At 64.3% G+C, this 44,494-nt stretch carries 42 protein-coding genes, 1 tRNA gene, 2 rRNA genes and 1 pseudogene (2 of these 46 cut by a window edge); 5 read left to right on the forward strand and 41 right to left on the reverse strand.

Annotated features, from left to right (window positions below; all coding sequences use genetic code 11):
* Positions 1-2,607 (reverse strand): annotated as a pseudogene (locus F8A10_RS16010) (strawberry notch-like NTP hydrolase domain-containing protein); it reaches 1,742 nt to the left of the window's first position.
* 158 nt (positions 2,608-2,765) lie between these two features.
* A complete protein-coding gene (locus tag F8A10_RS16015) occupies positions 2,766-3,188 on the reverse strand; it encodes an antirestriction protein (protein ID WP_074970573.1) in 423 nt (140 codons plus the stop codon).
* Between the two features lie 160 nt (positions 3,189-3,348).
* Here F8A10_RS16015 and F8A10_RS16020 point away from each other — a divergent pair, with 160 nt between their 5' ends.
* Both F8A10_RS16020 and F8A10_RS16025 read left to right on the forward strand, forming a co-directional pair.
* Positions 3,349-3,606 (forward strand): type II toxin-antitoxin system Phd/YefM family antitoxin, encoded by a 258-nt coding sequence (locus F8A10_RS16020; RefSeq protein WP_058098140.1) that lies wholly within the window; start codon positions 3,349-3,351, stop codon positions 3,604-3,606.
* Positions 3,603-3,986: a type II toxin-antitoxin system VapC family toxin gene (locus tag F8A10_RS16025; RefSeq protein WP_058098141.1), complete on the forward strand. Its 384-nt coding sequence runs from the start codon at positions 3,603-3,605 to the stop codon at positions 3,984-3,986. Before F8A10_RS16020 ends, F8A10_RS16025 begins: the two co-directional genes overlap by 4 nt.
* Before the next feature lie 17 nt (positions 3,987-4,003).
* Here the strand turns inward: F8A10_RS16025 and F8A10_RS16030 are convergent, their stop codons facing one another.
* The 13 genes from F8A10_RS16030 to F8A10_RS16090 all read right to left on the reverse strand — a co-directional run bounded on the left by F8A10_RS16030 (position 4,004) and on the right by F8A10_RS16090 (position 12,728).
* Positions 4,004-4,648, reverse strand: a complete 645-nt coding sequence (locus F8A10_RS16030) for an antitoxin of toxin-antitoxin stability system (protein WP_088233766.1) — start codon at positions 4,646-4,648, stop codon at positions 4,004-4,006.
* Positions 4,641-5,057 (reverse strand): hypothetical protein, encoded by a 417-nt coding sequence (locus F8A10_RS16035; RefSeq protein ID WP_074970577.1) that lies wholly within the window; start codon positions 5,055-5,057, stop codon positions 4,641-4,643. Before F8A10_RS16035 ends, F8A10_RS16030 begins: the two co-directional genes overlap by 8 nt.
* A gap of 66 nt (positions 5,058-5,123) precedes the next feature.
* Complete coding sequence (locus F8A10_RS16040; RefSeq protein ID WP_039194755.1) at positions 5,124-5,681, reverse strand: hypothetical protein; 558 nt, start codon at positions 5,679-5,681, stop codon at positions 5,124-5,126.
* A gap of 131 nt (positions 5,682-5,812) precedes the next feature.
* Positions 5,813-6,181, reverse strand: a complete 369-nt coding sequence (locus tag F8A10_RS16045; RefSeq protein ID WP_012092610.1) for a thermonuclease family protein — start codon at positions 6,179-6,181, stop codon at positions 5,813-5,815.
* Positions 6,182-6,220: 39 nt separating this feature from the next.
* Positions 6,221-6,601 carry a DUF6915 family protein gene (locus tag F8A10_RS16050; RefSeq protein ID WP_012092609.1) on the reverse strand — a complete coding sequence of 127 codons (381 nt, stop codon included), beginning with the start codon at positions 6,599-6,601 and terminating at the stop codon, positions 6,221-6,223.
* 10 nt (positions 6,602-6,611) lie between these two features.
* Positions 6,612-7,100: a DUF6878 family protein gene (locus F8A10_RS16055; protein WP_012092608.1), complete on the reverse strand. Its 489-nt coding sequence runs from the start codon at positions 7,098-7,100 to the stop codon at positions 6,612-6,614.
* A gap of 210 nt (positions 7,101-7,310) precedes the next feature.
* On the reverse strand, positions 7,311-7,475 hold the full coding sequence (locus tag F8A10_RS16060) for a hypothetical protein (protein ID WP_166507195.1): 165 nt from the start codon (positions 7,473-7,475) through the stop codon (positions 7,311-7,313).
* 424 nt (positions 7,476-7,899) lie between these two features.
* The gene (locus F8A10_RS16065) at positions 7,900-8,196 is read right to left on the reverse strand and encodes a hypothetical protein (RefSeq protein WP_012092597.1); all 297 of its coding nucleotides are present in this window, start codon (positions 8,194-8,196) and stop codon (positions 7,900-7,902) included.
* Entirely contained in the window at positions 8,193-8,459 is a 267-nt protein-coding gene (locus tag F8A10_RS16070) for a DUF6117 family protein (RefSeq protein ID WP_012092596.1), read from the reverse strand. The genes F8A10_RS16065 and F8A10_RS16070 overlap by 4 nt, the downstream gene beginning before the upstream one ends.
* Before the next feature lie 71 nt (positions 8,460-8,530).
* Entirely contained in the window at positions 8,531-9,007 is a 477-nt protein-coding gene (locus F8A10_RS16075) for a hypothetical protein (RefSeq protein ID WP_012092595.1), read from the reverse strand.
* Between the two features lie 98 nt (positions 9,008-9,105).
* The gene (locus F8A10_RS16080) at positions 9,106-11,256 is read right to left on the reverse strand and encodes a ParB/RepB/Spo0J family partition protein (RefSeq protein ID WP_152367881.1); all 2,151 of its coding nucleotides are present in this window, start codon (positions 11,254-11,256) and stop codon (positions 9,106-9,108) included.
* Between the two features lie 123 nt (positions 11,257-11,379).
* Positions 11,380-11,775: a DUF2958 domain-containing protein gene (locus tag F8A10_RS16085; protein WP_039194750.1), complete on the reverse strand. Its 396-nt coding sequence runs from the start codon at positions 11,773-11,775 to the stop codon at positions 11,380-11,382.
* Positions 11,772-12,728 (reverse strand): ArdC family protein, encoded by a 957-nt coding sequence (locus tag F8A10_RS16090; RefSeq protein WP_152367882.1) that lies wholly within the window; start codon positions 12,726-12,728, stop codon positions 11,772-11,774. Before F8A10_RS16090 ends, F8A10_RS16085 begins: the two co-directional genes overlap by 4 nt.
* A 480-nt stretch (positions 12,729-13,208) precedes the next feature.
* On the opposite strand from F8A10_RS16090, the gene F8A10_RS16095 reads away from it, so the two are divergent.
* Together F8A10_RS16095 and F8A10_RS16100 are read left to right on the forward strand one after the other, a co-directional pair.
* Positions 13,209-14,123 (forward strand): hypothetical protein, encoded by a 915-nt coding sequence (locus F8A10_RS16095; protein ID WP_058098282.1) that lies wholly within the window; start codon positions 13,209-13,211, stop codon positions 14,121-14,123.
* Positions 14,108-17,410, forward strand: a complete 3,303-nt coding sequence (locus F8A10_RS16100) for a DEAD/DEAH box helicase (protein ID WP_152367883.1) — start codon at positions 14,108-14,110, stop codon at positions 17,408-17,410. The genes F8A10_RS16095 and F8A10_RS16100 overlap by 16 nt, the downstream gene beginning before the upstream one ends.
* 163 nt (positions 17,411-17,573) lie before the next feature.
* Here the strand turns inward: F8A10_RS16100 and F8A10_RS16105 are convergent, their stop codons facing one another.
* Positions 17,574-18,827: a helix-hairpin-helix domain-containing protein gene (locus F8A10_RS16105; RefSeq protein WP_227493462.1), complete on the reverse strand. Its 1,254-nt coding sequence runs from the start codon at positions 18,825-18,827 to the stop codon at positions 17,574-17,576.
* A gap of 58 nt (positions 18,828-18,885) precedes the next feature.
* Here F8A10_RS16105 and F8A10_RS16110 point away from each other — a divergent pair, with 58 nt between their 5' ends.
* A complete protein-coding gene (locus tag F8A10_RS16110) occupies positions 18,886-19,596 on the forward strand; it encodes an IS6-like element ISPpa9 family transposase (RefSeq protein ID WP_152367884.1) in 711 nt (236 codons plus the stop codon).
* Positions 19,597-20,120: 524 nt separating this feature from the next.
* On the opposite strand, the gene hypE is transcribed toward F8A10_RS16110, so the two are convergent.
* The 25 genes from hypE to F8A10_RS16235 all read right to left on the reverse strand — a co-directional run.
* Complete coding sequence (gene hypE / locus F8A10_RS16115; protein ID WP_152367885.1) at positions 20,121-21,176, reverse strand: hydrogenase expression/formation protein HypE; 1,056 nt, start codon at positions 21,174-21,176, stop codon at positions 20,121-20,123.
* 15 nt (positions 21,177-21,191) lie between these two features.
* Entirely contained in the window at positions 21,192-22,328 is a 1,137-nt protein-coding gene (gene hypD / locus F8A10_RS16120) for a hydrogenase formation protein HypD (RefSeq protein WP_152367886.1), read from the reverse strand.
* The gene (gene hypC / locus F8A10_RS16125; protein ID WP_011749378.1) at positions 22,325-22,609 is read right to left on the reverse strand and encodes a HypC/HybG/HupF family hydrogenase formation chaperone; all 285 of its coding nucleotides are present in this window, start codon (positions 22,607-22,609) and stop codon (positions 22,325-22,327) included. Before hypC ends, hypD begins: the two co-directional genes overlap by 4 nt.
* Before the next feature lie 2 nt (positions 22,610-22,611).
* On the reverse strand, positions 22,612-24,093 hold the full coding sequence (locus F8A10_RS16130; RefSeq protein ID WP_152367887.1) for a sigma-54-dependent transcriptional regulator: 1,482 nt from the start codon (positions 24,091-24,093) through the stop codon (positions 22,612-22,614).
* A 3-nt stretch (positions 24,094-24,096) separates the two neighbouring features.
* Complete coding sequence (gene hypB, locus F8A10_RS16135) at positions 24,097-25,020, reverse strand: hydrogenase nickel incorporation protein HypB (RefSeq protein WP_152367888.1); 924 nt, start codon at positions 25,018-25,020, stop codon at positions 24,097-24,099.
* Positions 25,020-25,361 carry a hydrogenase maturation nickel metallochaperone HypA gene (gene hypA / locus F8A10_RS16140; RefSeq protein ID WP_147428504.1) on the reverse strand — a complete coding sequence of 114 codons (342 nt, stop codon included), beginning with the start codon at positions 25,359-25,361 and terminating at the stop codon, positions 25,020-25,022. Before hypA ends, hypB begins: the two co-directional genes overlap by 1 nt.
* Positions 25,354-26,256, reverse strand: coding sequence for a hydrogenase expression/formation protein HupK (locus F8A10_RS16145; protein WP_152367889.1), 903 nt, complete (start codon positions 26,254-26,256; stop codon positions 25,354-25,356). The genes hypA and F8A10_RS16145 overlap by 8 nt, the downstream gene beginning before the upstream one ends.
* On the reverse strand, positions 26,253-27,116 hold the full coding sequence (gene hybE / locus F8A10_RS16150; RefSeq protein WP_152367890.1) for a [NiFe]-hydrogenase assembly chaperone HybE: 864 nt from the start codon (positions 27,114-27,116) through the stop codon (positions 26,253-26,255). The genes F8A10_RS16145 and hybE overlap by 4 nt, the downstream gene beginning before the upstream one ends.
* Positions 27,113-27,946 carry a hydrogenase expression/formation protein gene (locus tag F8A10_RS16155; RefSeq protein ID WP_152367891.1) on the reverse strand — a complete coding sequence of 278 codons (834 nt, stop codon included), beginning with the start codon at positions 27,944-27,946 and terminating at the stop codon, positions 27,113-27,115. The genes hybE and F8A10_RS16155 overlap by 4 nt, the downstream gene beginning before the upstream one ends.
* 12 nt (positions 27,947-27,958) lie before the next feature.
* Positions 27,959-28,378, reverse strand: a complete 420-nt coding sequence (locus tag F8A10_RS16160) for a thioredoxin domain-containing protein (protein ID WP_152367892.1) — start codon at positions 28,376-28,378, stop codon at positions 27,959-27,961.
* 3 nt (positions 28,379-28,381) lie between these two features.
* Positions 28,382-28,693 (reverse strand): HypC/HybG/HupF family hydrogenase formation chaperone, encoded by a 312-nt coding sequence (locus F8A10_RS16165; RefSeq protein ID WP_011749370.1) that lies wholly within the window; start codon positions 28,691-28,693, stop codon positions 28,382-28,384.
* Positions 28,693-29,310 carry a HyaD/HybD family hydrogenase maturation endopeptidase gene (locus tag F8A10_RS16170; protein ID WP_028714008.1) on the reverse strand — a complete coding sequence of 206 codons (618 nt, stop codon included), beginning with the start codon at positions 29,308-29,310 and terminating at the stop codon, positions 28,693-28,695. The genes F8A10_RS16165 and F8A10_RS16170 overlap by 1 nt, the downstream gene beginning before the upstream one ends.
* Before the next feature lie 247 nt (positions 29,311-29,557).
* Positions 29,558-30,304, reverse strand: coding sequence for a Ni/Fe-hydrogenase, b-type cytochrome subunit (gene cybH, locus F8A10_RS16175; RefSeq protein ID WP_152367893.1), 747 nt, complete (start codon positions 30,302-30,304; stop codon positions 29,558-29,560).
* Positions 30,305-30,308: 4 nt separating this feature from the next.
* Complete coding sequence (locus tag F8A10_RS16180) at positions 30,309-30,893, reverse strand: HupE/UreJ family protein (RefSeq protein ID WP_152367894.1); 585 nt, start codon at positions 30,891-30,893, stop codon at positions 30,309-30,311.
* A gap of 15 nt (positions 30,894-30,908) precedes the next feature.
* Positions 30,909-32,702, reverse strand: coding sequence for a nickel-dependent hydrogenase large subunit (locus tag F8A10_RS16185; RefSeq protein ID WP_152367895.1), 1,794 nt, complete (start codon positions 32,700-32,702; stop codon positions 30,909-30,911).
* Positions 32,703-32,705: 3 nt separating this feature from the next.
* Positions 32,706-33,791, reverse strand: coding sequence for a hydrogenase small subunit (locus tag F8A10_RS16190; RefSeq protein ID WP_147428525.1), 1,086 nt, complete (start codon positions 33,789-33,791; stop codon positions 32,706-32,708).
* 202 nt (positions 33,792-33,993) lie between these two features.
* Positions 33,994-36,240: a carbamoyltransferase HypF gene (gene hypF / locus F8A10_RS16195; RefSeq protein ID WP_152367896.1), complete on the reverse strand. Its 2,247-nt coding sequence runs from the start codon at positions 36,238-36,240 to the stop codon at positions 33,994-33,996.
* A gap of 20 nt (positions 36,241-36,260) precedes the next feature.
* Positions 36,261-37,721 (reverse strand): nickel-dependent hydrogenase large subunit, encoded by a 1,461-nt coding sequence (locus F8A10_RS16200; RefSeq protein WP_152367897.1) that lies wholly within the window; start codon positions 37,719-37,721, stop codon positions 36,261-36,263.
* On the reverse strand, positions 37,718-38,707 hold the full coding sequence (locus F8A10_RS16205) for an NADH-quinone oxidoreductase subunit B family protein (protein ID WP_152367898.1): 990 nt from the start codon (positions 38,705-38,707) through the stop codon (positions 37,718-37,720). Before F8A10_RS16205 ends, F8A10_RS16200 begins: the two co-directional genes overlap by 4 nt.
* On the reverse strand, positions 38,704-40,038 hold the full coding sequence (locus F8A10_RS16210) for a sensor histidine kinase (protein WP_152367899.1): 1,335 nt from the start codon (positions 40,036-40,038) through the stop codon (positions 38,704-38,706). The genes F8A10_RS16205 and F8A10_RS16210 overlap by 4 nt, the downstream gene beginning before the upstream one ends.
* A 546-nt stretch (positions 40,039-40,584) precedes the next feature.
* Positions 40,585-41,598: an IS110 family RNA-guided transposase gene (locus F8A10_RS16215; RefSeq protein ID WP_152368176.1), complete on the reverse strand. Its 1,014-nt coding sequence runs from the start codon at positions 41,596-41,598 to the stop codon at positions 40,585-40,587.
* A gap of 78 nt (positions 41,599-41,676) precedes the next feature.
* Positions 41,677-41,988: a hypothetical protein gene (locus F8A10_RS16220; protein ID WP_152367900.1), complete on the reverse strand. Its 312-nt coding sequence runs from the start codon at positions 41,986-41,988 to the stop codon at positions 41,677-41,679.
* Between the two features lie 234 nt (positions 41,989-42,222).
* A tRNA-Met gene (locus F8A10_RS16225) sits at positions 42,223-42,299 on the reverse strand.
* Between the two features lie 33 nt (positions 42,300-42,332).
* Positions 42,333-42,447 (reverse strand): 5S ribosomal RNA (gene rrf / locus F8A10_RS16230).
* A 105-nt stretch (positions 42,448-42,552) separates the two neighbouring features.
* Positions 42,553-44,494 (reverse strand): 23S ribosomal RNA (locus F8A10_RS16235); it runs 904 nt beyond the window's last position.

A 44,494-nucleotide genomic window follows, 5' to 3' on the forward strand; every position in this document is an offset into this window, starting at 1 on the left:
CTCGTAGAGTTGGACCGGGAAGGAATGGGCAAGGTAATCTAGGACATATTCGCGCGGCGACAGGTCCATTTTCAGATCGCCCCATTCCTCGGTGGGGATCTCTGCCAGCCGCCGTTCCATCAGCGCCTCGCCGGTCGAGACGATCTGGATGACGGAAGAATGTCCCGCTTCCAGATCGGCCGTGATGGACCGGATCAGCGTCGGGGTTTTCATCGACGTCAACAGGTGCCCGAAGAACCTCTGCTTGGCGCTCTCAAAGGCCGAGCGGGCGGCGGACTTGGCCTGCCGGTTCAGCGTGCCGGACCCGCCCTCGCCGCCGGTGATGTTGGCGGCCTGCATCGCCGCATCGAGATTGTTATGGATGATGGCGAAGGCATCGGCATAGCTGTCGTAGATGCGGACCTGTTCAGGGGTCAGTTCGTGGTCGAGCAACTCGTATTCCACGCCTTTGAAGGACAGCGAGCGGGCGGTGTAGAGGCCAAGCGCCCGCAGGTCGCGGGCCAGCATCTCCATCGCCGCGACGCCGCCGGCCTCGATCGCCTCGACGAACTCCGCCCTGGTCGAGAAGGGGAAATCCTCGCCGCCCCAGAGACCGAGCCGCTGCGCATAGGCGAGATTGTGGACGGTGGTGGCGCCGGTGGCCGAGACATAGACGACTCGGGCATCGGGAAGCGCATGCTGGATGCGCAGCCCGGCACGGCCCTGCTGCGAGGCGGCGACATCGCCGCGTTCTCCCCTGCCTCCTGCGGCATTGGCCATGGCATGCGCCTCGTCGAAAATCACCACCCCATCGAAGTCTGTGCCCAACCATTCGACGATCTGTTTGACCCTGGAAACCCTTGTCCCCCGGTCGTCGGAGCGCAGCGTGGCATAGGTTAGAAACAGGATGCCTTCGTTCAGCGTGATGGGCTTGCCTTGCGGGAATCGCGACAGCGGCGTGACCAGCAGCCGCTCCATGCCGAGCGCCGACCAGTCACGTTGCGCGTCCTCCAACAGCTTGTCGGATTTCGAGATCCAGATCGCCTTACGCCGCCCCTGCATCCAGTTGTCGAGGATGATGGCGGCGGATTCCCGACCCTTGCCGACGCCGGTGCCGTCGCCGATCATGAAGCCCTGACGGAAACGGATTGCTCCCTCGGCATCCTCCGGCGCGGCGGCGAGATTGTCGAGCGTGTCATCGATCGTCCAGCCCCCGGCGAGGAAGCCCCCATGGGCCTCGCCCGCATAAATCACGGTCTCCAGCTGCGCCTCGGACAGCTTGCCGAGAATGTCGTTGGGAAGCGTCGGCCGATAGCTGGGCTTCGGCGGCGCGATGCTCGCCATCGAGGCCGACTGCACGAGCTGGGTAGGATGCGCCTGCGCCCCGTCGATGCGGATGGTCTGAAGCCCGTATTCCTCGTAGATCGCGTCGGAGAGGCCGCCGCCCTCGGCCGGTTCCCAATCCACGGTCTCGTAGGCGACCGGCACGGCCTCCGGTTCCGCAAGGGGCGCGGCGGGCGCGGATCGCGCGGCGCGGTTGACGTAGCCGCGCACGGTGCGGGGCGCGGTGGGTCGTGCGACCGGCACCGTCAGGCCGGGATCGACCGGCAGCCGCGTGGGAAGCAGGTCGGCTAGCCAGGCGATCAGCGTGGCCACGTCCGGCGCGACACCAGGCGCTGCCGGAAACACCGCCGCATCTTCGGCCGGCAGCTTGTCGATGACCGTGAGCCGGGTCGGGACAGTGGTGCCTTGCTTGGCATAGACCGAGCCGTCGATGGCGGCGGAAAAGGTGACGCGACCGCGTTCCTGCAGCCGGGTCCAGGAGGCGGTCCACGCCGGATTATCGGGGGCGAAGCTCGCGCCGGTGATGGTCACGAGCCGTCCGCCGGGCGCAAGACGCGCCAGCGCCGAAGCGACATGGCGAAAGGCGGCGTCACGCATGCGCCCCTCGACATTGGCCATGACCGAGAACGGTGGATTCATCAGCACGACGGTCGGGACAAGGCAGGGATCGAGATGGTCATCGATCTGGGCCGCGTCGAAGCGGGTAACGGAAAGGGCCGGAAAGAGAGAGGAAAGCAGGCCGGCGCGCATCTCGGCCAGTTCATTTACGAGAAGCGTGCCGCCGGCGATCTCGGCCAGGATGGCGAGGAGCCCGGTGCCGGCCGAGGGCTCCAGCACACGGTCGGCAGGCGTGATCGCCGCCGCCGTGACCGCCGCGAAACCGAGCGGGATCGGGGTGGAGAACTGCTGGAAGGTCTGCGCTTCTTCCGAGCGGCGCGTATGCGTCGGCAGAAGCCCGGAGATCTTGCCGAGCTGCGGCAGGATCGCCGACTTCGAGGCGGCTTTACGGAAAAGCACATTGCCGTATTTGCGCAGGAAGAGGACGGTCGCAGCCTCGCAGGCATCATAGGCCAGCTTCCAGGTCCAGGCGCCGGTGGCATCGGAAGCGCCGAAACCCGCTTCCATCGCGCCGCGCAGCGTGGCGGCATCGACGCGCTGACCGCGCTCCCGATGCGGCAGCAGTAGGCCGGCAGCGGTGAATATGCGGGCTGCGGTCTCGGCGTCGTGGTCGCGCGGAAGCGGCGCGGTGGCGGATGCCGCCGCGGATGCGGAAATCATGTTCATCGGGGATTCCTCGGGAGAGCAAGTCAGGATCAAGCCGGGCAGCGCTCTCTCTCGACCGCACCGGCTCAAACCCCTTCCGGCCCATCTCTCGCTCTGAAGCCGTGGCGAAAGCAGGCATGAAACAAGCGCCCGACCGTCAGGCTGGGCGCTTGTGGGTTTCAGTCGATGGCCTGGAAGATCGCCGCCGCCTCCGGGTGATTGGCGGCATGTTCGTAGAGACGGCCATAGCCCTCGGCGAGTTCGTCGTCATCGTAGCGGAAGGAAAGATGCGAGAAGGCGAAGAGCGTGGCGATGATCCCAGCCGCATCGCATGAGACCTCGCCCTCGAAACCGTTGCCTTCGCAGAACAGGAGGTAACGGGGCTTTGATGTCGGCGCGAGATAGAGCGGCTGGCCGGCGCGTTCGTAGAAATCCCAGAGCCCGCCGCCGTAATCGGCGGGGCTGAGGATCTCCATGAATCGGAAGACGGCATGCTCGCCGATGATGAGCAGGCGCCGGCCGAAAAGGCGCGGCAGGAACTCCATGCGGCGCGCGTCGGGGACACGGGTTGCGGATTGAGAAGCAAGTTCGGGCAAAGCCATGATCGGTCTCCTGGAGGGAAAGGGACGGCAGCCGGACGACCCTCTCTCAACCCGTCCGGAGGCACCCTCTCCCGGCCCTCCTCTCGCTCTGGGGGCTTGAAATGGACCATTCTATGGACCATCTTGGCAGGATAGCGGAGAACATCTGGAGCGATGTGCGATGAGGGTTTCTGTCACCGAGGCGAAAGGGCAGCTCACCGAACTGGTGAAACGCGCCGAGGCCGGCGACGAGGTGATCCTGACCCGGCGGGGCCATGAGGTCGCCCGCCTCGTGCGGGTTGCTGTCGCAGCGACCCCGAAAGGCCGGCGTGCGCTGATGGAGCGGGTCCGGGCCACGGCGCGGGGCAAGGCACTGCCCGGCGCCGATGCCGCGCGCAGTCAGGACTTCCTCTATGGTGATGACGGGATGCCGGCGTGATCGTCGTCGACACCTCGGCGCTGATGGCGATCGTGCTGGACGAGCCGCAGGCCGAGACCTGCATGGCGGCGATCGAGGCGGCGGACGGATTGCTGATCTCGGCCGGAACCGTGGCCGAGACGCTGATCGTGGCCGGGCGCCGCAATGTTGGGGAAGAGATTGCCGCCCTGATCGAGGGCCTTGGGTTCGAGGTCGTCTCCGTCACGGAGGCTTCGGCACGCAGGATCTCCGAAGCCTATGCCCGCTGGGGCAAGGGCGTTCATCCCGCCGGTCTCAACTACGGCGATTGCTTCGCCTATGAGGTCGCGAGCGAGCGCGGCTGTCCGTTGCTCTTTGTCGGCGATGATTTCTCACGGACGGACCTGCGGTCGGTACTGTAACCCCGGAAAGCCGGGCTTTAGCCGAAGCGATTCCCATCAACTGTGAAGCTGTATTCGTTGGCACCGATGGCCTCATCGACCGCCTCATCCGAAGTCAGGTCATCGTAGTCGCGCTCAAGCTGGCGATAGAGCCAACGCGCGAGATCGCGCAATGCCTCGATGACGGTCTCCTCGGCATCGGCGGTCATGCCCTGCCCTGTCGGGCTGTCGCGGGTGACCGAGATCGCCATGCAGTATTCGTGATAGTATCGCCCCCGATGGGTCGTCTCGGCCGTCAACTGGTAGAAGTTGCGGCGTTGCGCCTGATGTAGGGCATCCGCGATGCGGTGCAGCTCCGCATCCTTCGGCGCATAGGCACGGATTTCCGCCGCCGTGCCTTTGCGATAGGAATAGTGGCCTTCGAACGCGGCGCCATCGCCCTGCGACCAGAAGCCCGTAAACCAGATGCAAGGCTCTTGTCGCACGCCGCCGCCCATGAGGCGGACGGTGCGGGTCTTGATGCGGATGCCGAGGATGTCCGCGATCCGCCGGAAATCCTCATAGACGGCATCGTACCAATCGTAGTCGAAGCCGCCCTCGCGATACCAGGCGCGGGCATTGTCTTTCGCGGCTTCGGAAAGCTCGTCGAGCCGATAGACCGTGGTTTCGATGACGTCAGGCATTGGGGTCGCCCCCGTCCAGAACGGTGGAAAGCCAACCGTCGGTGTAGATCCAGTCCACCGTCTCGCCGGTGGCGAGGTCGAGGACATGCGCGCCGCCCCCGAACCCGTCGATTCTCGGACGTGAGCAGGTATTGGCGTATTGCATCCCCCATAGCCCGGTCAGGCCGAACGCGGCGGCACAGCGTTTGACGAACTGGATGACATGCTCGGGATCGCCGGTGCCGTCATCGCGCATCCAGAGCTGGGTGCCGCCATGTTCGGGCTGGATCGAAAGCATGAAGCCGTCCGAGGGCGGATCTTCGGCGGCGTTTTCGTGCGCCAGCGCGTTGTAGAGATCAAGCGCGCGGGCGGCGTTCTCGGGGCTGCCCACGTCGAGCAGGCAGGAGAAATGGGTGAAGTAGTCGGCCATGTCAGGCTCCTGAAACGAGAAGGCCCGGCGCGGGGCCGGGCCTAGTGGATGGAAAGGGGCGACAGGTCAGGCAGCTTGTGGCAGCCGCAGCAGATCGGCAGTCGTCTCGCGCCAGAAGGGATCGACCAGCCGCGCCTCGAGCAGGCTGGCGCGGTGGCGGAGATCACGAGCCGATACCGCATCGCCGCGCCCGGATGCCGTGAAGGCCATGCCCCGCAGACGGCTGGCCTCCGTGACGGTGCGGCGAGCCTCGGCGTCGGAGGCGACCGGATGCTGCCAGAGCACGATCCCGGCCCGGACCTCACCGGCAAGGACAAGGCCCAGTTCGTTGTCCTGAATGACCATGACGCGGGGGCGAAAGCGCAGCGCATCGCCCTGTCCAACGCGGAAATCACCGCGCGCAACGCGCTGGCTGGCGATGATCAGCGCCTCTTCGGGGGATTGGCACTGGCCGATGACGAGCGTGCGGTCGAAGCCGCCGACGTCATCGCTTTCGTCATCGCTGGCGATACCGATGCAGGAGATGCGCAGCGGCAGCTTCTGGGCATGACGCAGCCGAGGCAGGATCTGTCGCGCGACAATTTCGCCGATCGAGGCGAAAGTGGTGTGGTGGGAAAGGCTCATGGGGAATGCTCCGCGACGGACGGCGGAAGCCCCTCTCCCGCCTCACAATCCGTCACGGCCAACCGGCCCGCACTCTTACTCTCCCGTCCCGACGGTGGATCGTCCCGCACCTCGGCGGGACGATCCGGCGATCAGCACCAGGGCTCACGCCGCCCGGCCCAGGTTCTCGCCAGCCCTTCATCGACGAGAATATCGCCGACATCGCGGCCTTCGACGCGTATCGCCGCCAGGGTCCGGCCATAGCGGTCGGTCCCCTGACGCAGGATTTCGACCCGCCGACCTTGCAGGATTTCCGCCAGCCTGATCTTCGCTTGCCGGGCAAGGTCGGTTTCATGGATGCAGCGGCCCTCCATTTCGGGAGCGTCGATGTTGAATATCCGAACAGCTTCGGACTGCTGTCCCATACCCAGCCGGATCGAGTCACCGTCCCAGACGCGGATTTCCGCCGGTTCGCAGGAAGCCGTGCAGAGCAGGACGGAGATGACGATATGGCTGAGCATGGCAAGAGGCTTTCATAAGGGGGAGGCTGACGCGACTGCTCAGACTTCTTCCTGAAGTCGGCCATTGACGCAATGCGGATCGACCTCCGCCTCGATCCGCTGCGTCCGCCCCATCCAAGGCGCCGGGTGGATTGCCCGCGCCCAATCGGCGAAGGACGGGATACGGCCCAGATCCTCGCGGACATGCTGCTCCCCGACCCATCGGGCCGGGATCACCCTGCCGGTGGACAGGGTGATCGTCGCCCCGAAAATGGTCTCGGCCATGAAGATGCCCTCGGCATGGTGGCGAAGCGCGCGATGACGAAAATCGGCCAGGATCTCCTTGCTGGCATCGAACCAGCTATGGATGGGCAAGTAATCCTCGACCGTGCCGCCCCATTTCTTCACCGACGAGAGCGCATGATGATAGGGATGTGCCATTTCCGCCCCCTCAGAACTCGTGACTGTAGAATTCGGTGGCGGTGTAGCGCTCGTTGTAGTCGAGCGTGATGGTGCGCGCCGCCACATCGAAGCTGAACTCGCCATAGGCGCCATCATTGTTCTCCCAGCCGCCATGGGTTTCCGAGAGGAAGTCATAGGCGAGCTGTTCGATGGCCGCCTCAACGCCCATTGAGATTGCGGTCACCTTGTCGGTTCCCCATGCCACCGTGGCAATGGTGATCTCGCCCTGCGGCAGGTCCACGGTCCGGTCGTCCGATTGCGCGGTGATGTCCTCGATCTGGCCGCTGTCGCCAGAACCGTCGAAGGTGACGGTCACGAGAGTGATGCCTGCGGCGGCCAGCGCATCGAACAGCGCCGTCTTGTTGTCGGGACGGACCGCTTCAGCGCGACGGTTGCGCTCATCGCGCTCGGCGAAGAAGCGCGCGACGCTGGCGGCCATGTCGAATTCCGGCGTGGCTGGTTTGTCGGTATCGGTCATTGGATGATCCTCCAGGAGAGCGGGATGATATGGCCCGGCGGCGCTCTCCTCTCCTTCCGCCAGGCTCGCCCCGATCCCGGCCCAACTCTCCCTTTCCACAGCCGAGGCGAGGCCTCGGCACCGCCGCTGGCGATGCGCAGCCTGCGCATGGCACAAGGCCCGGCTGCGCCTGACGCGGGCCGGGCCGTCGGGCGGAGGCGCTTTCGCGCCTCAGCCGAAGGGATCGAGTTCGAGCTTCACCATCTCTTCGTCGCCGTCGAACTCGTCGGCGGGCATGGCGCCGTGGGTGCCGTCCCCGGCCTGGAACACGACGATCACGACCATCAGCGTGGTGGCGAGGCTGGCGGCGAAAGCGGTGGCATCTGCGTAGGACATGGGTTCCGGCTCCTGTCTTTGGAGGCGGGGGACCATCCCCCGCGCGACAGGCGCCCGAAGTGTCTGACCGGATCTGCAATCACCCTCGGGCGTTCGGATTCTTTCCGAATCCCCGAGGGCGGCACGCGCGCGTAAGCCGACCCCACCGGGGTTGAATGCAAAGAGACGGTCGGACCAAGGTGAGCGAATGGAAGCGGGGGATGGTGCTTTGCGTCGAGCCGGTGCCGGAAACCCGTCGCAGATGCTTTGCTGCGCCAGCCTCGTTGCCGGCGGATATTCAGGGTGTGTTTCAGGCCGGGGACGGAACCCGTTGCCCCCACAACACCAAGGAGTTGGCGCAATGGTGAAGCTCGAACTCGATCCATCGCTGCTTGTGCAGCGATACCCGATAGCCCCGTGTGCAAGGTTCGGCTTTCAGGGCCGGTCAGTCCCAGAACCCATCGGCGATTTCGCGGGCGATCATGGCGCGGGCCTTCATCATCACATCGTCGCCGGAGGTGTCGATATGACCGAAAAAGCGCGTCCGGGCGCCATGGGCCGTCCAGTCGGCATAGCGGCAGTATTCGCGGGCATCGAGCCGGAAGGCGCGCATGTCCTCGGCCCAATGCGGTTTCGGTTCCACGATGACGGTGACGCCGTTGCGGGTTTCCTCCCAGGGAAGCGAGCGCTCCGATGGCGGATTGCGGCGGTCATCGGCGAAGATTTCATCGACCGTCATCATGATGCGCCCCCATCTTCGGCCTTCTCGACAAAGCCGGCAGGATCGTCGGGATCCGGCGGCAGATAGGCGTCATAGGGGTTGCCGCTTGCGAGATGGCCGAACGGCGTGAAGACGTAATCACCCCCGTCGCGGCCGACCGCGCACAGGACATAGCGTGTCTCACGGGTCGCGGCGTCGAGGCATTCCATAAGGGCGAGATTGCCGTCATCGGCAGCACGAAGCAGAGTGTCGAAGTTCGTTCGAACGGGATCGGGAATGGCCATTGTGTTCTCCTGAAACGAAGAAGGCCCGCCGTCACGGGACAAGCGGGCCGGATGAACGGGATCGGCGATGGTCACGCGGCAGCTCGACCCTCGACGGCATCGGCGCCTGCCTCGTCGGCGGTGATCTCCTCGAGGCGCGCGCGGCTGTAGCCGTTCCTGGCTAGCCAGAGTTCGGCCGCCTCGTGGTTCTCCGCGAGGTGCAGCAATTCGACGTTCTCTCCGACATCCTGCACAACACGGACCTGACCGATCTTCGGGCGTTCGACAACCCGGAAGCTCAGATCGCTGTCGATGCCGTAGCTGCGCATGATGGTGATGAGGATGATGCCGCCTTCGCCGAAATCACCCTCATGCAGGGTGAAGGACGGCGGCGTCGTGTAGGTCGGGCGCTCGCGGCCCGGTTCCTTGCGCACGAGGCGACCGGCCCCGTTGCGGGATTTCCACGCGGCGAGCTTCTTGGTGAAACGTGCGGGCGGTTTCGGCTGGCCGTCGCTATAGGCCACGAGCGAGCCGAGAGGCGCAATGTCGAAAATGAGGGAAGCGGACATGATCTTGCTCCTGAAACGAAAGCGGCCCGGCGAGATGCCGGGCCTTGAGATGGAAGGGATGGAATGCGGGGCGGCGGAGGCCGCCCCGCTGCTGCGCGTCACTCGGCGGCGACGAGGGCCTCCGGATCGTCGGCGGCCTCGGCCGTGTCCTCATGGCCACCGGCGAGGAAGTCGGGCAGCGCCACGCTGTCCTCGTCCTGATCGGTCGCGCCATCCACGGCCTGCGCCTCGATGGCGGGGCGCAGCGGCTCCGGCAGCCAGCCGGTATCGGCCAGGAGCCGTTCGGCCTCCTTCGCCATATCGCCCTTCTTGAGATGCGCGATGAGATCGGCCGCGCGATCGCCGGCGCCCTCGCGCACCGCCTCGATGATGCGGGTCTTGGTCACGCGACCCAGGTAGTTCTCGACCGTGGGCCTCCAGCCCGCTTCGACGAGATCGAGGCCGGTGGCCTGTGCCAGCCGTTCGGCCTCGGCCATGCGGCGGTCGAGACCGTGCTGCGAGATGCCATTCCCCGAATAGGGGTTGGGCCGCTCGTAAAGCGCGTTGACCCCGAAACTGACGCAATGGGCGAGCAGCGCCAGGCGGCTGGCATCGTCGAGACCGTCGATCCAGTCCCAGAGCCGGTCGTCATCGCCAGCGGGGATGTCGCCCCGCCAGGCGTCCGCGCGCTCGTCGATCATCTTCGCGGCGGCGCTGTCAGCGAGCCCGGTCGCATCCGTGGGAAGATAGATGTGACGCACGGCGGCATAGAGGCTGGTTCCCGAGGTGGCGGTGCGCTCGAAAGTATCGAGAACCAGCTTGTGCAGCAGCGCCGTCATGGCGACGCGCGGATTCTCGGCAAGCGCATTGCGCAACGCCAGCGTCCGCCAGGCGGTCAGGTCGGTCACCAGCCGCTCGGGCAGCGGCTTGACGGCATCGTCCTCCTCTTCATCGCCGTCCGGGACCGGCTCGCCGCCGACGGTGATAACCGCGCGCTGCACCGCATCGGGATCGGACGGGTCGGCACCTTCGCCCGCATCCTCACCATCGACGCTCTCGGGTTGTTCGTCCTCGGGGCGGACATAACCGGGACTGACGATCAACTCGCCATCGCGGTCGATGCTGACGAAAACACCGGCACGAGCGATGTCTTCCGGCGCGAAGGTGACGGGCCGGTTCTCGAAGCCTTCCAACTCGGCTTCGATCTCCCCGAGCCGCTGGTCGATCTCATCGGGCAGGTCGTCGGCTTCTGCATACTGCGCTTCGAGTTCGTCATACTCGTCGCGCAGCGCCTCGCGGGCGGTGCGCTCCTCGTCGGTCAGCTCCTGGGTCACACCGACCAGCCTGCGCAGGCCGTTGGCGTAGCCGTAGGGAAGTTCGACTGCCGCGTCGATCCACTTCCAGCCCTGTCCGGCGATCTCGTCGGCGACAGTGCGCAGCTTCTCGTCAACCAGGCGGTCGAGCAGCGTGACGTCCTGCAACCAACCGCCGTTCTCGTCGGAGAAGAGATCGCGCAGCACCGGGCCGCCCGCCGCCTCATAGGCGTCGATCCCGATGAAGCGGGCGCGCTTGTCGGCAGCCGGAACCGTGGTCTCGGTCAGCAGGCTGCGGATGTGCCAGGGCTCTTTCTGCCACGACGTGCTGATCCGCTCCCAGACCTGCTGCTGGCGCTCGTGGTCGGGATTGACGGTGAAGGCTTCCAGCATCGCCAGCGTCATCTCATTCCGCGCATAGGCGTCGTGCAGCGCCGGCGCGACCGTCGCGAGACGAAGGCGCTGCATGATGTAGCGCGGCGTGGTCCGCCAGGCGTCGGCGATCTCCTCCTTCGACATGCCCATGTCGAACATCCGCTTGAACGCCTTGAACTGGTCGAGCGGATGCAGGGCGAGGCGCAGCAGGTTCTCGGCCAGCGAGTCGTCGACTGCCGAGGTCTTGGCATCGGCCTTCTTGACGATGCAGGGGACGAGGCCATCGGCCGGGAAGCGACCGGCTTCGACGAGGCGCGCGATGGACCTGTAGCGGCGGCCGCCGGCCGGGGTTTCGAACTCGCCGGTCTCATTGCCGTCCTCGTCGAGGATGGCGCGGACATTGAGACCCTGCACGAGATCCTCGCGCCGGTCGATGTCATGGGTAAGTTCGTCCAGACCCGCCTCGACATCGGTCTCGCGGACATTGCTGTCCGACAGCCTGATGCGGTTGAACGGAATGTCGCGCGCCCGTGAAAAGACGATCATCGGGGCGACGGGCTTCTTCCTGGCAGCTTTGGCCATGGTGATTTCTCCGCGACGGGCGGCCGGGAGCCACTCTCTCGACCTCCAACCCGTCACGAAGCGAAGCGCCGCCCTCTTCCTCTGAAGAGTGCGACGCCAGGCCACAAAGCCGGCAACCGGAAATCAGGATTCCCGGCTTTCCGTATCTGTGGATGTGCGGGTGAATGCCGCACCGGCGCGGTAGAGGGCTCGTTCCGCCGCCTGGATGCTGCCGGTTTCCCACGCAGCCTCCGCCCAGACCGAGATCGGGAAATCCCCGGTGAAGAGCAGATCCCGCTCGATCCCCATGCCGAAGGGCAACCGGACCCCACGCAGCTCTTCCAGGCTCCACGAGCCGAGTTCGGGGTAGCCGATATCGGCCAGGCCGAACATGATGTCGCCGCCCTGATCCAGCTCGGTGGCGAGCCAGACGCCCGCGCCGAAGGGATTGAAGAATTTGACGACGGGGACGTGATCGGCGCCGCGCTGCCGGCCATTGGCGAGGAGCTGCGCACGCTGGGTACGGGTCAGGAGGATCATGCCGCCACCCTCCGCTCGGTCGAGGCCGCAACCGATTCAGCGCCGTCCTCGTCGGGCAGATGCGACAGCAGCCAGTCGGCCGCCTTGCTCGCCTGCGAAGCGGCGCGGACGATGGCGCGGTTATCCTCGCGCAGCACCTCCAGCCAGGAGCCGATATAGTCGGCGTGGCGCACGGTCGGCACGATGCCGAGCGAGGCGCAGCAGAAGGCCGCGTTCATCTCGGCGACCAGCTCCTCGAAGGCGTATTTCTTCGTGCCGAAGCTGCCCGAGAAATCCCGCCCCAGGCGCGAGGCATGGCCGGTGGCGTGCCCCATCTCGTGCAGCGCCGTCCGGTGCCAGTTAATCGGCTCGAAATAGGCGGCCGGCGGCGGCACCTGCACATAATCGAGTGCCGGCACATAGAAGGCGCGATCTCCGCCGATGCGGAAATCGATCCCGGTCGCGCGGATCAGTGCCTCGACCTTCGGCTCGATCATACCGGGCGGCGGTGGTGGCGCCTCCACGGCAATATCTTCTGGCAGGCCCTCGCATTGCGCGGTGTTGAAAACGGTGAAGCGCTTCAGGAACGGGACGCGTCCCGGTTCTTCACCGGTCTCGCGGGCTCGGCGCTTCTCGTCTTCCGGGGTGAAGCGGTCGGCATAGACGACCGTCGTGCCGTGCTCGCCCTTACGGACATTGCCGCCGAGGGCTGCCGCCTGGCGATAGGTGAGCCAATGCTGGGTCGGATAGCCGTTCTGGACCACGGCACCCCAGAGGATCAGCACATTGATCCCGGAATACTGCCGCGAGGTCGCGGCGTTTCGCGGCATGGCAAGCGGCGCTTTCGCCGCAGTCCCCCAAGGCTGGACCCAGGGAAGCCGTCCTTCCTCCAGCTCGGCGATGATCTTGCCGGTGATGTCGTCGTAAAGATTGCTGCGGGCGCCGCCTTCACGGGCGCGGTCCTGTCTGGCCATCGGGATGATCTCCGCGACGGGCGCCGGAGGCCACTCCTCCAGTCCTTAACCCGTCACGGAAAACCCGCCCGCACTCGAACTCTCAGGGGGCGTTGCGGGGTCTCCCCGCTGATGGGGGTGCGTCGGCAACGCAGTGCCGACCAGGGGGAAGGCTTTTCCCTGCCACCTGAGAATCTCAGCCATGATGAACCTTGTAGTCGTTCACTGCGCCTGCATAGTGTGACAGTCCGAACAGAGGCTTGAGCGATTGAAGGGGCGGAGAACGGACGTTCGTTGCCGTGAGCGCGAATGACCACAAACTTCCCGATGTTCCCGATCGCGAGCTACCCCTCGAGCCACTTCACAGAACAGATTGCTCGACTTGAAGTACGTTTCTCACGTAAAACCAAATAAAGTCATGTAGTTGTTGTCGCACATCCGCAGCACTGTCATTGAAAAGAACGCGCATGCAGCCGCCGCTGCTAAGAGAGTCTTAACCAGATGAACAAGGCCCATGAGATAGACAGCCCCGACAAGATAACCGTTTCGGCCGGGCCGGAGGCCGGAGTTGCGTCCCCAACGGCGATTTCGACGGCAGCGTGCAAGGTCAACGAGCACTGTGTCGGCGATCACTGGACGGTCGGTGATGTCAAGTTACTAGCGCGGCTCATAGCGATCATCGCGATGGGACAGGCGAAGCACGCGGCGCGAATTATCGCGGACCTGCAGCCAGCGGTTCCGGCCTTGACAATCGACGTGCTCCGTTCCGACGCGAAACAGCGTCTGACCGTGACCGGAGACACGCCGGAAAAGCAGGACGCTCACCGATGGCATCGCGACGGTCTGATCTTCGAGGCGATCTCCTGGATCGCCGCCCGACAGGGTGCTGCCGCCAACGTGCTCATGAGAGACCCGCACATCAGCGCGACGACACAGGGTCTTGACGGGCTCATGATCGAACTGGACGAAAAAGGTGAAACGGTCGTCCGCGCGACAATTCTCGAAGACAAATGTTCGAACGACCCCCGGCGAAAATTCAGAGACGAAGTTCTGCCTGCCTTCCGAAACTACCATGCGGGCAAAAGGGCTTCGGAGCTGGTGGCGGCAACATCTTCGCTGCTTGACGGCAGGATTCCCGACGAAGCGGTCATGGAGGCTGCAGGGCGCGTACTGGATATGGCATTCAGGGCCTACCGCGCCGGATTGACGATCAACCCTGACCACGACTCGGAGGCGGGACGCACAGCTTTGTTCAAAGGATATGAGGGGCTTGAAAAGATCACCGGGGCGCAGCGCATCGGGGCGACATTCCTGCCGCCTTCGGAACTGCGCACCTGGTTTGACGAGATTGCCGGTCGGGCGATCGCCTTCATTGACGTGCTCGGGGAGGACGATCACCAATGTTCGATCCGGTGACAGCGGAAATCATGCGTACTGCGCCAGCCTTGCCAGGCCTGAATCCTGCCGAGCTGCCGCAATTGCTTACAGCGCAGTATGCAGAACTGGCTGCCCGCAGAATGAGGCGCGTCGATGGCGCTGAAGAGGCGGCGGGTGACGGCGCTGCTGACGGCGAATGGCCTCTCGCCCGTATTGCCGACGCCTATGAGATCGTTGTGTCCGTCCGGCGTGATGCCGACCACCGCAGAGCGGCGGCATTCGTTGCCGGCACGGCGCATCAAATTCTGGCGCAGGACCTCGCGCAGACCGATGCTGCCGGGTCTGTTGCCATCATGGATCGGGATCGCATCCATCCGGCGATCGCGGCGGCGGTGCTTTTTCTGGTGGCCGAGCAGTATGCGGACGCCCACGAAGCCGCGCGCTTTATCAGGCCGGAAGATGGAGGGCAGGACTATGTCTGCACCATTCTGGCCGAAGATATCCGTGACCTGGCGCGCGGCAATTTCCAGAGCATTCTTGACCGCGCGCAGCGCCGTCCGGAGGGGTTCTTCTCCGGCGGACTGCTTGAACAGCGGGGGACAACGGCGCTCTTCGAGAGCCTTGTCGTCGGTGTCGAGTTGTTTGCTGCGGAAGTTCTGGCAGAAGATATGCCCGAGAAGGCGGCAGGGCGGTTCGACGGCGCAAGGGCGGCGTTCGCCCGCGTGTTGGCCCTCTCTTCGCTGGAGCACGGGCGCCTCGGCGATTTGTCCCAGAATTTTCAGACCACCTATCCGGGACCACGTCACCTCGCATCACTGCTGCTGGCAGCCTACGACTCCATTGCGGGCGCGGCGGTTACACGCCTGCAGCCGCCCAATGGTTCAGATCGGGATTATTGGCGAAGCTGGCTGAGGCATCGTGCGAATGCCGCACCTTTCGCTTGGCCCAATCATAGGGAGGCCATAGCGAAAGGATTCCACGAGAGCGGCAAGTCCGCCGTGCTCGTTCTGCCGACCGGCGCGGGAAAAACGACGGTCTCTTGCCTGAAGATTGCTGCTGTACTGGCAAGCGGCAAGTCGGTTGTGTTCTTGGCTCCAACTCACGCGCTTGTGGATCAACTCACCGACGATCTGCAGAAGGTCTTCCCGGAATCGCTGGAAGGTTCGGTTGTTTCGAGCGATTTCGATCGCTTGTTCGCTCCCGGTACCAACTTCGAAAGCATCGAGGTCATGACGCCGGAGCGCTGTCTTGCACTTCTGTCATATTCGCCCGAGGCTTTTGAAAACGTAGGGCTGCTGGTCTTTGACGAATGTCATCTCCTCAGCCCCGTATCGAATCTCCGCCGGGCGTTGGACGGAATGTTCTGCGTCCTTGCCTTCAACAGCATCGCGCCGGAAGCCGATTTCCTTTTTCTTTCAGCGATGCTTGATAATGGCGCGGCATTCGCAGAGTGGATTGAAGAGCTCACCGGTCGGACCTGTGTTTTTGCCGATCCGCTTTGGAAGCCGAGCCGACAGGCGCGCGGCGTCCTGCTGTATGAGAGTGCCGCCATCGTGCAGATGAGACGCAACGCGATCGCCGTTCAGCGCGCGGAGGATGCCCGAAAGAAAAAGCGCGCAAAGCATCTGCGCAAACCAGCTGCCGAAGCGCTGCAATGCCCGCCGCATGCTCTCTTCGGGCTTCAGCACAACTGGCTGGCCGGTGCAGCGCCAAGCTGCACCCTGGCGGCCATTTCCGATGCGCCGGTCCCGTTAACCGGTAAGCTCAACCGGGATGGTTCGATCTATCTGACGCCGAATGTAAACAAGGTCGCCGCGCAAGTTGCGGCTGCTGCGGCGCGCAACGGCCTGAAAGGTATCGTCTTCGTCAACCGCAAGGATACTGCCGCGTCCACTGCGCGTGAAATCTCGGCGCTGCTGGGCGACCCGCCAGAGCAAACGCAAGATGAAGAAGAGCGATGGAAGGCGCTGGAGATCGAGCTTGGCGGGCTGGAACATGCGATCTTGGCCGGTCCCGCTGCCGCCGTGCCCCACAATGCGCTGATGCTCAGGCTGGAGCGCGATCTGGCAGAACGCTTGTTCCGCCGTGCCGACGGGGCAAAAGTCATCGTTGCTACACCGACGCTGGCGCAGGGTCTGAACCTTCCAGCTCATATTGCCATTCTTGCCGGGGACAAGCGCAGCGACCCGGACGAAGGAGGGCGTGAAGACCTGGAGGCGCACGAGATACTGAATGCTGCGGCCCGTGCAGGGCGCGCCGGTCACCTCGCCAACGGCATCGTGCTCCTGATCCCTGAAGTCGTGCTTCAATTCAGGCAAGGTAGGGCCTTCCCAAAAGGGGTGCTCGACAAGCTGAAGTCGGTACTGCCAGAGGACGACCGCTGCCTGTCCCTGAGCGATCCCCTGCAGACAATTCTTGATCGCATCAATGTGGCGGCTGCTGCCGATCCCGACGTCGAGTATGCCCTGAACCGCCTAGCCACTGCGGTCGCGCCTGAAGGCGCAGAAACCGAAGCAACGACGCGCTTTTCGATAGGACGATCACTGGCTGCCTTCACGGCCATAAGGATCAATCAGAAAGCGGGGTTCGATGCGAAAGTCGCGCGACTGAACGAGCTTATCGGCGAGAGAGCGAAGGAGGCCGATGATCAGGTCCTGGCGGAGCTTGCCACCCAGAGCGGCGCGCCGCTCGGCATCCTCAAATCGCTGCGGCAAAGGATCGAGGATCAGATTGAACGGCTACCCCAGACAATACCGGACTGGACGTCCTGGATCATCAACTGGCTTGCAGAGGATCAGGATGCGCGCGATGCTATTCTGATCCGTGATGGTAGAGCAATTCTCGGCGCTACCGGAAACAAGAAGGACGGACCGCTGACGGCCGACGCCGTAAGAAACCTCGAACCCGGCATTCTGGCCTGGCTATGCGGCGAACCCTTGCGCGAAATCGAAAGACAACTCGGCGGCGACCCCGCTGAAAAAGCGATTTGCCCGCGTGCCCGTGAGCTAGTCTCTCAGCTAGTGCCTCTCAGCCTTTCCTTCGCTGCCGGTCTAGCCGCGCGCACGGCAAGCGAGATACCTGCCGTCGCCGACGGAACGGCTACGCCGGTCTCTGTCATTGACTGCCTTGCAGCCGGGATCAGACGCGGCTTCGACACCCCGAACAAGCTCGCTTTTAGCGACATCAAGCGCGGCTTTCTGAGCCGCGTTCAGACGCATCAGGCCTATTCCGCCACTATCGAGCGTGAGCCAGAGATCTCAAACATGGAAGAGTACCCTGCGGTGGTGGATCGCATGCGGATGTATCTGCTGCTGGTCGACGACTGAGTGTAGCAGGCAAGTTTTCAAGCATCCCTGTTGCCGTACGATCAATCTGGCTAAGGAAAGCAGAAGTTAGCCTCTGTGCGGTCGTGCGGCCGCAAAGAGCCGATTTCGTTTTCTGCAACTGCGGTCAATGCGAGGTTGCTGGGTGTCGTAAAGGTTCCGACCATTACCGAAAATCCCGCGTCTTTACCCTGATCGCGTCGACGTGCGGGTCGGGCACAGCCATACTGCACGCCCGCAGCCCCTTCGGTGGCTGACCGCGCAGATCAGGCGTCGGAGATTCTTGGTGGAGTTCGCTTCCTCTGCCATCCGGCAGGAGGGCCGCCACGTCGCGTTGCCCAACGCTGGCCAAATCCCGCGACAGATCGACGATCCGATGGACAACGAGATGCACGACCTCGCCCTCGCGCTGAACGCGCCCCCTGACGGCAATCATGCTCGATGAGAGAATGGCCCGCCGATAGCACTCGAACACTTTCTGCCAGACCACGAGATTGGTGATGCCGGTCTCGTCCTCGATCGTGATGAACATGACGCCCTTGGCCGAACCAGGCCGCTGGCGGACGAGGACGATCCCCGCCGTCTCCAGCCAGCGGCAGTCGCGCGCGCCCATCGCCTCGGCGCAGGAGACCATGCGGCGCTTGCGCAGAGCCTCGCGCAGGAAGGCAACCGGATGGCGGCGCAGCGACAGGCCGGTATGGCTGTAATCCGCGACCACCTCGCCGCCAGCCGCCATCGGCCGCAGGGCGATGGACGGCTCCGATATCTCTGAAACCGTCAGGCCCTCGCGTGCCGAGGCTGCCGCAAACAGCGGCAGTTCCTCGTCGCGCAACCCCTTGATCGCCCAAAGCGCTTCGCAGCGCGCGAGGCCGAAGGGCGGGCGGAAACCGTCGGCCTCGGCAATGTGGACCAATGCGGCGACCGGAACCCCGGCCCGCCGCCAGAGATCCTCGACCGAGGCAAATGGCTGATCGGCACGGGCGGCGACAATCGCCGCCGCATGGGCATTGGCAAGCCCCTTGACCATGCGCAGGCCAAGCCGAACCGCAAAGCGCGCCTCGTTGCCGGTCGGCTCCAGCGTGCAATCCCAGCGGGAGGCATTGGCGCAGATCGGGCGCAACTCGACGCCATGGTCGCGCGCATCGCGCACGATCTGGGCCGGGGCATAGAATCCCATCGGCTGGCTGTTCAGTAGCGCGGCGCAGAAGGCATCGGGATGCCAGCATTTCAGCCAGGCCGAGGCATAGGCGATCAGCGCGAAACTTGCCGCATGGCTTTCGGGAAAGCCGTAGGAGCCGAAGCCCTCCAACTGCCGGAAGGTGCGTTCGGCAAAGTCCTGTTCATAGCCCTTGGCAACCATGCCCGAGATCAGCTTGTCGCGGAATTTCGAGACGCCGCCGGTGTGCTTGAATGTGGCCATGCTCTTCCTTGGCATTGCCAAGTTGTTGTGTCGTGAAGCGCCTGCTACAGGATCTCGGATGAAAACGCCATCACCCATGCCGCGCCTGAAGGGGTTTCGCTTTCCCCGTGAGATCATTGCCTACGCCGTCTGGGCATATCACCGCTTCGCCCTGAGCGGGGCTGACGTCGAGGACCTTCTGGCAGAGCGCGGCGTGATCGTCAGCCGCGAGAGCATCAGGCTTTGGGTTAACCGCTTTGGCGCGCAGTTTGCCACCTGCATCCGGCGCGATAGGCCGGGGCCGTCGGACAAGTGGCATCTGGACGAGGTCGTCATCCCGATACGCGGCAGGAAACACTGGCTCTGGCGGGCGGTTGACGCCAATGGCCACACGCTCGACATCCTCGTGCAAACCCGCCGGAACGCCAGAGCCGCGAGGCGCTTTCTGGCAAGGCTCATCGCGCAATTCGGCCAGCCGCGTGTGATGATCACCGACAAGCTGCGCAGCTACTTCAAGCCAATCCGGAACCTGGCTCCCGACGCCGACCACAGGGCACACAAGGGGCTGAACAACCTGGTCGAGGGCTCACACAGACCAACGCGACGGCGAGAGAAGATCATGGGACGCTTCAAGTCCCAACGACAGGCGCAGAGATTCCTCGCCGCCCATGACCAGATCAACACCCTCTTCCGTCCCCGCCGCTATCGTCTCACCGCATCTTCATACCGCCACGCACGGGCTGACGCCTTCAGCCTGTGGAACGACTATGCGCTCGAGATGAACGCATAAGCGCTCACGCTTCGCCCCCCTTTGCGCCCACAATCACCCAACTTGGCAATGCCCACGGGGGCATTGAGGAGGAAGCGCGCGGAAATCCATCGGGGCTCGCGGCGACGAAGGATCGGGCCGTTCACAGAAGCCGGATATACGTCCGCAATGGCGAGTTCTGAACCAGAGCCAACCAGACCGTTGCAATCAGGCGGGGGCCATATACATCCATACACGCCCCGACCACCCCCGGCCACTGCAATGACGTGGTTATTCTTCGAAACATTCAATCCGATGGAATGTTCGCTATTCCCCTGCATGGTTAATCCTCCTGGCTTGAGGCGGAGCCTATCGAGTAGCTCTCTTTGAAAGCAGCCAATGCAGGGCGACCACCCGCCACAGTTCAGCCGAAGAAGGACATACGGTTTTACGCCTATGTTGATGCAGGATTTTCTCCTCCGTGCAAAAGCAGCCAAATATGACAAAAAAGCTCGCTGTTCCCCATCCGGACCGCTGAGGCCACGCAAAGGCGGCAAGGGCCCGTTTCAGCAGATCCGCGGCAGTTGTTCACCCACGAGGCGGTCGACGATACGGCGCCCGCCGAAGGAGGTCACCATCTGCACACGGGCCGTATGGGCGCCCCCCTCGGATGCGGCGACGGCGCGGCCGATGATTGCGGCGCCCTGCCCTTCGGGGCGGGAACGCATCGCGGTCAGCGCGGCCTCAGCCTCGGCCTCGGGCACGAACAGGACCAGGGTTCCCTCATTGGCAAGATAGAGCGGATCAAGGCCAAGAATTTCGCAGACCCCGCGCACCTCGGGGCGCAGGGGCAACGCCTCTTCGCTGATCTCGATGCCGCACCCTGCCGCCAGCGCCATTTCATTCAGCGCCGCGGCAAGCCCTCCGCGGGTCGCATCGCGGGCGGCGCGGGTGCCGGGGGCGGCGGCCAGCACCGTCTCCATCAGATGCCCAAGCCCCTGACAGTCCGAGACCAGATCCGTCGACAGCGCCAGATCGCCGCGCGCCGCCAGAATGGCCGCGCCATGATCGCCCAGCACGCCATTGACCAGCACGACATCGCCCGGCCTGATCCGCGCCGCAGCCAGATCGCGCTCTGCCGGGATCACGCCGACGCCCGAGGTGGTGACGAACAGCCCATCCGCCGATCCGCGCCCGACGACCTTGGTGTCGCCGGTCACGATCCGCACCCCGGCAAGCGCCGCCTCGCGCGCCATCGAGGCGACCACGCGCTGCAACAGCGCGATCTCGCAGCCTTCCTCGAGAATGAACGCCGCCGACAGCCACAGCGGCCGCGCCCCGCCGACGGCCAGATCGTTCACCGTGCCGCAGACCGCCAGCTTGCCGATATCGCCGCCGGGAAATTCCAGCGGCGTGACCACGAAACTGTCGGTGGTCAAGGCCAGCCGTGCACCGGGTTCACACAGCGCATCCGCCGTCAGCCGCGCCTGATCCTCGCCCGAACTGGGCCCGAAGGCGGGAAAAAAGACGGTCTCGATCAGATCGGCCATCGCCTTGCCGCCACCGCCATGCGACAGGGTCACATGGCTGTCGCGCAGCGCTCCGAAAGCAATTGCGTTCATGGTCTGGCCCGCCTCCTATTCCGCTGCAACCCGCGCACCGCCATATTGCCAATAGGCCGCACAGGCCCCTTCCGAACTGACCATCAGCGCCCCCAGCGGCATCTCTGGCGTGCAGCCCTTGCCGAAATGCGGGCAGGCCGTAGGTTTGACCCGCCCCGTCATGACGGCGCCACAGGCACAGCCCTCGGGTTCGGGTGCGGGATTGCGCGCCACCGCATAGCCGATGCCGAATTTTTCCTCGGCGTCGAAGGCTGCGTATTTCGGGCGGATGCGCAATCCGCTGGCGTCGATCTCGCCCAGACCGCGCCATTCAAAGCTGGGGCGCCGTTCATAGACATCGGCAATGGCGGCCAGACTAACCGGATTGCCCTCCTCGGGGACCACGCGGGCATATTGGTTTTCGACCTCGGCGCGCCCTTCGGCGATCTGGTCCAGCACCATCAGCACCGATTGCAGAAGATCGGTCGGCTCGAATCCTGCGACGACAAGCGGTTTCTGGAAATCCCGGGCAATGAAATCATAGGGATGCACGCCGATGACCATCGAGACATGACCCGGCCCGATGAACCCGTCCAGCACCATATGCGGATCCTTCAGCAGGGCGTGGATGGGTTCGGGCACGGTGATATGGTTGCAGAAGACGCTGAAATTGCCCAACCCTTCCCGCGCGGCCTGCTGGATGGCCAGCGCGGTCGAAGGGGTCGTCGTCTCGAAGCCCAGACCAAAGAACACCACGTCGCGTTCGGGGTATTTCCGGGCCAGAGCCAGGGCATCCAGTGGCGAATAGACCATGCGGATATCCGCCCCCGCCGCCCGCGCCTGTAACAGCGATTGCGACCGGCCCGGCACCCGCATCGCATCGCCAAAGGTGGTGAAGATCACGCCCGGACGCCTGGCGATCTCGATACATTCGTCGATCCGCGCACGCGGCAGAACGCAGACCGGACAGCCGGGGCCATGGATGAATTCCACGCCTTCATGCACCAGTTTGTCCAGACCATAGCGAAAGATCGAATGGGTGTGGCCGCCGCAGATCTCCATGATATGCACCGGCTTTTCGCGGCTGGCGCCGATCTGCTCGGCGCGGCGGGCAATCGCGGCCAGCAGCGCGCGCGCCGCTTTGGGATCGCGGAATTCCGAAGCGAATTTCATCGTGCCATCTCCCGGTCGGCTTCGGCCATCTGTTCAAGCGCCTCTTGCGCCTCGCCCAGTTCATGCAGCGCGGCCAGCGTGCGCGCCGCCTCGTCCTCGTCGATCAGGCTCATGGCGAAACCGACATGGATCAGCACCCAGCGGCCGATCAGCCCCTCGGGCGGCCCCTCGGCCACGCAGGCGATATTGACCTCGCGGCGCACGCCCGAGACCTCGGCCATGGCCATCATCCGCGCGGGATCGGTCATGGCGATGATGCGACCGGGAATTCCCAGACACATGGCTATTCCTCCTCTTCCGGGGTGGCCTGACGCTCGGCCGGGTCCTTGACGCCATAGCGGTCCAGCTTGGCGCGCAGGCCCACCCGCGACACACCCAGCTCGGCCGCCGCGCGGCTTTTGTTCCAGCGATGGCGGGTCAGCGTCTCGCGCAGGATACGCATTTCGATCAGTTCGACCCGCTCTTTCAGGCTGCCGACGCCGGCAAGCACCGCCTGGGTCAGACGGCCGGCGCCATCCTCACCCGGCGGACCCTGCAGGATCGGGCGAGAGATCAGATCGGCGCCCAGAACGCTGTCTTGCGCAAGGATCAGCATCCGGGTGATCTCGTTCGACAATTCGCGCAGATTGCCGGGCCAGTCGTAACTTTCCAGAAATTCCAGCGCGGGCCCGTCAAAACCATGCACCAGCTTGCCATGACGGGCCGCCAGCTCGGCCAGCATGTGCTGGGCCAGCATGGCGATATCGCCGCGCCGCGCGCGCAGGGGCGGCACCGCAATTTCGGCCACCGCCAGAGCGTAATAGAGGTCGGCGCGAAACCGCCCTTCGGTCACCAGAGCCGCCAAATCCGTGCCGGCGCCGGCGATCAGGCGCAGATTGCTGGTCAGCGTCTCTTGCCCGCCGACCGGCGTGAAGCCGCGCCCGGACAGGATGCGCAAAAGCACAAGCTGCAATTCGGGCGTGATGGTCTCGATCCCCGACAGATACAGCGTCCCGCGATCCGCCTTTTGAATCAGGCCGATCCGGCTGGTTCCCCCGGCCACCGCCCCGCGCCGCGCGCCCAGCAGCTCGACCATGACCAGCTCATCGGGCATTCCGGTCAGATCCAGCGCGTAAAAGGGCCGGTCCGCCCTCAGCGAGGCCAGATGCATCGCTTGCGCAAGCTGCTCCTTGCCGGTGCCCTGCTCGCCCGTCAGCAGCACCGGCACATCGAAGGCCGCATAATGCCGCGCCGCATCAACCGTGGCGTTCATGGGCGAGTTGGGCGCACGCAGCACGCTGTCGAAGCCCTGCCCCTGACGCAGCGCCCGCCGGCGCTTTTCCAGCCGGGCTTCGGAGGTCGAGGCAAGACGGCGCATCTCCAGCGCCAGACGTTCATTCTCGCGCGCAAGATGGAAGAGCTGCGCCGCATTGCGCACCGCCATCAGCAACTGGTCGGGATGCCAGGGCTTGGCGATGAACTGGTGGATGCCGGCAAGATTGATCGCATCGACGATGGCCGAGGGATCGGTATAGCCGGTTATCAGAAGCCGCACCGTTTCCGGCCAGCGCTCGCGCAGCCCGGTCAGGAACTCCACCCCGGTCTGGCCGGGCATCCGCTGGTCGCAGACCACCACCTGCACCCATTCCTCCTCCATCAGCCGGGCGGCGGCGGCGGCATCCGGGGCGGTCAGGATTTCAAACTCATCCTCAAGCGCCATGCGCATCGCCGAAAGCGAATGCGGCTCGTCATCCACCAGCAGGACAAAGGGGCGCGGCGTGGGCATGGCTCAGGCCTTTGTCGCCAGACCGGCGCGCAGCCAGTCGATCCAGGCCTGCATCCCCTCGCCGGTGCGGGCCGAAAGGCGCAGGATGTCTATGCCGGGGTTCACCCGCCGCAGATTGGCCTCATAGACCTCGGGATCGGCATCGCAATGGGGGGCAAGGTCGATCTTGTTCAGGATGGCAAGCCTTGCGGCCGTAAACATATCCGGGTATTTCAAGGGCTTGTCTTCACCCTCGGTCACCGACAGGATCGCGACCTTGGCATCCTCGCCCAGATCAAAAGCCGCGGGGCAGACCAGATTGCCGACATTTTCGATGAACAGCAGCGAGGCCGGTTCCAGCCGCAGCGCATCCATCGCACCGCCCACCATCTGCGCATCCAGATGGCAGCCCTTGCCGGTATTGACCTGCACCGCCCGCGCGCCGGTGGCGCGGATCCGGTCGGCATCGTTCTCGGTCTGCTGGTCGCCCTCGATCACCGCCAGCGGTTGGCCTTCCAGCATCGAGATGGTCCGGCACAGCAACGTGGTCTTGCCCGAACCGGGCGATGAGACAAGGTTGACCGCAAAGGCTCGCAGCGCCGAAAGCACCCGCCGGTTGCCCGCAGCCAACCCGTCATTGCGGGCCAGAAGCGAGGTCTCGACTTCGATCAGCCGCTGCTGGGTCAGGCCCGGCACCGACAGACCCGCCGCGCCCGCGCCGTAGTCGTGATGGTGACCATGGCCCGGCGCATGGTCGTGATGATGATGGTGGTGGTGATCGCCGGAACCATGGTCATGCGCGTGACCATTCGCGGCATGGCTGTGCCCGTGGCCATGCCTCTGATCCTGCGCGTGCTCATGGGCCAGGCGCAGCCGGTGCGCCTCGTCATGGCTGATCTCGCGCCCGTCCACCGTCACCGTACTGCCGCAACCGCAAATCCCACACATCAGATCACCTCCATATCCCTGATCCGCATTTCGTCCCCCGTCTCGGGCATCAGCCTGCCACCGCCACAGAGGGGGCAGGGCGACAGGCGGTCGTCCAATTCCACCTGTTCGGCACAGTCGAAACACATTGCCCGGCCCGGCAGGTCGATCATTTCCAGGGCCGCGCCCTCGGCCGGGCTGCCGCGCATGACCACGTCAAAGGCAAAGCTCAGCGCGGCCTTTTCCACCCCGGCAAAGCGCCCGATTTCCAGCCGCATCCGGGTCACGCGGGAAAAACCGTGGCGGCGGGCCTGATCCTCGACAATGCCGCGGATCCCTTCGCAAAGCGACATCTCATGCATGGGGTCCGGCCTCCAGATGCAGAGGGATACAGGGATCAAGGATCATGGCAAGCAAAGGCGCCCGATCCGCCTTGTGCGGCGGAAGTGTCGCAAGGCTGGCCGCCAGCAGCCCGCCCGACATCAGCAGGTGATCGGTGGGCGTGCGGCGCGAAAAGCGGGTCACGATGCCGCCGGCCGCGCGCAGTTCAAGCGCGCAGAGACCACGCGAACAGGGCACCAGCGCCGCCCCTTGTGCCATCCGGCGGGGCGGCGGGAAAGCCCCGCGCGACAGGGTGTCGAGATCGACCAGCCGGGCCAGCAGATGCACCAGAGGCCCGTGACCATATGCGCCCCGCACCGCCATCAGCAGCGGATGTCCGGCATGGCGTGTGGCAAGGCTGTTCTCGACAGGGCCGTCGCCGAACGGATCCGTCATCGCCGGCAGATCGCTGACCGCCTCGCCCGGCGCGAAATGCCCCTGAACCGCCGCGACAAGGCGCGCAAGCGGCGCGGGGCCCGCGCTCCATGCGGCCAGATCACCGGGTCCGGGCAGGCCATCCTGCCCGAAAAGCGCCACCCGCAGCGCGCGCCCCCCCGCCTGCCAGCCCTGCGGCAACGCCAGGGGCGCAAGCCCAAGCTGCGGCGGCAGATGCAGGCACAGCCTGGCCAGATGGTCGCGGATCATGTCGCGGCGCAGATCGTCCAGGGGCGGCAGCGGCAGCCCAAGCGCCAGCGCCATAGCCCATTCCTGCACGGACCGGCACAGGCCGAACAGGGCAGGCAGCATCTGCCTGACCTCATCCACCCTGCGCCCCGTCATCAGCGCATCCACCGCCAGCCCCGCCTGCGCCCCCGGCGCAAGGGCAAGCCCTCCGTCGCGGGGCAAAAGGCGAAAGCTGACGGCGGCAGAGATCATTCCACGCCCCCGGATATCTCCAGATCGTCGCCCTCTGCCGGAGCAGCGGCCAGCCCGCCGGTCAGCAGCGCCCGGCGCGTGGGGCGCGGATCGGGGATCGGTGCATCCGATGCCGGTCCGGCCTCGGATGCGGCCTCGGGCGGCGGCGCAAGCTCGGCCTCGCGGGCGGCGCGAATCTCGGCGGCGCGGTCGGTCCCGTCGCGGTTTTCGGGTTTGAACAGCTCGACCATCACCGCGCGCGCGACCTCGACGGCCTGCAACTGGCTGGTGAAATCCGCCATCGGCGAGAACAGCGAACAGGCCTTGTAAGGGCCGGTCATCTCACGGCTGTTATGGATGAATTCATATTCGCCCGAGGGAAAGGCGACCACCTCTTTCTCGCCCGCCTTCAGGGCCGACCAGTCGTGATCCTCGCCCGGCAGCCAGATCAGGTTCATGAACCAGGGCGCGATCAGCACCCCCAGAAAGCCGCCCTGCCAGGGACGAAAGGCCAGCGCCTCGACATGCAGCGCCTGATTGATGATCGGCACGTCGCGCATCTTTGCGTTGAAGACCTCGCGGAAGTCGGCGACCAGCCGAGCGCAGCGCCGCTCGATCTCGGCCGCGATCCGCATCTCGTCAGAGCCGGGATCCTCGCGCACGATGAACTGTTCCTTCGGCGCGTCGCAGCCGGGACATTTCCAGTCGGCGGGCAAGGCCGCGAACGGCGTGCCGGGCAGAACCTGCCGGTATTCATCCCCCTCGGCCGGGTCATAGCTGGTCCAGCAGATCTTGCATTCCATGATCGCCTGCGGGCTGATCCGGTCATTGGCGCCCAGATAAGACCCCTCGAACCCGCCCCGTGCGGTCTCGACGCTCATCGGATCGCCCCCAGCACTTCACGAATGCGGCCCGCGCTATCCGCCAGATCCTCGGACGCGGCCAGCACCACCTCGGGCATGGCGGTCACCTCGAAGGTATCGAGGATCAGCACATCCATCGAGTTGAAGAACTGCACCCGCCACAGACGATCCTGCGCGGTCGCGGTGATGCGGCAATTGCCATAGCCGCGCGACAGGATGGTCACCGACCCCTCGCCCAGAGCCTGATCGAGCCAGAGCAGATCCTCTTCGGTATGCGGAAGCAGGGTCAGGTTCACCACATGCAGATCACCGGGGCCACGCCAGGACAGGGATTTGTCCATCAGTTCAGCCAGCAAGGCAGGGGCGTTCACCACCCCCGGCGCGCGCGGGGCCAGAGCCCCGATCGCCGGGCGCTGCGCATGGAACGCCCGCGTCAGGGCAAGCTGCGGCACGGGCGCGACCTCGACCCGGTCGATCCCCTCGGCCTTCAGCACCCAGACCCCGGCAAAGACGCTTTCCTGCACGGCCACCGCCGGCACGCCGCGCGCGCGCAGCGACACCTCGCCCTGACCCAGCGTTTCCGCCATCAGCGCCCGGTTGGCCACATCCAGCGCGGACAGATCGAACGACACCGGCGCCGCCCCCTGGGCCACACGATCGCAGGCCGCGGCGATTTCGACCAGCATCGCCAGCGCGGGCGCCAGAGGCGCGACATTCCCGACCTCGGGCAGATGCATGTCATAGGTGCGCATCCCGGAGGGCAGCGGCAGCCACTCCAGCCCCTCGCCATCGTCGGGCTGCGATCCGGGGCCGAAACCAACAGGGGGCAGGTGAAAATTCTGGGCCATTGTCTTTGCCTTTCAACCCGGCAGCGAGAGGATGTGGCTGGTGCGGGCGATGTAATCGTCCCAGTCGCGGATCTTCTCGATCGAGCCAAGATAAGAGGCATCGCGGAAGAACAGAAACCCCGGCGTTTTCAGCGCCCTGTGGGTTTCGCGGACCGTTGCTTCGATGGCGTCATCCACCACGGCGCAATCAAAGGCGTTCTGAAAGGCCATGCGCAGTTCCGGCAGGATCACCGCCGCGTCCACCGTCTCCAGATTGCGGGCGGGGTCGCCCGGAACGAACAGGCAATGCAGACCGGGGCGGGCGGTAAACTCTGCGACGTCATGCAACGAATGCAGGCGTGGCCAGCCGAATTCGGCCTCCAGCCGCGCCAGCAGCGGGTGCAGGGCGCCCCCGCCGGGGCTGTGCAGAATGTCGTGGGAATGGTCATGCATGGGTCAACCCGTTTTGCGGCCTGCGGCCAGCGCCGCCTGAAGATGGGACGGAAGCGCCGGGGTGCGACCCTCGAGATCGGCAAAGGCGCCCGAAGCGTCGCCCCCCGCCATGACCGCCCGTAACCCCTGCAATGCCGCCGCGATCCGTGCGGCGCGGTCAGCGTCGATCACCTCATGCGCCGTGCCGAGGAAGGTCAGCACCCAGTCGCCGGCTTGCGCATCGGCGGTCAGGCTGAGGTCGATCAGATCGCCGCCCTCGCTTTGCCCGGCGATGCCGTCGACCTGCGCCAGCCGCATCGGGATGCCCATGCACATCAGCCGGCCCCCGGGAAAAAGCGCGCATCGCCCTCGCGGCAGGCATCAGAGGCGGCGGGGCGGCCCGTCTCATAGGCCTCGCGCCGGATCGCCGGATCCGCAAGCTGGCCCGAGGTCGCACCCTCGCCGGCCTGAACGCCCCATTCGGCCAGCTTCGCCAGCGCAATCCCGATGGCAGGGTCGATCTGCGCGGCCACTTCGGGGCGGAGCCCTCCTCCGTAATCCTCCAGTTCGACCGGCTGGCAGCCAATCAGCATCAGCTGCGCCGGGCAACGCCCCAGCAGCTGGGCGGTGGCGATCACCTCTTGAAAGCCGGTCTGGTGCAGGCTCATTTTTTTGGCGCCCAGAAAGGCCGGAACCTCTGCCCCTTCGACCAGCTTCAGCGTGCCGGGGGGCAGTCCGTAATCCACCGCGTCAAAGACGATCAGCGCATCGGCTTCTTCCAGAAAGGGCAGCAGATACAGCCCCTGCGTGCCGCCATCAAGCAGCCTCACCCGTTCGGGCAAGGCATGGCGCGCGGCCATCTCTTCGACGCAGCGCACCCCGAAGCCCTCATCGGCCCAAAGCACATTGCCGATCCCCAGAACAAGGATATTTGCAGGCGCTTCCGCTGGCATCTGCCCCCTCCCCGAAGCATTGCTGGCAGGCGGTGCGGTCATGTGCCCCACCCCTATGGGCCGAAAGTATAGCCACCAGTTCCGAAAGCAGAGACAAAAAGTTGCAACCCTCGAAATTCCTTGCAAGATGATGATATAAAAATGAAATCCCGCCACTGCGGGCGGGATTTCTGGATATGGTGCGGCAAGTGACCTGCCGCCTTGCTCTGAAACCGGAAACGATCCTTCCAGTTGCTGCCAGCCGCGTTCAGTCGGGGCGATCATCCTTGAAGGTGCGGTGCCCCGAGATCATCGTCGAGACCATCGACTGGCGCGACATGATGTCTTCGCGGATCGCCACATAGATATGGATGATCATGAAGATCACGATCCACCACATGCCGATATGGTGCAGCGTGTGCAGGCGCTGGGTGTTCTGAACAAGGTCCTGGACCCAGCCGAAGACGGCATGGAACATGCTGTCCTTACCCGCCCCTTCGGCATACAGCGCAAATCCGGTGACGATCATGAAGGTCAGACCGACCGTCATGAACAGAAACATCGCAAGCTGCGCCAGCGGGTTGTGGCCGACATATTTCTTTGGCTCTTTTTCCAGAAAGAAATACCAGCGCAGCTCGAACAGCAGCTCTGCCCAGAACCGGCGCGAGAAGATCGGCACATAGAAAAGCTGCTTTGCATGGTGGTTGCCGATCAACGCCCAGTAGAGACGGCCGAAAAAGCCGACCGTCAGGATCATCGCGGCCGCGAAATGTGCAAAGCGGATATAGCCGAAGACAAACTGGTCATAGGCTTCGGCGATCTGCATCGAGGGCGGCGGGCTGCCGATCAGCCAGCCGGTCACGCACAGGACCATGATGCAGGCCGCGTTGATCCAGTGCCAGATGCGGACCGGCGCCTCGTAGACATAGACCGAGGTTTGCCGGCTGGCCCGATCAGGGGCGCCCAGAGGGCGACCCTCGAAGACAGGATCATCGCCGGAATGGATGTCGCTCATGGCATCACCCGGCGGCCATCAGGGCAAGGCCCGCCATGGCGATCCCGGTGCCGGTTGCCGCCTGCACCATTCTGGCCGCCGTGGCGTTCGAGATCGTGCGGGCGATGAAAATGCCGACGATATGCAGCGCCGCCGTCGAGATCAGGAAGCCGATCATATAGCCTGCCGCATTGCCATGCGCCTCGGTCGCGTGGGCATGGCCATGGCACATGGCGAACAGGGCGATCGCGGCCAGCGAGGCAAAGGTGATCTGGTCGGATTGCCCGCGGCGCGAAAGCGCGGTCAACAGACCGAACGCCACGACCGACAGCACGATCCAGGTTTCCACCATCGGAATCGGGATCCCGGCCCAAGAAATCAACGCCCCCACGGCCATCGCGCCCATGAAGGTCGCCGCCCCCAGCCAGAAGCGATGCGGCAGGACAAAGCCCGACCACAGCCCCACCGCCAGCATTGCCAGCAGGTGATCCGGCCCAAAGATCGGATGCGAGAGCCCGGCCATGAAGCCCGAGGTCTCTCCGACCCCGGTATGGGCCAGAACTGGCGAGCCCATGAGTGCGGCCAGCGCGGCCAGCGTCAGTTTTTTCATTGGATCGTCCCTTTCTCAGCGAATTTTGACGGTGGCAAGCTCGTCGCCATCCGGTGACATGACATGGGTCGAGCAGGCAAGGCAGGGGTCGAAACTGTGCAGCGTGCGCAGGATTTCGACCGGCTCGTCCGGGCGTTCCATCGGCGTGTTCATCAGGCTGGCCTCGAAGGCCCCGATATTGCCCTGACTGTCGCGGGGCGAGCCGTTCCAGGTGGTCGGCACCACGCATTGATAATTCTCGATCCGGCCATCCTTGATGCGGATCCAGTGGCCAAGCGCGCCTCGCGGCGCCTCGGTCATGCCGACACCCTTGGCCTCTTTCGGCCATGTCGAGGGGTCCCATTTCTCGACATTGGCGGTGCTTTGATCGCCATTCTTGATGTTCCGCACCATCTTGTCGAAGAAATGCCGCTGCAGGCGCCCGCAATATTCCGATTCCAGCGCCCGCGCCGCCGTGCGCCCCAAAGTCGAGAACAGCGCCTCGAAGGGCAGATCCATGGTTCTCAGCAGGCCATCGACCTGATCCCTGATATCCTCGTGCCCCTTGGCATAGCCGACGATATAGCGCGCAAGCGGGCCGACCTCCATCGCGTGCCCCCGCCAGCGCGGCGCCTTGATCCAGGAATATTTCGCGGATTCATCCAGTTGTTCGATGCGGGTTTTCGTGCCCTTGTGGTTCGGCCCCAGCTCGAATTTCGGATTGGTTTCCCCGTCCCAGGGGTGCAGGCCGCGCCCCGGCTCGCCATAGGAATACCAGGAATGATCGACGAATTCCTGCACCTGCTCGGGGTCGCGCGGATCGACGTCATGCACCTCGTTGAGGTTGCCGTTGATGATCGCGCCGCGCGGCAGGTGCAGCTGCTCGGGCGAAAAATCGTTCGGGTTTTCGGGGATGTCGCCATAGGCCATGACCGCCTGCGACGACAGCCCACCCCCGTAAAGCCAGCTTTTGTAAAAGCCGCCAATGGCGATCACATCGGGAATATAGACGTTCTTGTTGAACTGGTCGCACAGGTCGATGATCGAGGAAACGAGGTTCAGCCGTTCCATATTGATCGCGCCGACCGATCCGGTGCCGTCGATATTGATCGGACAGGGCACCCCGCCCACCAGCCAGTTGGGATGCGGGTTCTTGCCGCCAAAGATCGTGTGGACCTTGACAATTTCCTTTTGAAGATCAAGCGCTTCCAGGTAATGCGTCGTCGCCATCAGATCGGCTTCGGGCGGCAGAAGATAGGCCGGATTGTCCCAATAGCCGTTCTTGAACAGCCCCAGCTGCCCGGATTCGACGAATTTCTTCAGCCGGTTCTGCACATCGCGGAAATAGCCCGGCGATGACATCGGATGCGAGGGCGAGACCATCTGCTGCAATTCGCTGGTCGCCTTGGGGTCGGCGCGCAGGGCATTGACCGGGTTCACCCAGTCCAGTGCATGCAGGTGATAGAAATGCACGACATGATCGTGTATCTCCAGCGCCAGCTGCATCATGTTGCGGATCGAATTGGCATTGTCGGGGATCATGATCCCAAGCGCATCCTCGACCGCACGCACCGAGGTCAGCGCATGGGTGCCGGTGCAGACGCCGCAGATCCGTTCGACAAAGGCCCAGGCGTCACGCGGATCGCGCCCTTTCAGGATCACCTCCAGCCCGCGCCACATCGTGCCGGTCGAGACCGCATTGCGGATGACCCCCTGATCGTCCACGTTGACCTCGCAGCGCATGTGCCCTTCGATCCGGGTGACCGGATCCACCACGATCCGGCGCCCGGAATTGTCGAGGGTAAAGCCATTCGGCGTGTTGATCGTCATGGCCTAGGCCTCCACCTTGTCCTGGGTCTTTTTCTGCGCCCGTTTCAGCGCCGAAATCGCGGCATGGACCGCAACGGCCCCACCGACCGCACCCGCCGCAACGCCGCCCAGCTTGTCAGCATTGGCCTCGACTCCGAAAGCCTTGATATTGGTCAGCCGGTCATAGAACGAACCCTGATCCCAGAACCCGTCTTCCGAGCAGCCGATGCAGCCATGGCCCGACTGGATCGGGAACGAGACACCCTCGTTCCAGCGCACGGTCGAGCAGGCGTTATAGGTGGTCGGGCCCTTGCACCCCATCTTGTAAAGGCAATAGCCCTTCTTGGCGTTTTCATCGTCCCAATGCTCGACGAACTGGCCGGCGTCGAAATGCGGGCGGCGATAGCATTTGTCGTGGATGCGCTGGCTGTAGAACATCTTTGGCCGGCCCTGGCGGTCAAGCTCGGGCATGCGGTCGAAGGTCAGCATATAGGTGATGACGCCGGTCATCACCTCGGCGATGGGCGGGCAGCCCGGCACCTTGATGATCGGCTTGTCCAGAATGACCTTGTGGACCGGCGTCGCCCGCGTCGGATTCGGCGCGGCGGCCTGAACGCAGCCATAGGACGCGCATGCCCCCCATGAAATAATCGCCTTGGCGTCCCTGGCCGCATGGCGCAGCTTTTCGACGAAGGGCTTGCCCCCGGTGATGCAATACATCCCGTCTTCGTTCAGCGGCGGGTTACCCTCGACGGCAAGGATATACTGGCCCTTGTATTTCTGGATGGTGTCCTCGAAGGCGGCCTCGGCGGCATGGCCGGCGGCGGCCATCAGCGTGTCGTCATAATCAAGGCTGATCATCGACAGCACGACATCCTTGGCCAGCGGATGGGCCGAGCGGATGAAGCTTTCCGAACAGCAGGTGCATTCCAGACCATGCACCCAGATCACCGGCGTGCGGGGCTTGGTTTCCATCGCATGGGCGATTTTGGGCACGAAGGCCGGGCCGAGGCCAAGCGCCGCCGCGGTCAGCGAGCAATATTTCATGAAACTGCGGCGGGTGATCCCCTGCCGGCGCATGACATCGTAGAAAGTCTCGATTTGCGACAAGACGTCCTCCTCCTCTCAGCCTGGCGGCCCGGCAGCGCGGACCTTCGCGTGGTCTTTCAACGCATGCCAAGGCAGGGGGGCGCAGGGCAATGACAGAATGTCGCAGATGAGGAATTGCATTTTATGGCGTCTTTTCAATCGACTGCCACAAATCCCGCGTGGCCCGGATGGTCAGGGTTCAGCCAGAGGACGCGCCCGCCGGTTACAAGCTTTTCGCCGCAGCCATGTGCTGCGCCGCAGCAACCAGCGCCTGACCGAAAGCAAGCCCGCCGTCATTGGCGGGGATCTGGCGATGCAGCAGGACCGGCAGACCGTCCAGCGCCGCCAGACATTCGCGCAACAGGAATGCGTTCTGTAACACGCCGCCCGACAGGGCCACCGCCCGCGCCCGGCCGCCCTGGACCAGCGCGCGGGCCGGCGCACAGAAGGCACGCGCCAGCCCGACATGAAAGGCCCCCGCCATGTCGCCCCGATCGCGCCCGGCCGCCAGATCGGCCGCGGCAGCGCGAAACATCGGCGCGGGGTCGATGATCCCATCCCGGCAGTCAAAAGGATAGGGCGCAGCAGGGCGCGCCATGGCCTCCAGCCGCATCGCGGCCTCGCCCTCGTAACTCTGCGCCCCGGCAAAGCCCGCCAGCGCCGCAAAGGCATCGAACAGCCGCCCGGCCGAGGATGATCGCGGCGCATTCACCCCCGCACGGGCCGCCTGCCGCAGAAGAGCGCGGGGCGCGGCCGGGAAAAGCCGATCCGCCACGGCTGAAAGCCCCGCCTGATCCAGACGCGCCAGCGCATTGCGCCAGGGCTCTCGGCTGGCGCTGTCGCCGCCCGGCAAGGGGGCGGGGGCCAGATGCGCGACGCGCTCGAACCCGGTATAATCGCCCAGCAACAGCTCGCCGCCCCAGATCGCGCCTTCCGGTCCAAGGCCAAGCCCGTCCATCACGATCCCCGCCACCCTGCCGCCGTCCAGTGGCCAGAGATTATCGCCAAGACACGAGGCCAGATGCGCATGATGGTGCCAGACCCGGATCAGCGGCAGGCCCGCGCCTTCGGCCGCTATCGTGGCGCGATAGCCCGGATGCGGGTCACAGGCGGCCAGTTCGGGGGCATGGTCGAACAGGGCCGCCAGATCGCGCAGGGTGCGGTCGTATTCCAGCGCGGTCTCGGCATCGTCCAGATCGCCCAGATGCTGCGACACCATCGCCTGACCGTTCTTGGTCAGGCAGATCGCCGCCTTCATCTGACCACCAAAGGCCAGCACCCGAGGCGCTCCGTCAAACCCCGGCGGCAGGGGCAGCGTGCCCGGCACCCGCCCACGGGCGCGGCGGATCACCATTGGCGGATCGGCGCGCTCGACCCCGTCATCCAGCCGCCGCGCAATCTCGCGGTTGTGCATCAGGAAACCATCGGCAAAGCGCGCCAGCGCCTTGCGCGCCTCGTCATTGCCGGTGACCTGCGGGGCGCCCGAAAGATTGCCCGAGGTCATCACCAGCATCCCCCCGAAAGCGGCAATCAGCAGGTGATGCAGAGGCGTATAGGGCAGCATGACGCCAAGCGCGCGCATCCCCGGCGCCACATCCTCGGGCAATGTGCCCCGGGCGGGCACCAGCACCACCGGCGCCGCCGGGTCGCGCAACAATCGCCAGCAAGCCTCGGACGGCGTCGCATGGGCGCGGATCATCGCCTCGGTCCCCATCAGGGCAAAGGGCTTCGACGGCCGCCTTTTGCGCGCCCGCAACAGCGCCACGGCCCTGGCATCGGCCGCATCGCAGGCAAGGTGAAAGCCGCCCAGCCCCTTGACCGCGACGACCTGCCCCGCCTTCAGCGCCGCCACCGCCAATGCGACCGGATCGCCCGCGACCTCTTTTCCCCCGGCCTCATACCACAGGTTTGGGCCGCAGGCCGGGCAGGCGATGGGTTGCGCGTGAAAGCGACGGTCGGCGGGATCGGCATATTCGGCGGCACAATCGGGGCAAAGATCAAAGCCCGCCATCGTGGTTCGCGCCCGGTCATAGGGCAGTTCGCGCAGGATCGTATAGCGCGGCCCGCAATGGGTGCAGTTGGTAAAGGCATAGCCCTGCCGCCTGCCGGGCGCAAAGATCTCGGCCCGGCATTCCGGGCAGGTCGCGGCATCGGGCGTGACCCGCGTTTCGGCGCCTGTGCCCGCGCTGGCCGCGATGGAAAACCCCTCGGGCATCGCGGCAAAAACCTGTGGCACGGCCTCGATCGCGTCGATTCTGGCCAGAGGCGGCCCATCCGCGCGCAAGGCCGCGATGAAATCGCCGCAATCCTGCGCGACCAGACGGATCAGGACCCCTTCGGCATCGTTCAGAACGTCGCCGCGCAACCCCGCCGCCCGCGCCAGCCGCCAGACAAAGGGCCGGAAGCCGACCCCCTGCACCTGCCCGCGCACCCGGATGGCGAAGCCCTGTTCCATGGTCGGCAAAGTCATATCCGGCGGGCGCTCCTTCCTCAATGCACCGTGCACACCATGCACGGGTCAAAGCTGCGCACCACATGCTGCACGCTGAGCGGGGTCGTCTCGCCCGGCTGGACCGCAAGCCCCTCAAGCGCCGCCTCGACCGGGCCGGGCACGCCGCCGGCATCGCGCGGACTGAAGTTCCAGGTGGTCGGAGCGACGATCTGATACGAGGCGATCCGCCCGCCTTCGATCCTCAGCCAATGGCCAAGCGCACCGCGCGCGGCCTCGACCAGCCCTTCGCCGATCCCGTCGCTGATTTTCAGGGGGCCGGCCATGAAGCGGGCCTCGGGCACGATCCCGCGCGCCAGATCCTCCATCAGAATCTGACTGCGCGCCAGTTCCAGCAGACGCCCCGCCACCCGCGCCAGCACCCCGCCGCCGCCGTTACCATCGCGGACCAGATCCAGCGCCAGCGGATGACCGTCAATCACCTGCCGGGCCAGCGCGCCGGTTTCCATGGTGCGCCCGGCCAGTCTGGGGGCCTTGCACCAGCTATAGGCGGTGTCGCGCATATCCTCGTCGGGATCGGTCACACCCTGGGCCGGATGCGCCGCAGGCCCCAGCATCCAGCTATGTGACAAATCCTCGCTGATCGCCGCGATGTCGAGAGGCTGCGCCCCGCCATCCCAGATGCCGGGGGCAAAGCCGTGGCCGCCCTCCAGCGGATAGGCGCCAAAGGACAGATAGCGCCCCGAGCCGCGCCCCAGATCCGCCAGATCCAGATCGGCGGCGATGCGCAGGAACAGGCCGGCATCGCCCCCTTGCCATCCCATCAGCGCCGGGACCGAGGAAAGGGCCGCGAAATCCTCGACCGCTGCCCCGAAGACCGTATCTTCCAGATAGCGGCGAAAGGCCGTCAGGCTGGCCAGAATACGCAGCCGGTCGCGTTCGGACGGGGCGCGCGTGACACCACCGGGCTGGATCGCCAGGGTATGCGGCCATTTCCCGGCCATCAGCCCAAGGACATGCAACAACCCGGCCCGCGCCTCGACCGCGCGTTTCAGGGCCGATCCCTCCATCGCCGTGAACCGGGCCACCGCCCGATCATACCAGCCCCGCGCCTGATATTGGGGTCTGGTGAAATCAGGCATGAAGAACAGGTTGAAATGCATCAGATGGTCCGAGACATTCTCGACCGCGTGGATCAGCGCGGCCATCCGCTCTCCCTGCGGTTCGGGAACCTCACCCACCGCCATGGCCAGCGCCCGCGCCGCCGCCGCCGACTGGCTGATCGAGCAGATGCCGCAAATCCGCGGCACGATGGTCAGCGCATCGCGCGGATCCTTGCCGGGCAGCATTCGCTCGAACCCGCGATAAAGCGGCGAGTTGATCCGCGCCGCGCTGACCCGCCCCTCTGCGATGTCCAGCCGGATCTCCAGATCGCCCTCGACCCGGTTGAACGGACCGACGATCAACTGCCCCTGCCCCGTTTCGCCCCCTGCCCCGCTCATCGGGGTTTTCTCAGCGTCGGTGGGGTGACGATACGATCAGCCACGGCATTCTTCGCGATCCGCTCGGGCGTGGCGGCCTTGGACAGCGAGGCCAGCGCCATGAACCAGGCCTTGGGCATATCGGTCGGCAGGCCAACCGGAATGCCGGCGATCTTGGGCGTGGCGGTGAACAGGTGGCGCGGCTCTTCGAATTCCGGCGCGGTGCAGTTGATGCAGGGATATCCGCCCCGTGTGCAACTGCCCTGACCATTCCAGGGCCGGATATTGCAATCGCCCACGGCTTGTGTGCCGATACAGCCCAGATGCTCCATCATGCAGCCCATTTCCGACAATTCGCGTGCGCTAGCCTTGTATTCGTAGAACTCGTTCTTCGGACAGGCATGATGCACCAGATGATCGGCATAGAATCGAGGCCGGCCAAGCGCATCCAGATCCGAGGCCCCCAGCCTGCCCGCTGCCAGCATCAAAAGCGTCTCGGTCACCCAATCGGGATGGGTCGGGCAGCCAGCGACATTGATGACCGGCAGGCCGGCACGCGCGCGGAACGTGGCAGGCAGCGCGCCGCCGGGATGGGCGCCGTCATATTGCACCCCCACCGCATCCGAGGGGTTGCCCCCTGCCGTAGTCACGCCGCCATAGCTCGCACAGGTGCCCACCGCCACCACATGGGCGGCCAACGGCGCCAGTTCCCGCAACCAGTCCAGCAACGAGCGCCCGGTGCCCGACAAGATTTGATAACGCCCGGTGCCACGCGGCCCGCGCGCGATCGCGCCTTCGACGCACAGGATATCCAGCCGCGTCTCGCCCGAGGCAAGGCTGGCCAGAATCTCGCGCACCTCGGTGCCGCTTTCAAGGCTCAGCGCCGGATGCCACAGGAATTTCAGGCCCGCCCCCGCAAGCAGGTCAAAGACATTCGGCCCTTCTGCACAGAGCAGCGACATGGTGCAGCCGCCGCAACCGGCGCTTTGCAGCCACAGAATGTTCATGCGCCCTCTCCTGCCAGTGGCAGTTCCAGCCGGAACAGCGCGCCGCCGCCGGGCACGGGGCTGTAGCTCAGCCTTCCGCCATGGTCCTCGGCGATCTTGAGGCTGATCGAAAGGCCAAGCCCGGTGCCCTTTCCCACGGGTTTCGTGGTGAAGAACGGGTCAAAGATCATCGCGGCCGTTGCCTCGTCGATACCCGGCCCGTTGTCATGGATTTCCAGCACGCCGCGGCCGTCTTCGCGCATAATCCGCAAGGCGATCTGCGGATCTGCGGCTCCCGAGACCGCGTCCAGCGCGTTCTGCACCAGGTTCATCACCACCTGCTGAATATGGCCTGTATGCCCCAGAACCATCACCGGCCCTTCGGCATTGATCTCGGGCACGGTGCTGTGACCGGCCCCGCGCATGATCCAGAAGGCGGCAGTGCGAGCAGTCTCGACCAGGTCGAAGGCGGCCATCTCTCCGGCCCCGTCCGAGGACAGACGGCGCAGATCCTCGACGATGTCGCGCACCCTCTCGGCCCCCTCGCGCGCGCCCTGCACCGCCTCGCGCAGGTTGCGCAACTCGCGATCCAGCCGCAATTCCTCCCGCAGGCGGACCAGCTCGCCTCTGTCGGCCCCGGCCTGAACACGTTCGAAATAGGTCTCGAACTTGGCGGCATAGCGTTCCAGCGCATGGGCATTGGCATAGACAAAGCTAATCGGATTGTTCAACTCATGCGCCACCCCGGCCAGCAAACGCCCCAGTGAGGCCAGCTTCTCGCCATGGACCAGTTGGGCCTGAGCGGCCTTCATCTCGGCATGGCTGCGTTCAAGCTGGGCATAGGCGCGGCGTAATTCCCCCACCGGGCGTCCCGTCAGCACCAGCCCCTCTATCCGGCCGCGATCATCGAGGCGCGGCGAAAGAACCGCCTCAACCGGGGCCGGTTCGCGCGAGGTCACAAGCGAAAACTCCATCCGCCCTGGCGCCCGCGTGCGCGCAATATCCGCAATTAGGGCAGAGAGGCCCGCGCGGTCCTCTTCGCACACCAGATCCCCCACGCCCAGACCGACCAGGGCAGCGGCGGGCAGCCCGGTGCAGACACAGGTCGAGGCATTGACCTCATCCACCCGCCCGTCGCGATCCAGCACGATCAGCACATCGGAAACCGAGGTGATGACAGAGGACAGGAACTGACGTAGCGCCTCAAGCTCGCGGTTCTGGGCCTCTAGCCGCTCCTGATGTTCGATCAGCTCGACATAGGTGCGATCCACCGCAATCAGCACATCGGACCAGGCCGCATCCGTCAGCGCAGCACCCGCCCTGTCGTCCTTTGCGTCCATCGCCCGTGGCATTTGCAATCCTCTTCCCCTCCTTGCGCATCTTTCCATCCTGCATGTCAAGCCTGATAGTATGCTAAGCCTATGCTGCACTCAGGCAAGGAGCTACGATCTATATGAACTGATGCGGTGGATGCCCCCACCCATCGGCCTCTCTTATGCCATGATGGTTGCATCGAAACCGAACGGAGGGCACATCAATGATGACAACGATCAGCATGTTGGCGATCGACTTGGCGAAGGGCAGTTTCCAGGTCTGCGCGATCGGGCTGGACGGGGCGTGTGTGGATACCCCCGGTTTGGCAAGCGTAATCTTCGGTTTGTCGGCGGGGTCTTCGATCGGACGTGTGTCAGGCCTCTCAGCGTGGCCTTCCACGACGCCACGGGCCGGTATGCTGTTCGGAAGGCTGGGTTCACATCGGTTCAGAGAGCTGCATGCGCTCGAGCCCCGGGACTGAATCTTCCTGCCTTGAACTTCGAAGTCCGTGTCGCCTACTCCTCGTCGATCGCTCACCCCGGCCTTTCGGCCATGCCGTGCCGTCGCCCCTTTCTGGGCTCGGGTCACGCCATTCTGTAATCCTGTTCTTTTGTCGTCAGCGCCCAGATCATCCGGGCCATCTTGTTCGCCAGCGCAACGGCCGCGACCATCTTCGGCTTGCGCATCACCAGCGCGGCCAGCCAACGGTTCGCGCTGCCCCCCTTGCGGACAACCCAGCGGATCACACTCATGGCACCGACGATCAGCAGGCGGCGGATATCGGTCTGCCCCATTTTGCTGACCGAACCCAGTCTGGTTTTTCCACCCGTCGACCTCTGTCTCGGCACCAGGCCGAGCCAAGCGGCGAAGTTGCGCCCACTGTCGAACGTGGCAAGATCCGGTGCGAATGCCGCAACAGCTCCGGCGGTGACCGGGCCGATCCCGGGGATGGTGCACAGCCGACGAAGTTGCGTATCTGTCCTTGATGCGGCTTCGAGCTCCTCCGCCAGTCGTCCGATCACCTCTGTCAACCTCGCGATCTGCTCGACGTAGATCGCGCCCATCTCCCGAACATGGCTTGGCACATCGCTGGCCGGATCTGCCAGTGCATTCTCCAGAACCTTCAGGCTCGCGGGCCCCTTCGGCGCCACCAGCCCGAACTCGGCCAGATGTCCGCGGAGGGCGTTGATGAGCTGCGTGCGCTGCCGCACCAGACATTGATGCGTCCGAAACGCCACTGCGCGGCCCTGCGTCTCGGCACTCTTCACGGCCACGAACCGCATGGTCGGGCGCGACGCGGCCTCGGCGATGGCTTCGGCATCCGCCTTGTCGTTTTTCTGTCGTTTCACGAACGGTTTCACATACACCGCTGGCACCAGACGCACCTCGTGACCGTGGGACTGCGCCACCCGGCCCCAGTAATGCGACGTGGCGCAGGCCTCCATCGCCACCACGCAGGCCGGCTGTTCGGCAAGGAGATTCGTCAGACGGGTCCGCGACAGCACACGGTTATATAGAACCGCCCCGTCCAGCCCGATCGCGCAGACCTGGAAACTGCCCTTCGCCAAGTCGATCGCCAACATGCTGATCGTTGTCATCATTGATGTGCCCTCCGTTCGGTTTCGATGCAACCATCATGGCATAAGAGAGGCCGATGGGTGGGGGCATCCACCGCATCAGTTCACTATGAGAGGGAGCAACTGACTTGAGAAGCCGGCTTCGCCAAAGTCCAGATCATCGGGATGATCAAAGGGAACAAGGCTAATCCGCCGACCTTCGAACTCTGCAGGAAACGCCAAGCGAGCCCCGCCACGCTCAACAGGCTGAACGCGAAGCTCTAGAATCTGGTAAGGGATATTATTGGCTCTGAAGACTCTTCCGGGAAAGCTTTGATGACACTGTTGCAACAGCGGGCAATGGAGAATCATCCATTCTCTTAGCGCCAGGCCTGCTTCCTGATCGAGTTTGTCTCGGCGGCGATACGGCATGAGCGCCCGCCCAAGATCCGGAAATCCGTAAGGAGGGCCGCAAGATCGCCTAGAAACCCGCGCTCCGGTTACGTACAGAGCGACGACAAGCCATTGATCACGTCAATGTGACTCCGCCGATTTCCCGCTGTGGTTTCCGCGCGATTGCTTCCGATATGCTTCCGGAGCTCGGGAAGCCCAAATGCAAAAGACCTCCCGAAGGAGGCCTAATGCGCTGATATCTATCAGTAATTTTGGTTGCGGGGGTAGGATTTGAACCTGTGACCTTCAGGTTATGAGCCTGACGAGCTACCGGGCTGCTCTACCCCGCGGTAGTTTGTTGAGAGAGTTACGCTTCTTTCCAGGTCTGGCGGTGACCTACTCTCCCACGTCTTTTGACGCAGTACCATTGGCGCTACGGCGCTTAACTGCCGAGTTCGGGATGGGATCGGGTGTTTCGCTCGTGCTAAAGCCACCAGACCGGGAAAGGAGCGTATCGGCGTGACCCATTCGGGTTGGTTGTCCAAGGATGCTTTTTGGAAGCTGACGTGCAGGTAGTTTTTTCTGGTCTGTCTTCTTCCGGATCAAATCAAGCCAATCGAGCGATTAGTACCGGTCAACTGAACGCATTGCTGCGCTTACATCTCCGGCCTATCGACGTGGTGGTCTTCCACGGCTCTCAAGGGATACCTTGTTTTGAGGGGGGCTTCACGCTTAGATGCCTTCAGCGTTTATCCTTTCCGTTCATAGCTACCCTGCACTGCGGCTGGCGCCACAACAGGTCCACCAGTGGAACGTTCACCCCGGTCCTCTCGTACTAGGGGCAACTCCTCTCAAGTATCCTACACCCACGGCAGATAGGGACCGAACTGTCTCACGACGTTCTAAACCCAGCTCACGTACCTCTTTAAATGGCGAACAGCCATACCCTTGGGACCTGCTCCAGCCCCAGGATGAGATGAGCCGACATCGAGGTGCCAAACGATGCCGTCGATATGGACTCTTGGGCATCATCAGCCTGTTATCCCCAGCGTACCTTTTATCCGTTGAGCGATGGCCCTTCCACTCGGGACCACCGGATCACTATGGCCGACTTTCGTCTCTGCTCGACTTGTCAGTCTTGCAGTCAGGCTGGCTTCTGCCATTGCACTCGACGAGCGATTTCCGACCGCTCTGAGCCAACCTTCGCGCGCCTCCGTTACTTTTTGGGAGGCGACCGCCCCAGTCAAACTACCCACCACGCAGGGTCCCGGACCCGGATAACGGGCCGCGGTTAGACATCAAGAGTGCGAAGGGTGGTATCTCAAGGGAGGCTCCACCGGAACTGGCGTCCCGGTTTCAGCGCCTACCACCTATCCTGCACATCACAATCCTGATGCCAGTGCGAAGCTATAGTAAAGGTGCATGGGGTCTTTCCGTCTAACCGCGGGAAGTCTGCATCTTCACAGACAATTCAATTTCGCTGAGTCCACGTTTGAGACAGCGGGGAAGTCGTTACGCCATTCGTGCAGGTCGGAACTTACCCGACAAGGAATTTCGCTACCTTAGGACCGTTATAGTTACGGCCGCCGTTTACCGGGGCTTCAATTCAAGGCTTGCACCTCTCCTTTTAACCTTCCGGCACCGGGCAGGCGTCAGACCCTATACGTCGCCTTACGGCTTCGCAGAGCCCTGTGTTTTTAGTAAACAGTCGCCACCCCCTGGTTTGTGCCCCCCGCCGGCAGTTGCCTGCTGACGGGGCCTCCTTCTCGCGAACTTACGGAGGTATTTTGCCGAGTTCCTTAAACGTGGTTCTCTCAAGCGCCTTGGTATTCTCTACCAGTCCACCTGTGTCGGTTTAGGGTACGGTCTGATGGAGGGCTGTTTCCAGGGACCGCTCAGCTGCCCGGCCAATCCGATAAGGCCGAACAACACTTGCGATCCGTCACCATCTCCTGGCCCAGGAATATTAACCTGGTTCCCATCGACTACGCCTTTCGGCCTCGCCTTAGGGGCCGGCTTACCCTGCTCAGATTAGCTTTAAGCAGGAACCCTTGGACTTTCGGCGACAGGGTCTCTCACCCTGTTTGTCGCTACTCATGTCAACATTCTCACTTCCGATCACTCCACCGGATGGCTTACGCCCCGGCTTCACAGTAAAGCTCGCGCCTCCGCTGACCCACCCTCTTGCGAGGGAGACAGGTCAGAAGAGGCAAGAGCTTATATCACGGAACGCTCCGCTACCGCGCACCATAAGGTGCACCCAAAGCTTCGGCTCGTGGCTTGAGCCCCGTTACATCTTCGCCGCAAGACCTCTTGACTAGACCAGTGAGCTGTTACGCTATCTTTAAAGGATGGCTGCTTCTAAGCCAACCTCCTGGTTGTTTTGGAAGTCTCACATGCTTTCCCACTTAGCCACGAATTGGGGGCCTTAGCTGTTGGTCAGGGTTGTTTCCCTCTCCACGACGGACGTTAGCACCCGCCGTGTGTCTGCCAGATAGTTCTTCCCGGTATTCGGAGTTTGCTTAGACTCAGTAAGGCTGTGGGC

This window comes from Paracoccus kondratievae, assembly GCF_009301415.1.
GTDB classification, from domain to species: Bacteria; Pseudomonadota; Alphaproteobacteria; order Rhodobacterales; family Rhodobacteraceae; genus Paracoccus; species Paracoccus kondratievae.

Bases quoted from the DNA above. Each gene is read 5' to 3' on its own strand.
- F8A10_RS16015 (WP_074970573.1), bottom strand. From the start codon at position 3,188: ATGGCTTTGCCCGAACTTGCTTCTCAATCCGCAACCCGTGTCCCCGAC.
- F8A10_RS16020 (WP_058098140.1), top strand. From the start codon at position 3,349: ATGAGGGTTTCTGTCACCGAGGCGAAAGGGCAGCTCACCGAACTGGTG.
- F8A10_RS16030 (WP_088233766.1), bottom strand. From the start codon at position 4,648: ATGCCTGACGTCATCGAAACCACGGTCTATCGGCTCGACGAGCTTTCC.
- F8A10_RS16035 (WP_074970577.1), bottom strand. From the start codon at position 5,057: ATGGCCGACTACTTCACCCATTTCTCCTGCCTGCTCGACGTGGGCAGC.
- F8A10_RS16040 (WP_039194755.1), bottom strand. From the start codon at position 5,681: ATGAGCCTTTCCCACCACACCACTTTCGCCTCGATCGGCGAAATTGTC.
- F8A10_RS16045 (WP_012092610.1), bottom strand. From the start codon at position 6,181: ATGCTCAGCCATATCGTCATCTCCGTCCTGCTCTGCACGGCTTCCTGC.
- F8A10_RS16050 (WP_012092609.1), bottom strand. From the start codon at position 6,601: ATGGCACATCCCTATCATCATGCGCTCTCGTCGGTGAAGAAATGGGGC.
- F8A10_RS16055 (WP_012092608.1), bottom strand. From the start codon at position 7,100: ATGACCGATACCGACAAACCAGCCACGCCGGAATTCGACATGGCCGCC.
- F8A10_RS16060 (WP_166507195.1), bottom strand. From the start codon at position 7,475: ATGTCCTACGCAGATGCCACCGCTTTCGCCGCCAGCCTCGCCACCACG.
- F8A10_RS16065 (WP_012092597.1), bottom strand. From the start codon at position 8,196: ATGATGACGGTCGATGAAATCTTCGCCGATGACCGCCGCAATCCGCCA.
- F8A10_RS16070 (WP_012092596.1), bottom strand. From the start codon at position 8,459: ATGGCCATTCCCGATCCCGTTCGAACGAACTTCGACACTCTGCTTCGT.
- F8A10_RS16075 (WP_012092595.1), bottom strand. From the start codon at position 9,007: ATGTCCGCTTCCCTCATTTTCGACATTGCGCCTCTCGGCTCGCTCGTG.
- F8A10_RS16080 (WP_152367881.1), bottom strand. From the start codon at position 11,256: ATGGCCAAAGCTGCCAGGAAGAAGCCCGTCGCCCCGATGATCGTCTTT.
- F8A10_RS16085 (WP_039194750.1), bottom strand. From the start codon at position 11,775: ATGATCCTCCTGACCCGTACCCAGCGTGCGCAGCTCCTCGCCAATGGC.
- F8A10_RS16090 (WP_152367882.1), bottom strand. From the start codon at position 12,728: ATGGCCAGACAGGACCGCGCCCGTGAAGGCGGCGCCCGCAGCAATCTT.
- F8A10_RS16095 (WP_058098282.1), top strand. From the start codon at position 13,209: ATGAACAAGGCCCATGAGATAGACAGCCCCGACAAGATAACCGTTTCG.
- F8A10_RS16100 (WP_152367883.1), top strand. From the start codon at position 14,108: ATGTTCGATCCGGTGACAGCGGAAATCATGCGTACTGCGCCAGCCTTG.
- F8A10_RS16105 (WP_227493462.1), bottom strand. From the start codon at position 18,827: ATGGCCACATTCAAGCACACCGGCGGCGTCTCGAAATTCCGCGACAAG.
- F8A10_RS16110 (WP_152367884.1), top strand. From the start codon at position 18,886: ATGAAAACGCCATCACCCATGCCGCGCCTGAAGGGGTTTCGCTTTCCC.
- hypE (WP_152367885.1), bottom strand. From the start codon at position 21,176: ATGAACGCAATTGCTTTCGGAGCGCTGCGCGACAGCCATGTGACCCTG.
- hypD (WP_152367886.1), bottom strand. From the start codon at position 22,328: ATGAAATTCGCTTCGGAATTCCGCGATCCCAAAGCGGCGCGCGCGCTG.
- hypC (WP_011749378.1), bottom strand. From the start codon at position 22,609: ATGTGTCTGGGAATTCCCGGTCGCATCATCGCCATGACCGATCCCGCG.
- F8A10_RS16130 (WP_152367887.1), bottom strand. From the start codon at position 24,093: ATGCCCACGCCGCGCCCCTTTGTCCTGCTGGTGGATGACGAGCCGCAT.
- hypB (WP_152367888.1), bottom strand. From the start codon at position 25,020: ATGTGTGGGATTTGCGGTTGCGGCAGTACGGTGACGGTGGACGGGCGC.
- hypA (WP_147428504.1), bottom strand. From the start codon at position 25,361: ATGCATGAGATGTCGCTTTGCGAAGGGATCCGCGGCATTGTCGAGGAT.
- F8A10_RS16145 (WP_152367889.1), bottom strand. From the start codon at position 26,256: ATGATCTCTGCCGCCGTCAGCTTTCGCCTTTTGCCCCGCGACGGAGGG.
- hybE (WP_152367890.1), bottom strand. From the start codon at position 27,116: ATGAGCGTCGAGACCGCACGGGGCGGGTTCGAGGGGTCTTATCTGGGC.
- F8A10_RS16155 (WP_152367891.1), bottom strand. From the start codon at position 27,946: ATGGCCCAGAATTTTCACCTGCCCCCTGTTGGTTTCGGCCCCGGATCG.
- F8A10_RS16160 (WP_152367892.1), bottom strand. From the start codon at position 28,378: ATGCATGACCATTCCCACGACATTCTGCACAGCCCCGGCGGGGGCGCC.
- F8A10_RS16165 (WP_011749370.1), bottom strand. From the start codon at position 28,693: ATGTGCATGGGCATCCCGATGCGGCTGGCGCAGGTCGACGGCATCGCC.
- F8A10_RS16170 (WP_028714008.1), bottom strand. From the start codon at position 29,310: ATGCCAGCGGAAGCGCCTGCAAATATCCTTGTTCTGGGGATCGGCAAT.
- cybH (WP_152367893.1), bottom strand. From the start codon at position 30,304: ATGAGCGACATCCATTCCGGCGATGATCCTGTCTTCGAGGGTCGCCCT.
- F8A10_RS16180 (WP_152367894.1), bottom strand. From the start codon at position 30,893: ATGAAAAAACTGACGCTGGCCGCGCTGGCCGCACTCATGGGCTCGCCA.
- F8A10_RS16185 (WP_152367895.1), bottom strand. From the start codon at position 32,702: ATGACGATCAACACGCCGAATGGCTTTACCCTCGACAATTCCGGGCGC.
- hypF (WP_152367896.1), bottom strand. From the start codon at position 36,240: ATGACTTTGCCGACCATGGAACAGGGCTTCGCCATCCGGGTGCGCGGG.
- F8A10_RS16200 (WP_152367897.1), bottom strand. From the start codon at position 37,721: ATGAGCGGGGCAGGGGGCGAAACGGGGCAGGGGCAGTTGATCGTCGGT.
- F8A10_RS16205 (WP_152367898.1), bottom strand. From the start codon at position 38,707: ATGAACATTCTGTGGCTGCAAAGCGCCGGTTGCGGCGGCTGCACCATG.
- F8A10_RS16210 (WP_152367899.1), bottom strand. From the start codon at position 40,038: ATGCCACGGGCGATGGACGCAAAGGACGACAGGGCGGGTGCTGCGCTG.
- F8A10_RS16215 (WP_152368176.1), bottom strand. From the start codon at position 41,598: ATGACAACGATCAGCATGTTGGCGATCGACTTGGCGAAGGGCAGTTTC.
- F8A10_RS16220 (WP_152367900.1), bottom strand. From the start codon at position 41,988: ATGCCGTATCGCCGCCGAGACAAACTCGATCAGGAAGCAGGCCTGGCG.